At 67.1% G+C, this 44,688-nt stretch carries 29 protein-coding genes, 4 pseudogenes and 2 CRISPR repeat arrays; of the genes and pseudogenes, 25 read left to right on the forward strand and 8 right to left on the reverse strand.

Annotated elements, in window-relative coordinates:
• Positions 1–121 precede the first annotated feature (121 nt).
• The 4 genes from FNH09_RS16235 (at position 122) to FNH09_RS16250 (ending at position 4,391) form a co-directional block, all read left to right on the forward strand.
• Positions 122–1,450, forward strand: a complete 1,329-nt coding sequence (locus tag FNH09_RS16235; protein ID WP_152888451.1) for an ABC transporter substrate-binding protein — start codon at positions 122–124, stop codon at positions 1,448–1,450.
• Positions 1,451–1,456: 6 nt separating this feature from the next.
• On the forward strand, positions 1,457–2,821 hold the full coding sequence (locus FNH09_RS16240; RefSeq protein ID WP_152888453.1) for an ABC transporter permease: 1,365 nt from the start codon (positions 1,457–1,459) through the stop codon (positions 2,819–2,821).
• Complete coding sequence (locus FNH09_RS16245) at positions 2,818–3,657, forward strand: carbohydrate ABC transporter permease (RefSeq protein ID WP_152888455.1); 840 nt, start codon at positions 2,818–2,820, stop codon at positions 3,655–3,657. Before FNH09_RS16240 ends, FNH09_RS16245 begins: the two co-directional genes overlap by 4 nt.
• Before the next feature lie 398 nt (positions 3,658–4,055).
• Complete coding sequence (locus FNH09_RS16250; protein ID WP_152888457.1) at positions 4,056–4,391, forward strand: hypothetical protein; 336 nt, start codon at positions 4,056–4,058, stop codon at positions 4,389–4,391.
• 499 nt (positions 4,392–4,890) lie between these two features.
• Here the strand turns inward: FNH09_RS16250 and FNH09_RS16255 are convergent, their stop codons facing one another.
• Positions 4,891–5,286, reverse strand: a complete 396-nt coding sequence (locus tag FNH09_RS16255) for a hypothetical protein (protein ID WP_162468669.1) — start codon at positions 5,284–5,286, stop codon at positions 4,891–4,893.
• On the opposite strand from FNH09_RS16255, the gene FNH09_RS16260 reads away from it, so the two are divergent.
• Entirely contained in the window at positions 5,285–5,638 is a 354-nt protein-coding gene (locus FNH09_RS16260; RefSeq protein WP_238426707.1) for an IS607 family transposase, read from the forward strand. The two genes, FNH09_RS16255 and FNH09_RS16260, sit on opposite strands and share 2 nt — an antisense overlap.
• Before the next feature lie 64 nt (positions 5,639–5,702).
• Here FNH09_RS16260 and FNH09_RS16265 read toward each other — a convergent pair whose 3' ends face one another.
• Positions 5,703–6,941 (reverse strand): IS110 family RNA-guided transposase, encoded by a 1,239-nt coding sequence (locus FNH09_RS16265; RefSeq protein ID WP_152888462.1) that lies wholly within the window; start codon positions 6,939–6,941, stop codon positions 5,703–5,705.
• 614 nt (positions 6,942–7,555) lie between these two features.
• Between FNH09_RS16265 and FNH09_RS16270 the strand changes: the two genes are divergently transcribed.
• The 10 genes from FNH09_RS16270 (at position 7,556) to FNH09_RS16315 (ending at position 16,095) form a co-directional block, all read left to right on the forward strand.
• Entirely contained in the window at positions 7,556–7,810 is a 255-nt protein-coding gene (locus FNH09_RS16270) for a hypothetical protein (protein ID WP_152888464.1), read from the forward strand.
• Positions 7,807–8,181, forward strand: coding sequence for a PIN domain-containing protein (locus tag FNH09_RS16275; RefSeq protein ID WP_162468670.1), 375 nt, complete (start codon positions 7,807–7,809; stop codon positions 8,179–8,181). The genes FNH09_RS16270 and FNH09_RS16275 overlap by 4 nt, the downstream gene beginning before the upstream one ends.
• Positions 8,182–8,697: 516 nt before the next feature.
• Positions 8,698–9,150, forward strand: a complete 453-nt coding sequence (locus tag FNH09_RS16280) for a MarR family transcriptional regulator (RefSeq protein ID WP_152888466.1) — start codon at positions 8,698–8,700, stop codon at positions 9,148–9,150.
• Positions 9,135–9,458, forward strand: coding sequence for a replication initiation protein, RepL2 (locus FNH09_RS16285; RefSeq protein WP_152888468.1), 324 nt, complete (start codon positions 9,135–9,137; stop codon positions 9,456–9,458). Before FNH09_RS16280 ends, FNH09_RS16285 begins: the two co-directional genes overlap by 16 nt.
• A 391-nt stretch (positions 9,459–9,849) precedes the next feature.
• The gene (locus FNH09_RS16290; protein WP_238426708.1) at positions 9,850–10,182 is read left to right on the forward strand and encodes a helix-turn-helix domain-containing protein; all 333 of its coding nucleotides are present in this window, start codon (positions 9,850–9,852) and stop codon (positions 10,180–10,182) included.
• A complete protein-coding gene (locus FNH09_RS16295; protein WP_152888470.1) occupies positions 10,179–11,735 on the forward strand; it encodes a helix-turn-helix domain-containing protein in 1,557 nt (518 codons plus the stop codon). The genes FNH09_RS16290 and FNH09_RS16295 overlap by 4 nt, the downstream gene beginning before the upstream one ends.
• Before the next feature lie 86 nt (positions 11,736–11,821).
• Positions 11,822–12,394 carry a transcriptional regulator gene (locus tag FNH09_RS16300; protein WP_152888472.1) on the forward strand — a complete coding sequence of 191 codons (573 nt, stop codon included), beginning with the start codon at positions 11,822–11,824 and terminating at the stop codon, positions 12,392–12,394.
• Positions 12,395–13,353: 959 nt separating this feature from the next.
• Positions 13,354–14,901: a DNA primase family protein gene (locus FNH09_RS16305; RefSeq protein WP_152888474.1), complete on the forward strand. Its 1,548-nt coding sequence runs from the start codon at positions 13,354–13,356 to the stop codon at positions 14,899–14,901.
• Between the two features lie 147 nt (positions 14,902–15,048).
• Positions 15,049–15,435: a DUF6009 family protein gene (locus tag FNH09_RS16310; protein WP_152888476.1), complete on the forward strand. Its 387-nt coding sequence runs from the start codon at positions 15,049–15,051 to the stop codon at positions 15,433–15,435.
• 210 nt (positions 15,436–15,645) lie between these two features.
• Positions 15,646–16,095, forward strand: coding sequence for a helix-turn-helix transcriptional regulator (locus FNH09_RS16315; protein ID WP_152888478.1), 450 nt, complete (start codon positions 15,646–15,648; stop codon positions 16,093–16,095).
• A 232-nt stretch (positions 16,096–16,327) separates the two neighbouring features.
• Here the strand turns inward: FNH09_RS16315 and FNH09_RS16320 are convergent.
• Positions 16,328–16,747, reverse strand: a pseudogene (locus tag FNH09_RS16320) (alpha/beta hydrolase); the annotation flags it as partial.
• A 21-nt stretch (positions 16,748–16,768) separates the two neighbouring features.
• Here FNH09_RS16320 and FNH09_RS50180 point away from each other — a divergent pair.
• The 3 genes and pseudogenes from FNH09_RS50180 to FNH09_RS16335 all read left to right on the forward strand — a co-directional run bounded on the left by FNH09_RS50180 (position 16,769) and on the right by FNH09_RS16335 (position 18,362).
• Entirely contained in the window at positions 16,769–17,188 is a 420-nt protein-coding gene (locus tag FNH09_RS50180; RefSeq protein ID WP_152888482.1) for a transposase, read from the forward strand.
• A gap of 48 nt (positions 17,189–17,236) precedes the next feature.
• Positions 17,237–17,512 (forward strand): annotated as a pseudogene (locus tag FNH09_RS16330) (pirin-like C-terminal cupin domain-containing protein); the annotation flags it as partial.
• Positions 17,513–18,011: 499 nt separating this feature from the next.
• On the forward strand, positions 18,012–18,362 hold the full coding sequence (locus FNH09_RS16335; protein WP_152888486.1) for a hypothetical protein: 351 nt from the start codon (positions 18,012–18,014) through the stop codon (positions 18,360–18,362).
• A gap of 425 nt (positions 18,363–18,787) precedes the next feature.
• Here the strand turns inward: FNH09_RS16335 and FNH09_RS48540 are convergent.
• The 3 genes and pseudogenes from FNH09_RS48540 to FNH09_RS16350 all read right to left on the reverse strand — a co-directional run.
• Positions 18,788–19,184 (reverse strand): annotated as a pseudogene (locus tag FNH09_RS48540) (cytochrome P450); the annotation flags it as partial.
• Between the two features lie 269 nt (positions 19,185–19,453).
• Positions 19,454–19,684: a hypothetical protein gene (locus FNH09_RS16345; RefSeq protein ID WP_152888488.1), complete on the reverse strand. Its 231-nt coding sequence runs from the start codon at positions 19,682–19,684 to the stop codon at positions 19,454–19,456.
• A 203-nt stretch (positions 19,685–19,887) separates the two neighbouring features.
• Positions 19,888–20,106: pseudogene (locus tag FNH09_RS16350) on the reverse strand (transposase); the annotation flags it as partial.
• 103 nt (positions 20,107–20,209) lie between these two features.
• On the opposite strand from FNH09_RS16350, the gene FNH09_RS16355 reads away from it, so the two are divergent.
• From FNH09_RS16355 to FNH09_RS16370, 4 genes are all read left to right on the forward strand, one after another.
• On the forward strand, positions 20,210–20,977 hold the full coding sequence (locus FNH09_RS16355) for a transposase (protein ID WP_152888490.1): 768 nt from the start codon (positions 20,210–20,212) through the stop codon (positions 20,975–20,977).
• A 95-nt stretch (positions 20,978–21,072) separates the two neighbouring features.
• Positions 21,073–21,936, forward strand: coding sequence for a hypothetical protein (locus FNH09_RS16360; RefSeq protein ID WP_152888492.1), 864 nt, complete (start codon positions 21,073–21,075; stop codon positions 21,934–21,936).
• Between the two features lie 200 nt (positions 21,937–22,136).
• Positions 22,137–22,535 (forward strand): amidohydrolase family protein, encoded by a 399-nt coding sequence (locus FNH09_RS16365; protein WP_162468672.1) that lies wholly within the window; start codon positions 22,137–22,139, stop codon positions 22,533–22,535.
• 295 nt (positions 22,536–22,830) lie between these two features.
• Positions 22,831–24,264 (forward strand): IS1380 family transposase, encoded by a 1,434-nt coding sequence (locus FNH09_RS16370; protein WP_338017587.1) that lies wholly within the window; start codon positions 22,831–22,833, stop codon positions 24,262–24,264.
• Between the two features lie 2,108 nt (positions 24,265–26,372).
• Here the strand turns inward: FNH09_RS16370 and FNH09_RS16375 are convergent.
• Both FNH09_RS16375 and FNH09_RS16380 read right to left on the reverse strand, forming a co-directional pair.
• Positions 26,373–28,868 carry a DEAD/DEAH box helicase gene (locus FNH09_RS16375; RefSeq protein WP_420802757.1) on the reverse strand — a complete coding sequence of 832 codons (2,496 nt, stop codon included), beginning with the start codon at positions 28,866–28,868 and terminating at the stop codon, positions 26,373–26,375.
• A 114-nt stretch (positions 28,869–28,982) separates the two neighbouring features.
• Positions 28,983–29,663: a GntR family transcriptional regulator gene (locus FNH09_RS16380; protein ID WP_152888499.1), complete on the reverse strand. Its 681-nt coding sequence runs from the start codon at positions 29,661–29,663 to the stop codon at positions 28,983–28,985.
• 89 nt (positions 29,664–29,752) lie between these two features.
• Between FNH09_RS16380 and FNH09_RS16385 the strand changes: the two genes are divergently transcribed.
• The 3 genes from FNH09_RS16385 to FNH09_RS16400 all read left to right on the forward strand — a co-directional run bounded on the left by FNH09_RS16385 (position 29,753) and on the right by FNH09_RS16400 (position 38,313).
• On the forward strand, positions 29,753–30,220 hold the full coding sequence (locus FNH09_RS16385) for a hypothetical protein (protein ID WP_152888501.1): 468 nt from the start codon (positions 29,753–29,755) through the stop codon (positions 30,218–30,220).
• Between the two features lie 354 nt (positions 30,221–30,574).
• Entirely contained in the window at positions 30,575–31,645 is a 1,071-nt protein-coding gene (locus tag FNH09_RS16395; protein WP_238426709.1) for a type I-E CRISPR-associated protein Cse1/CasA, read from the forward strand.
• A 104-nt stretch (positions 31,646–31,749) separates the two neighbouring features.
• Positions 31,750–38,313 (forward strand): toxin glutamine deamidase domain-containing protein, encoded by a 6,564-nt coding sequence (locus FNH09_RS16400; protein ID WP_152888505.1) that lies wholly within the window; start codon positions 31,750–31,752, stop codon positions 38,311–38,313.
• Between the two features lie 338 nt (positions 38,314–38,651).
• Positions 38,652–43,016: direct repeats of the CRISPR family, unit length 29 nt; unit sequence CGGGACACCTCCGCTCGCGCGGAGCCGAC.
• Between the two features lie 90 nt (positions 43,017–43,106).
• A CRISPR array of direct repeats spans positions 43,107–44,355; the repeat unit is 29 nt; unit sequence CGGGACACCTCCGCTCGCGCGGAGCCGAC.
• The last annotated feature ends 333 nt before the right edge of the window (positions 44,356–44,688 follow it).

Below are 44,688 nucleotides of genomic sequence, written 5' to 3' on the forward strand. Positions count from 1 at the left end.
GCACCCCCTTGCTCGCCAGCGGCCCCTGCCCGACCGGGGTCCTCCCCGGCTCGACCGCCGCCTGGTGGATCAACGGCCTCTGATCATCCAGCAGTCACCAGCATTCGAAGGGACATCAACGATGATGCGACGACGTACGACCCTGCTCACGAGCTGCACCGCCCTCACCCTCGCCCTCGGCGCCACCGCCTGCGGCGGCAGCGACGCGGTCAGCGCCGGCGGCGGGGACAAGGCACTCAGCGGCCAGACCGTCACCGTGGCCGGCGTCTGGTCCGGCACCGAACAGAAGAACTTCCAGAAGGTTCTCGACGCGTTCAGCGCCAAGACCGGCGCCAAGACGCAGTTCGTGTCCACCGGCGACAACGTCTCCACCGTCGTCGGCAGCAAGATCGAGGGCGGCAACGCCCCCGACGTCGTCATGGTCCCGCAGGTCGGCGTCCTCCAGCAGTTCGCCAAGCAGGGCTGGCTCACCCCCCTGTCGGCCACCACCCAGAAGTCCGTCGACGCCGGCTACGCCCCCGTGTGGAAGAAGTACGGCAGCGTCGACGGCACCCTCTACGGCCTCTACTTCAAGGCCGCCCACAAGTCGACGGTCTGGTACAGCCCCGACGCCTTCAGCCAGGCCGGCGTCAAGCCCCCGACCTCGTACGACGACATGCTCAAGGTCGGGAACACGATCTCCGACTCCGGCCTGTCCGCGTTCTCCGTCGCCGGCCAGGACGGCTGGACCCTCACCGACTGGTTCGAGAACATCTACCTCTCCCAGGCCGGCCCCGAGAAGTACGACGCCCTCGCCGCCCACGAGCTCACGTGGACCGACGCCTCCGTGGTCAAGGCCCTCACCACCCTCGGCAAGCTCTTCAAGGACAAGAAGCTCGTCGCCGGCGGCCAGAAGGAAGCCCTCAACACCGACTTCCCCGGCTCGGTGGAAAAGGTCTTCGGCCCCAAGCCCGACGCCGGCATGGTCTACGAGGGCGACTTCGTCGCCGGCGTCGCCCACGACCAGTTCAACAAGACCATCGGCAAGGACGCCAACTTCTTCCCCTTCCCGCCCGTGGACGGCGGCAAGGCCCCGGTCGTCAGCGGCGGCGACGCCGCCGTCGTCCTCAAGGACGGCAAGAACGCCAAGGCGGGCATGCAGCTCCTCGAATACCTGGCCACCCCCGAGGCGTCGGCCGTCTGGGCGAAGGCGGGCGGCTACCTGTCCCCGAACAAGAACCTCCCCCTCGACTCCTACGGCGACGACGTCACCCGCGCCACTGCCAAGTCCCTCGTCGACGCCGGCGACTCCGTCCGCTTCGACATGTCCGACCAGGCCCCCGCCGCCTTCGGCGGCACCAAGGGCGCCGGCGAGTGGAAGCTCCTCCAGGACTTCCTGCGCGACCCGTCCGACCCCAAGGGCACCGCGGCCCAGCTGGAAGCGGCCGCGGCCAAGGCCTACAAGGGCTGACGGATCATGACATCCACCCTGGTCAAGGAGACGGTCGGCCCGCCGTCCACCGGACCCGCCACACGTGCCCGCCGCTCCCGGCGGCGGGCACGCCTCGGCGCCGTCCTCTTCGCCTTCCCGGCGCTGCTCCTGCTCGGCGCCCTCGTCGTCTACCCCGTGCTCTTCTCCGTCGGCCGCAGCTTCTTCGACGCTTCCGGCACCCGCTTCGTCGGCGCCGACAACTACACCGAGATGTTCCGCGACCCGGCCACCCTCAAGGCCGTACGCAATACGGCCATCTGGGTCGTGGTCGCGCCCACCCTGTTGACCGGCCTCGGTCTGGTCCTGGCCGTCCTGGTGGAGAAGGTCCGCTGGGCGACCGCGTTCAAGCTGCTGCTGTTCATGCCGATGGCCGTCTCGTTCCTGGCCGCCGGCATCATCTTCCGGCTCGCCTACGACGAGGACCCCTCCAAGGGCGTGCTCAACGCGGCCGTCGTCAGCGTCCACGACGCGTTCAAGGACACCTCCGCCTACCCGACCGCGAGGGCCCGCGACGGTCACGGCCTGACCGCGAGCCCCGACGGCTCCTACCGCACGAGCGGCCGCGTGTCGCCCGGCACGTCCGTGGACTTCGGGATGGTCGGCATCGCCCCCGCCGACGTCCCCGCCGACGCACGGTCCGCCTACCCGGCCGCCCAGCGCACGGCCGCGGCCGACGAGGTCGGCGGAGTCGTCTACCTGGACTTCACCCCCGGCGGGGGTGGCAAGCAGGGCGTGGTCGACCGCAAGGAGAACGGACTGCCCGGCATGCGGGTCGAGGCGGTCGACGCCCACGGCAGCACCGCCGCGAGCACCACCACCGCCGCGGACGGCTCCTACCGCTTCTCCGACCTCAAGTCCGGCACCTACACCGTCAAACTCCCCGCATCGAACTTCGCCCAGCCCTACCAGGGCGTGTCCTGGCTCGGCCCGGCCCTCGTCACGCCGGCCATCATCGGCGCGTACCTGTGGATCTGGACCGGCTTCGCCATGGTCCTCATCGGAGCAGGACTCGCGGCCCTGCCGCGCGACGCGCTGGAGGCGGCGCGGATCGACGGCGCCAACGAGTGGCAGATCTTCCGGCGGATCACAGTCCCGCTGCTGGCCCCCGTACTGACCGTGGTCTTCGTGACCCTCGTCATCAACGTGATGAAGGTCTTCGACCTCGTCTACATCATCGCGCCGGGCCCGGTGCAGGAGGACGCGACCGTCCTCGCCACCCAGATGTGGCTGGTGTCGTTCGGCGGCGGCAACAACCAAGGCCTCGGCAGCGCGCTGGGCGTGCTCCTGCTGTTGCTGGTCATCCCGGCCATGGCCTTCAACGTCCGCCGCTTCCGAAGGAGTCAGCGATGAACGCGATCCGGCGCGGCCTGGGCAACAGCCTGGTCCAGGCCTTCCTCGTGGTGACCGGCCTGGTCTGGTTCACCCCGCTGGCGGGACTGCTGGTGTCCTCGCTGCGCTCGGCCCAGGACACCGCCAAGGGCGGCTGGTGGACCGCGCTCTCCAGCCCCGGCCAGCTGTCCTTCGACAACTACTCGGCGCTGCTGAAGAACTCCGGCATGACGCAGTCGCTGTGGAACACGGTGCTCATCTCCGTGCCGACGACCTTCCTGGTCGTGGTCATCGCGGCACTCGCCGGCTACGCCTTCGCCTGGCTCGACTTCCCGGGACGCGACGGCATCTTCCTCGTGGTCGTCGCCCTCCTGGTGGTCCCGGTCCAGATCGGTCTCCTGCCGGTCGCGAAACTCTTCGGGCAACTGGGCCTGTTCGGCACCATTCCCGGCGTCGTGCTCTTCCACGTCGCCTACGGCCTGCCCTTCGCGGTGTTCCTCCTGCGCAACTACTTCGCCGAGATGCCGAAGGAGATGCTGGAGGCGGCCCGTATGGACGGGGGCACCGAGTGGCGCATCTTCGTCCAGCTGGTCCTGCCGGTGGGCCGCCCGGCCATCGCCAGCCTCGCCATCTTCCAGTTCCTGTGGGTGTGGAACGACATGCTGGTCGCCCTGCTCTTCGCGGACAGCTCCTCGCAGCCACTGACCGTGGAACTCCAGTCGCAGATCCGCCAGTTCGGCAGCAACATCGACGTCCTCGCACCCGGCGCCTTCGTGTCGCTGGTGGTCCCGCTGGTGGTGTTCTTCGCCTTCCAGCGGCACTTCGTGCAGGGAGTCATGGCAGGCTCCGTGAAGTGAGGCGCCCCGGCGCGGGTGGGCAGCTCGTGAAGCTGCCCACCCGTATTCGATCCTCTGGCGCCCTCACCGCCAGATCTGTACGAACACGGCATAACTGAGAAGAGAACCGCCAGGGCTGTTTCGGCAGCGACGACCGTCGGGCGATGAAGGCGAGGCGGCCGAGCCCCTGCCGGAACCGGACGCCTTCCACGACTGTTTCCGAAAGGGCAGATTCCTTCCCCCTAGGGGCAGTTGGGGTGCCCGAGCGATCAGGATACTTCTATGCTCCGGCAGTAAGAGGGCCATCCGGAACGGCCCGTATCAGAGCACGCCGGACGAAATTCCCTCCCGGCGCTCATCACGGAGGAAAGTAAGTGCGCTTTCTCAGAAATGCCAAGCGGGCTGGTATTACCGCGATCGTGACCTGCGCCATGACCACGGGCCTGCTCGCCGGCACCGCCAGCTCGGCATCCGCGTCCACGATCCAGAATCAGTGGGTCCAGCTCTGCGCCCAGGGCAACTACGCGGCCTACGTCGAGTTCCCCTACCGAGGCTATTCCTCGAGCTTCGTCGTCGGGCCCGGAGAGTGCCAGTGGTGGAACCGGCCGTCCATCGGCACCTGGGAGCCCATCAACGTCGTCGACGCCTGGACGGGCAAGGTCGTCGGCACCACGTGGTACAAGGGCGACGTCTCCGGTGTGGGCATCGGAGCCGAAGGCTGGGAGGGCGGCAGCCAGTGGATCCAGACCTGGTGACCACACGCACCGTCGATCACCAGCTGTAGCAGGCCGATCCCGGGTGACCGGCCCAGCCCGTTCAGAACGCTGCGGTGGAAGCCGGGATCGTCCTGTTCCATGACGTGAATGCTTACGTGAGACCGATCCGGCAGCGTACAGTCTCGGGCGGCCCGCCGGTCCGGAAGTTCCAGGAGGAACTGGAGGACCGGCGGGCCGTCTGCCGTGCCCGCGAGAGCCCCAGTTTGTCGTCCGCGGGCACCCGGAGCTCTCCCGGTCGCCGACGCCGGTGCACCCGGAACTCTCGCGGTCGCCCACGCCGGTGCACTCAGCGAGGGCGCCTCCTGCCCGGCCGCACCCGGAGCGAGTGCGGCGCAGTGCTCGGTGCGGCGTGGGTGCCGGTGACCGCCGGAGTGCGAGCGCGCTCGACACTCCGACGTGGAGGGTTCCGGCCCCCCGTCAAAGGCCCGGCCGGCCGGCCACTCCGAGCCGCCTTCAGCTCCCGGCCGGCTTCGGATTCCTACTGGTTGTCATGCTGACTTATCTCCGTCGGCGTTATCTGTCCCGAGACGCCATTCACGATGGGCATCTTGATGATTATGTGGCTGGTATAGAAAGCGGCCTGCATGGTCGACTCGCTCAGCAGATTGCGCAGAAGTGTAGGTGAATTCGGCGGCATTTCCCGATAGGCGAATCTCTCACCCACCGGCGAGATGCCCCATATCGTCTGCCTGACGCCTGCTATGGCACCGCCGATGAACAAGTTCAGGATGAGTTGTCCGTCTATCGTCTGATTGGCGTTTTGTATGTGGTTCACGATCAGGGTCGTTTGGAAATTCCCGAGCACCGTGAGGAACCCTTCCTGGATTCCAGCCAAAATCGAATCCTTCCAACCGCGCACGATCCTCGTGAACATGGACGCGGCCACCATGCCGGAAGCGGTCGGCGGTCTGGGTCTGTACGCCCGGGTCTCCTCCCATGACCAGAAGGCGGATCTGGAACGCCAGGTGGCCCGGTTGTCGAAGTGGGCGGCCAAGGCTGGTCACCGGGTCGTTCGTGTTGAGGCGGAGATCGCATCCGGGATGAACGGGGCCCGGTCGAAAGCGAAGCGGTCGCTGGTCGACCCGCAGGTGAGCACGGTCGTGGTCGAGCACAAGGGCCGAATCGGCCGTATGAACGTCGAACTCGTGGAAGCGGCTCTGTCCGCGCACGGCTGCCGCCTCGTCGTCCTTGACGACGGGGAGGTGGAAGACGACCTGGTGCTCTGATCCGCCGGATGGGCGAAAGACCGGAGGTCTCCGCTTCTGAAAGACATCTCACGTGCCTAACGAGTCAAGTCGCTGCAGTCAGATCCGCCGAGACGGAGGTGAAGGCGTGCTGTTCGTCGAAGACCTTCCGGGTCTGCAGGCAGTGGTAGAGCTGGCCGATCATGCGGTTGAACAGGTGCCGCTGGGCTTGTGCATGCCAGTCGCCGCGTTCACGTCGACCGCGGTAGTGGATGGCGGCTCCCGGCGAGGCTGTCAGGGCGGCGAAGGCCCACTGATGACCGGCGTTGGTGAGGCGGTTGTTCTTGATGTAACGGCGTCCGACGAAGCGTTTCTTGCCCGAGGCGCGGGTGATGGGGGCCGATCCCGCATACGCCTTCAGGGCCCGAGCGTCGGCGAACCGTGCGCGATCGTCACCCATCTCGGCCAGCACTCGGGCGCCGAGCTGGACGCCCATGCCGGGGAAACTGAGCAGTATCTCAGCGTCTGGGTGCTGGCGAAAAGACGCTTCCAGCGCCTCGGTGAGGTCGTTCACAGCCAGGCAGGCTGCGTCCAACTGCGTGAGCAGGGAAAGCAGTTGCTGCCTCATCGCTTCCTCGACAAGGGCGGGCTGGTGGGCCTGTTCAGCACGCAGGGCGGTCTTGAGCCGCTCGGCCTCGGCGTCGATCCCGCGGCTGCGGCCGGCCTGCTTGAGTGCGGACCGCAGCCGGGGCAGGGACAGCCGGGCCGCTGTGGTCGGGGTCGGCGCGAGTGCCAGCACCGCGCGGGCCTCGGGGCGGGTCAGCCCGCCTTGCTTACCGAGGAAGGCGTCCAGCGCGACGGGGTAGTAGTCGCGCAACAGCGAGCGGACCTGGTTGGAGACCTGCTGGCGGGCCCAGACCGCGTCCTGCTGGGCGCGGGCCAGGACGGTGATCGCGCGGGCCAGATCGCTGTCGTCGGGCAGCGGCCGGTGGGCGTGCATGTCGGTGCGCAGGATGTTGGCCAGGACCAGGGCGTCGCCAGGGTCGGACTTCTTGCGGCTGACGCCGTGCCGGTCGCGGTAACGGGCGGCGGCGAGCGGGTTGATCGCGAAGATCTTCCGCTTGCCGGTGCGCAGGACCGCCACGAGGAGGCCGCTGGAGGTCTCGATGGCCACTGGTATCGGCGTCTCAGGGCTGTCGCCGTACTCGGCGAGCAGGTCCAGCAGCAGCTGGTATCCGGCGAGGTCGTTGCTGATGCGGCGCTTGGCCAGCAGCTGGCCTTCCTGGTCGACCAGGGCCACGTCGTGATGCGACTCGGCCCAGTCGATTCCGCAGAACACGGACAAACCGTTCCCCTCTCATCGTGCGTTTGCGCAGGTGACAAGCCTGTGCGGGCCACGCGGCGACCTAATCCCAGGACTCGACGGTCCGCCATCTCACCAGCCGTTCGCGGCACCAGCGCACCGCGCGGGCCCCGGTCTCGGCCAGAGCTCGAATGGCTCGCGGAGTTGGAGGGGGTCACCGTGCAGCGGGCTCACACCACGACGATCAACGTTCGGCACAGGCCGGTGAGTTTCGCAGCGGCCCGAAGACACCGGGCGCCACCGCTCTTTCAGGAGGTCTCACGGGACCGGGAATCAACAGGAGTCAGCCCGATGCCCACGAGGCCGACACGAACCTCACCTCATCGACAGTCCGGTCAGCCCCTCAGCGGGGGCCAACCAGAGCCACTACTCAAGGATTAGGAATCGGGGGACCGCCACACGGACTCGCGTCGGTCGAACCTGGTCTCGCTGGTGAACGGTGTCCTGTCGAACGTGGCTTCGACGGGGCACCGCACCCCGCTGAACGGGGCCTGGCCTATCTGGAATGTCCCGGTGGTGGGGATCGTGGAGCACAGTGAGAAGTTGCGACAGCACGCAGAATCCCCATTCTGTCTACCGGCGGTAGAATCGGCTCTATGAGCAAGCCGACGAGCATCAAAACCAGCGAGGAAGTGCGTGACCGGTTGCGCATCCTCGCTGACGAGCGCGGCACGACCATCACAGAGCTGCTGGAGGATCTCGCCACCCGGGAGCTCACGGCTGCCGAGCGGGAGCAGCGCGCCCAGGAGGCTGCCCGGGAGCTCGGTATCGAGTACACCGAGCAGGTCCAGCTGGCCGGCCAGGACGCCTGGGCGAAGATCCGCGCCCATCAGGGCGGCGCCGCCGCATGAACCTGGCGGTTGTCCTGGACCACACCGCTCTGGCCGCCTTGTATCGTGCGGATCCGTTCTTCACCGGCCTCTACATCGAGGCCTCGCGTGGCACTGGCCGGGTCATCATCCCGTCGCTTTCCATACTGGCCGCCGAACGGCAAGTCGCCGGTGCAGGCAAGCACGCGGCGTCCCTGCGGTTCGCGGAGAACATTCCGTTCACCTCGGCGCATGCGGTGGACGCGATGGACTGGAAGAACATCGACTGGCCGGTGGCGCATGCGGCGGCGGTCGCCTGGCAGGCGGTGAAAGCGGGGGAAGCTCTCACGGTCCTGTCGCTGGAACCCGAACTGTATGTGGGCACCGGCATCACCCCACTGAATCCGACCTGACCTTCGCCCTGGCGGACCTGCGGCGCCAGCCGCTGGAAGCCAGGACCACACCGGCTGCCGGCAGCGGCTCGCCGGCGATCTGCCTCTACATCTACGGGCCTCGCCCCTGTCGTGTCTTCGTAGCCGGCCTGCCGTAGTCCGGCAGGCAGCGGGAGGACCCCCACCAGTGGTGTGCTGACCTGCAAAAACACTGCTTCGTACCCGGTTCTGGCGATATGGCAGCGTGCCCTGCGTCGCCCACACGGCTTCGAGGAACGTGGGCCACAGATCCCAGGGTCGTGGTGCCCAGTTCCAAGGAACTGGGCACCACGACCCTGGAAGCCGTGTGGATGGACGTGAAGTTCATCTACAGCGATCACTCGAACCGTGGCTGTGGTGTGGGTGGATGACGGTTCATCGAGAGACGCGTCGTGCAGACACAGTAGATCGACCTGTTGCTCATGTACGTTAAGTGCATCTGGTCGGCCTGGAGGCCGCCCCTCATGCACGGCGCAGCAACAACGCGGGGAGAGACCCTTGGGAGCTGTTCGCAGGCTCGTCGACGCCGAGACCGGCGAAGCCATCCCCTACGCGCCATACGCCTTCTCCGGGAAGCACACCCAGGTGGACAAGGCGCGCGTAGAGGCCATCACCGAGAGCAGGGTCTTCACGCCCAGCCAGAAGTTCCTCGTTCTGTGGTGGATCGGAGTCTCACCCGAGGGTATGGAACCGCTGCGAGCGACGGGGGCCGACATCGGACGCCGAGTAGGGATGTCGACCGACGCGGTCGGAAAGATCAACCGGAAGCTGCTCAAGCACCGCATCCTGATCGTCCGCGGCCGCATCGGAAACTACAACTTTTATCGCATCAGCCCCTATATCTCCTTCCACGGGACCGGGGCCGAGCAGCGTGAAGCGGTCAAGAGCTGCAATCCTCCGGATATCCCTGGCTTCGACGGACAGACCCCGGCACGATGGGAGGCACAGTGAACGACGACAACAAACTCAAGACACTCCACCTGCTGCAGCGCACCGTCGGACTGACAGCCAACCAGCGCCTGGTGGTCATGCTGTATGCCTGTCACCCCGCCGATCGCTCCGGCGCGGTTCTGGAGACGGCCGTGGAGCTCGCCAAGCTGGTGGGGCTGTCCCCGACGGTCTTCTCCCGCACCAGGCGGCAGGTCATCGAAGCCGGCTGGCTGGAGGAATCCGAACGGCTGGCGCACATCCGCTACTACCGGCTCAGCTCGAAGGCCACGGGCGAGAACGTCGTGGTGCAGTTCCGCCGCGCAACCTGACCGGCTCTGCAGGCAGGGTAGATGAACGTCACGTTCATCTACCCTGCCCCAGGGACCGTGCTCCTTGACCTTGCGTCCATGAGTGTCGTCCGCAGCCGCATCCTGTGGCCAGGCTTGCGGGAGCAGCGTCGTGGCAGGACAGGTGCCGGCACGTGCTGCGGGGAGAGAGCGGCGGCGCAGACGTCGATTCGAACCGTGCCGGTGCGCGCGACGAGCGCACCGGCACGCATGGTCGAGCGCTCTCCCGGCCGGCGTCGAACGGTGATGGCCTTCCTGATCGCCTGTCATCCCTCTTCATGCCGGCTTGGGCCGAACGGGGTTGTGGTGCATGCCCTCTTGTCGGCAGGTGTGCTCCCGAAGTGAAATGCGGATACCGCATAGAAAGTGAGTGATGAGCGCTAGACTCGACTTCGTGAGCATGAGTCTTGATGAGCGTGTCCGGTCCGCGGTGGCCGCGCTCCTGCACGCGGCCGGTGAGTCGCAGACCGAGCTCGCCGCTGCCCTGGGCGTGAGCCAGGCGCAGGTCAGCCGTCGTCAGTCCGGTGCGGCGGCCTGGAGTCTGGCCGACTGCGAGGCGGTTGCCACGCACTACGGCATCGACGTTCTCGAACTCCTGGCCGGACCCACCCGGGCGACGGAAGCACTGCCTGCCGCGCGCCGTCGCGTTCCCGGGCGGCAGGCGGCCCACCGTCGTGCTGCGGCCCTCGAGGGCGGCGTGCGATGACAGACTTCGGCGCGATCGACGCCCTGCTTGCCGGCGCCAGGAAAGAGGTGGCGCTGCCGCCCGCTGAGGAGCGGCGCACCCTGCGCGAAGAACTGAACCTCTCGCGCCCCCAGCTCGCGCAGGCCCTCGGCGTCAGCCCGTCCACGGTCGCCGGCTGGGAGTCGGGACGGGACCCGAGCGGCGAGGTACGGGAGAGGTACGCGTACTTCCTTCAGGGAGCGAAGACCAAGCTGGCCGCGGCGGCGATGGCGACGTTCGAGGACGTCGGGGACGAGGAGCCGCAGGAGGCGCCTGGCTCGGATGCCGAGCCGGCAGCCGGCCAGGACGACGATGTCGACGTGCTCGTCGTCCCCCAGCCGTGTGTACTGTGCGGGCAGCTTGCCCGGCATCAGGTCGCCGGGTTCCCGCAGCACCTGGATCCCGCCGAGTGCGCGGCGCCCGGCACCCCGCAACCGGCCGCGCCCGCCGTCTCCGCGCCGACGGCTTCCGTGTCCGCCGCCCCCGCACCAGCTCGTCCGGCTGCGGCCCGCGGCGGTCAGGGCGTACGGATCGTCGCGGCCGGGCGCCGGGTGCAGCCCGAGGACGCGGAACCGGACCTGATCCGCCAGACCGTGACCCAGGTGCTGGCCCAGCACGCCGGTGATGTCGAGGCGGCGACGGCAGCACTGGTCAAGCGGGCGATTCCCGACGTGATGGCCCTGCTGGACCACACCCGCAAGGGTGGCCGCTACGACATCGTCGCCCACCCCTGGCTGCCCGACATCCTGCGCAAGCAGAGCGCCCGGGGCGCCGACCAGATCTGGGAGGCACGCCCGAAGTGGACGCGCCCGGAGCTGCCCGCAGGCGCGCACGAGGTGACAGCGCTCGACATCAACGGGGCCTACCTCTCCGCGCTCAAGACCCATCTGCCGATCGGACAGCTGGAACACTCGACCGGCAATCATCACGACCGTCGCCGCGCCGGGGTGCACCTGATCACCCCGCCCGTCTGGGACCACGACACCGTGCTGCCCAACCCGATCGGCAACCGTGACGAACCCGGCCCCCTGTGGGTCACCGAGCCGACCCTGCGGCTGTTGCTGCGGCTGGCCGGCCCGAAATACGGGCTGTGTGACCCGCCGGAGATCCACGAGTCCTGGACCTCGGGGGCCACCGAGGGGCTGCTGGAGAAGCTCCGCGTCGTGCTGAAGCACGCCCGCGACCGGGCGATCGGCGAGGGCGACGACGTGACGCTGGAGTACGTCAAGCAGATGTACTCCAAGTTCGTCTCCACACTCGGAGAGTCGAACTACAACCGGGAGCTCTACCGCACCGACTGGATGCACCTCATCCGCTCCCAGGCCTTCACGAACCTGTGGTGGAAGGCCCACCGTGCCTACGACGAAGGCCTGATGGTGGTCCGTGCAATGGGCACCGACGAACTCCACCTGATCGGCGACTGGCGCACCGTCTTCCCCGAGGGCCGCGGAGTCACCGAGGTGAAGGTCAAGGACGTCTACACCGTCGGCAGCGACCGGAACCAGACCGATACGGCCCCTGGCAGCCCCTCCTGAGTCGATCCCCCTCTCCGGCGCCGGAATTCCCCCCCCGCCGGGAGGGACGACTGCCCCAGATCAACCCAAGAAGAAAGGTATGGACGATGCCAGAGCGGAACATCGAGTTCGGCAAGTACGGCGCCCGCGGCCTGAAAGGCCACGAAGCCGTCGCCCGCCAACTGGACGCGCTCGCCGGCTACATCGCCACACCCGTCACCGCCCGCCGCGGCCTGATGGCCCGCCTGCACTACCTCACGCGCACCGACCACGCCCGCGCCGCCGCGCGCGCCGCCGGTCTGACCGTCACGGACCGCACCCTGCGCGCCTGGCTGGACGGCGCACGCTCGCCGTCCCGGAAGAACCTGGAACGCATCGAGCAGGCGTACCGGACCGTGCGGCGGGAGAACGTCGCCCGCTACCTCACCGCCCGCCTCAACCGGGAAGGCCGCGGCACCCGGGTCGAGATCCACCCGCTCAACCAGTCCCAGGTCGACCGGCCGCGCCAGCGCGTGGTGGAGTTCCGCACCCTGAATGTGCGCCGCTGGGACCGCATCGTCGCCGCCTGGGCGGCCGACGACGACCGCGCACTGGACGACGCGTGGATCGATCAGGTCGTCGACCTCGGCTCGCAGTGGGGCCAGTACGAATACGTCACCAACGTCGGCTTCGCCGCATAACGGCTTCGATCCGGACTCCCTTCGGACCCGGCCGACCGCCGTCGCCCGGCTCGACGACGCACAGTTCGAGGCGTCACGTCCTGCCGCTCGGCCTCGCGTACCGGCTCAGCCGGTGTCCGACAACTGACACAGGTCCGGGACCACCACGTTGGAACCTCAGCCCACGAAGGCACGCCACGGCGATGGGGTCCGCCGACCGAGCACGCATGCGTATGTCCCCTGGACCCCCGCTCGCCCCGGCCACGCCGTTTTGTCTCCTCTCCGTCCTGACGCCGCCTCGGCTCAGGGGCCCGACGAGTGGGCGACCCAACGAGTGACTTCGGTCCCGCTTGGGTCCCGCGCTCAAAGATGCAGGTCAGATGGGTACGGCTCGCCCTACGGGATTGACGGGACCGAAAGTGCCATATATAGGCTAGATAACTCGAAGGAAAATGTCAGGTACACGTCCGCGCGTGAGTGTGTATTGAGTGCTTTATAACCCCGGCCCTGAGTCCCGTCAGTCCCGTAGGGTGCCGTGTGTGGCCTCTGAGCTGGTCTTTTGGCGGCGCGGCCCAAGCGGGACCGAAGGTCATCCAGCCTGGACGGCCTGGTTGTGGGGGTGGTGTGGAGCCGGGGAAGGAATCGATGGGACCTGATGTTCGACACGTGCGGAGTGCGTGACGCAAGAAGCGAGCTGTGCGCTAGCCTCTGATCAAAAGCAATAATTCAGTCCCGTCAGTCCCGTCGGCTCTCAGAGGCCAGTTGGGGGGAGACGGCCAAAGCGTCTGGGTGACAACGCCCCAGACTAAGAAGCTCAGCTACGACAAGGAATCCTTAGTGCCCGGGCAGGTTGCACCAGATTCGTCAGGACTCCGAGGCCTTCGCTGCGATCGTGCTGCCCATGGGCGACGTGTCGCCTCGACGATGGCATCTGCTCTGAGGGATGAGCTTCAGGGGCAGGGCTTTCCAGAGGGACGCTCATGACCAGCGCCGAACCGGTGCGGTTCGATGCTGCCCTCGCTGCTCGACAGATGCGTCAGACAAGCCTCGACATGGATCTGGACGCAGGACATGGCACTCCGTCTCCCAGAACGGCACTGCACGTTCCTCAGTCGAGCACTTCGGCAAGCCTGCTGCCTGACGAGCTGACGGACCGGGGCAACGCCAAGCTGTTCGCGCGTCTGTACAGCGACCGTTTCCGTCATGTGGAAGGGCTCGGCTGGTACTGCTGGGAGCAGTACCGATGGAAGCGTGCCGGCGGTGAGAAGGGTGCCATGTGGGCGGCCGGGGACATGGGCGAGCAGATGCCCCGTACCGACCCGAGCGGTCTCTTCAGCGACCGTGAGGTGTCCGCACACAGGCGCCGTACTCAGTCCACCGCTGGAATGAAGGCACTCCTCCAGCAGGCGCAGGCCGCACCTGGACTCAGCCTCGACCCCGATTCCATGGACGGGGACATGTACGCCCTGTGCACCCCGAGCGGTGTGGTCGATCTTCGGACCGGAGAGCTGCGCAAGCCGGATCCTCTGTCCGACATGCACTCCAGGGCCACCACTGTGGGTCCCGAGGACATGCCTCTGCCCCGGTGGACCTCCTTCCTGCGCGAGACATTCGGCGACGACGCCAAAGGCCGCGCCACGATCTCCTTCCTGCACCTCCTGCTCGGATACTCGGTCACGGGTGACGTCGGCGCCCAGGTCCTGCCCTTTCTGTACGGTTCGGGAGCCAACGGCAAGTCGGTGCTCCTGGAGGTGATGATGCAGATTCTCGGTGACTACGCCAATGCCGCCCCGCCGGGTTTCCTGATGGAGAAGGGCAAGTTCACCGAGCACAGCACAGAGCTCACCGAGCTGCACGGTCGCCGGATCGTGGTCTGTTCCGAACTCAAACCGAACGACAAGTTCAACGAGGCTCGCGTCAAGCTCCTCACGGGCGGTGACACCATCACCGCGCGTCGTATGCGCCAGGACTTCTTCACTTTCCGCCCCACCCACAAACTGTGGCTCCTGGGGAACCACCGGCCCGAAGTCGGTACTGGTGGCTACGCGTTCTGGCGCCGGATTAGGATCGTGCCTTTCGAGCGGAAGGTTCCCGACGAGCTCAAGATCGACAACCTTGCACAGGAGCTGGTCCGGGATGAGGGCCCGGGCATCCTGAACTGGCTGATCCAGGGAGCCCAGAACTACCTCGCCACCCGAGACCCGCTCCATGGGCCGCCCTCTGTGCGTCTCGCGACCGAGGCGTACGAGCGCACCGAGGATCACATCGGCCGGTTCATCGTCGAGCGCTGCACCACCGGTGAGAACGGACAACCCAACTCCGAGCTGCGAGTCGAGCAGAAACTCCTGTACGAGACCTACGGCCGTTGGTGCTCGGACGAAGGCATCCGTCCGGCGACGAGTCGTGCGTTCGCAAGCCGCATCCGCCAGGAGCTCGGGCTGGCATCCCCGGCAGAGATGATCAAGAACAATGATCGCAAGCTCTACCCGGGGCTGGCGCTTCTCGCCGAAACGGAGTGCGCGGGATGAGGTCGGACACACTGCAGGAACGACTTGCTCGATGCTCTTACGATAGGTATTAGGGCTCCGAGGAATAGGTGTGAGCCTGATACCAGCGGTGATCGCGACGTACGATCCGGCCGGAGGCCGGCCCATGGGACAGGAGGGTCTGCGGGCATGAGCTCGATGCTGCAAGACAGCCAGCTCACCGACGAGGCCGAAGTGGTCTGGGTGGAGGACCCCGGAGACCTCGACTACGTCCGGCAGGCCTTGGACAAAGTGCCCACACGCAGGGGAAGGCCCCGCTACTCGCGCGACGGCCGCCTCATCGGCTACACCAACCTCGAGCAGGGTGCAGCCAGCGATCCCGATTCCGGACTCTTTCCGCGTCGCGCCTTCTTCCTCCTGCCGCACGACCGCGACAACCAGCCCGATGGCCCCTACTCGGTCGGTGCTCCTGGGGAGGCTGTCGATCCTCGCACGATCGAACCCGGCAAGGTAGGCGCCAAAACACCGCGCTCGCAGAGGGGCCAGACCCCGGAAGTAGCGCCGGTCGCTCGCTGACAGGCCCAAGAAGCGATCCGAGGAACGGGACTGAAGGGACCGAACAGACAGGTCGGTACGCGGGGATCCGCAGGCGACGGACCACAACGCGCAACCGTAGGCCGGTTCGTCCGCGTTCCATGCGGAACTTTCAGTCCCGCCGGTCCCTCTGCACGACGACCGCCGTCGGACAGCTACGTTGCTGCCCAAGGCTCCACTGGACATGCCTGGTTGACCGCCCTGGCCGATCCCGCCATCGGCACCGCGCTCTCCCTCATGCACCAGTTCCCCGCCCACGTGTGGACGGTGGCCGAACTGGCCGCCAAATCCGGTATGTCCCGGTCGCACTTCGCGGCTCGTTTCAACGAGCTCGTCGGCACCCCGCCCCTCGAATACCTCGCCACCTGGAGGATCCGCTCGGCCGCACGAGAGCTGCGCACGGGAAACCGGACGATCTCCTCTATCGCCTCGCAATACGGCTACGGCTTGGAGAGCGCCTTCAGCCACGCCTTCAAGCGGGTCATCGAACTCGCCCCGGGTTGCTACCGGGATTCATTCGCAGTGCTGCAGCCTTTAGGCCGAGGGTGGAGCGAATCTTGTGGTGGCGGCGCGGAGCGTCGCGGTGGCGTTCCGGCGGAGCCGGACTGTGGCGGTGACGGATCGCTTGTGTGTTCCCGGTGACGTCGCGGGCGGCGTCCGGGTGCGGCGAGTCCCGTGAGGCACGGCCGCTGTCACATCAGCGGCCGCAGCCGGCGTCCGACCGGCGCAGCCGGCCGAGAACGACGAGGGCGGAGCCTACGGCCATCGAGCCGACCGCCGTACTGCCGACGACGAGGGCCTGCCGGACCTGCCGTCCGGAACCGGTGCTTGCCAGACCCGGGGCGGAGGAGTCGGCAGAGGCCGCCGTCCCGGTGGTCGCACGGGCGGCCTGCTCGACCAGTTGGGCGACCGCGCCGGGCTGGGACACCGTGACGGCGTGCGACGCCTTGATCTCGACGGCATTGGCGTGGGCGCGCTGGGCCATGAAGCGTTGCGAGGCCGGCGGGATGTTGCGGTCCTCCGTGGTGATCAGGGTCCAGGAGGGGATGGTCTTCCAGGCGGCCTTCGTGGCCTTCTCCTGCAGGGCAGAGGCTGCCACGGGACGCTGGGTGGCGGCCATCTGGTCCGTCACCGACATGGGCACGTCGGCGGCGAACTGGTCGTGGAACTTATCGACCTTGATGTACTCGTCGGTCCCGGTGCCGCCTCCCGGAAGCGGGAACGACACGCTGCGCAGGGTGGGGCCGAGCGTGCTCCCGGGGAACTTGTTGGAGAGGTCCAGAGCGCTCTCACCAGCACACCCTGGAAACCGACCTTGGGCGACGGGCATCCGCGGCTGTCCGTCCTCTTGCCCAGCAAGGCATGCCGGGAATGCGAGGACCGCGGGAAGTGCACCGGCAACGTCGATGGCAAAGGGCGCCACATCCTCCTCCTGCCCGAACCCCAGCAGAAGATCCAGTCACAGGTCAGGAAAGACCAGAAGACCAGCAACTGGCTGCAGCGCTGTGCCATCCGATCAGGCTGCGAAGCCACTGTCTCAGAAACGGTCCACGCTCATGGCTTGCGCCACTGCCGCTATCGCGGCCTGGCAAAGACACACGTCCAACACGTCCTCACAGCCGCCGGAACGAACACCGACCGACTCAGTGACTACTTCCTGCCCGGCACCACACCGACTTCTCCGCCACGACCACCCAGCCACTTCAAGCGGCTCTGCCAATCACTGCCGACCTAGAGATCACCAACAGCATCAGTTCAGTGAATCCCCATGTCAGCGGCAGGAGAGTGGGACCCTGTGCACACCGGTCAGACGGCGGTCTTCGGGAGCGGGTCCTCGCTGACCGTCCGCGCCGACAACAAGCGGAACTTCAACGCGCCGGATCTGGAAATCCTCCTGCTCGGCGGCAGATTGATCCACGAACCCATGGCCCACTACGGGCCGTTAGTGATGAACACTTGCGACGAGCTGGAGCAGGCCTTCGAGGACTTCCAGGAGGGACGCCTGGGCACCTTTTCAGTCGTGTACACGATGTCGGAGAACGGCCCTGGGGAGTCCTGATCACGGCCTGCCAGCGCGCAAGGTGCCCGTTGGGGCCCGCCAGAGTGCCCGAGAGGGCCGCATGGCGCCGGCGGGAGCGGAACGGGCGGCAGGGTGGCTTAGGTTGCCGGGGGCGGGTGTGCGGACCGCCTCTACGAACCTTGGACGCGGGGAACACCGTCTCCGTAGCCCCGGCGACCGTCCGCACTCGCGGCCCTTGTGGGATGGTGCCGGGTGCCTCACCGGACCGGCGCGATGCTGGCCGCCAAGTTCGTGAAAGCGACCGGCCGAATCTACTGTGAAGAACGTCGAGCAACCTGTGTTCTTGCCATCGATACGACTCGAGCGGTACTCGCGAAGGCTGATGGGACTGGTTTCGCGTGCCCGGGGGAACCGCGGTCCGCACCTTGCGAGAAGAGTGGCGCTCGGGGCCACGGTCACCGTGCTGGGGGCCGCGGCCGTCTTCGCGACGTCCGCGTCGCACTCCTCCGTGAACCAAGGGCGTCGCCACGACGTGCCCGTGGCCATCGAGGCCGGCTCCGTATGCACATCGCTGACGGACCGCCGCTACGAAGTCTCCTGCGGGACGACCGCGTTCGGAGACATCCGCTACAACTGCACCGCGGGCCAACGCGTCAGATGCCCGCGCACCGCCGCTGTGACCTTGCGCAATGTGGGGCGGATACCGATGGCGGTCATTGTGGTGAGCGGCGTGCGCGAGGGGGACCGACGCTTTGCGCCTCCCACTGCTCTCGCTCCGGGAAGCACGGTGACACTGCGTCCGCGCCCCGAGGGCGGGTATTTCTTCGACATCCTCGTTCGCTCGGTGAAACCCGGCCACGGCGTAGTGAAGGTCCTGGCTGTCCGCTGACGCCCCTCGGTGCCGGATGCCAGCCCGAACGACAGCTGCGTGGTGGGGGAGCGGCCCTTGTACCGTCAGGTGGACATGGGCGTCGCCGCGTGGACCGAGTGCCGGCGAACGTGCGAGCGTACGTCGGGCCATGGTCTACGCCTTTGCGTGACCGGCGTCGAAGCAAGACCTATACGGGAGCCTGCCAGACGGTCACCTGACGTTAGCCTCGCGCTTTCATGAAGTGGACTGCCCGGCAGGCGTTCAGGAAAGCAGAAAGTACCTCTGAACAGCAAGAATGAGGACTGTCGAGGTCCTTGTTCCTGCCGAAATCAGAGGCACTTCCCAGGTGTAGCACTCTCTCGGGTTTTATCCCCGTGTCCGCGTCCAGGACGACGGCCGCCAGGACGTCTCCCAGGCGCCACATGAACGTGCGCCACTGGGCCCGCGCTTAGCACCTCCACCATCTCCCGGTTGGCCGCCATCGCCTCGGCCGGGCCGATGTCCGTGGCCACGATCTGGTTGGAGAGGTGGTGCAGCCGGTCGTGGTGGGCCTCGTCCACACCCAGCAGTTCGCAGATCGACGACGCCGTCCTCGGCGGCGGCCCCTTCCAGACCGTTCAGCAGACGGGACGTCAGCTCCACAAGGTACGAACGGAGTTCCTCGACCCGGCGGGCCGTGAATGCCTTACTCATCAGCGACCGCAGCCGCCGGTGGTCGGCGCCGTCCGCGGTCGTCATCCCCTGCACCGCGGCGAACGTCTTAAGCGGCCAGCCATCGGCTATCTCCCCGGCCTGGAGCGCAGTGAAGTGCCCTGCGTCGGGGTGCGCGAGGAACTGTTCTCTCCGCTAGGCGGAGGTGTCCCGTGCCGGGAGTGGTGCAGCTGCAGCTGCGCGTTGCTGGTGGCGGTTGCGCGGAGGGTGGGAGCATGTCGGTGCAGGCGGACCGTCTGGCGCGGGAGATTGCTGGGCGGACCCTGTCGGAGAGCTGACAGCACTCACGGTCCGGCCGGCAGAGCGCATCCGGGAGCGGTGCGCAACGGAGTGCGCAACGCCGGTGAGGCCGGCTGCCGGTGCTGCGCAGATTCGGCGAGACCGGCGTGTGTAGTCGTTCAGGTCGGTGTGCGCAGCCGCATCGGGGAGGGGTGGCTGCGCAGTTCGCACTCCCACGCAAGCGGGTTGCGCATGCGTTGCGTGATCGGCTGGGCAGTGCTGTGGCCTGCGTGGTTGGGGTCTGTGTAGTCGTGGTCGGGGTTCATGGTCGGCCCCGCACGGTGCGGTGCGCAGGGCAGCGTATTGCGCCGATGGGCGTCCTTGAGGAACGCGAGCCCGGTCTCGGTCACCGTCAGACCATGACCGACCCGCAGCCGCAATGTCGTGGGATCGGACGCGGTCTTCGGCGCCCGCCGTCCACGGAATTCCGGCCAGTCGGCAGCGACTTGCACTCCATAACCGGTCGGGAACCACACCTGAGTGCGGCCGGCCCGGGCCGGCGTGATCCGGCAGCGTCCTCGGCGGCCTGCACCCTCGACAGCAGCATCTGCTAGGTCCCGTCCGCCGACCAGCGGCGATGACGCTTGTAGACCGTCTCCCACGGCCCGAACCGCTCCGGCAGATCCCGCCACTGCACCCCCGTACGCACCCGGTACAGCACCCCGTTGATCACCCGGCGGTGATCACTCCACCGGCCCCCGCGCGTACCACCACGAGGTAAGAACGACTCCAGCCGATCCCACTCCGCGTTCGTCAGATCACCGCGTCCCATGCAGCCAGCCTGCCGCCAACACCCCACTCATGTAAGGAGATCCGAGAAACAGTGCCTAGAGGTTGTCCCGTAACCGGTGAGGCGGTTGGTGCGTTGGCTGGGCATGGGTGGGGTGATCTCAGCAGGTGATCCGAAGTGGATCGAGCCGTTCTCGGGTCTGAGCGAGGTGCAGTTCGGCAGGTTGGTCGCGTTGGTGCGGCGCCGTGGTGGCGACGTGCAGCGTGGCCGGCCCTGGCGGCTGTCGCTGGAGGACCGGGTGCTGCTGGTGGCGACGTATTGGCGTACGAACCTCACGTTGCGGCAGGTGGCGCCGTTGTTCGGGGTGTCGAAGTCCGCGGCCGACAGAATCCTGGACCACCTCGCACCTCTGCTGGCGATCTCGCCGGCGCGTCGGCCGCGCAAGGACACCGTGTACATCGTCGACGGCACCCTGGTACCTACGCGCGACCGTGCTGTCGCCGCTTCCAGCAAGAACTACCGGTACTCGACGAACCTGCAGGTTGTCATCGACGCGAACAGCCGCCTGGTGGTGGCGGTAGGCCTGCCGCTGCCGGGCAGCCGCAACGACTGCCGGGCGTTCACCGAATCCGGCGTCGACCGGGCCTGTCGGGGTGCACCGACCATCGCCGACGGCGGCTACCAGGGCACCGGCCTGCTCATCCCGCACCGCAGACGGCGAGGTCAGACGCACCTGAGCCCGCAGCAGGAGGCGGAGAATGCCGTCCACCGCCGGGCGCGAGCCCGGGTGGAGCACGCCCTGTCCCGACTGAAGAACTGGAAAATCCTGCGGGACTGCCGACTGAAGGGCAACGGCGTTCATCAAGCCATGCTCGGCATCGCCAGGCTCCACAACATGGCCCTCACCGGATAACCGACATCTCATACGGGACAACCTCTAGACGCTGAACGGTCGGTGCCGCCCATGCGTCGGAGGAGGGACACGACGGTCGCAGAACTGGGGTGGAGATGCGCAAGGGGTTCGCGGTGGCGGTGGTTCTGCTCGGCTTGGCGGCCGTTGGGTGCGACGGCGGGATGCGGGACGGCCTCGTCGTCACCGGCACGCCTCCGGCCACGCCGTACGCCGGGCGGCTGGACGTGCCGTTCAAGGAGAGCGCCGATGGCAGCGCGGCAGAATTCGAGGAGAGTTCGGGTGCGGCCGGACGTGCACTGGAGTGCGACGGTGAGATCTACTCGGGCAGCGGGGGTGACGAGTGGGGCAAGAGCGACGGCGGCTCGACGCCGGAGGAAGGTCTGAACGCGTACTTCGACATGAACCAGTCCGAACTACCCGACCGCGGCTACCGGGTGGAGCGCAAGGGCGAGGGGCGGGTCCTGTTCTCCTACGACGTCGGAGGCCAGACCAAGGTCGCCGTCGTCGTCGCCAAGGACCAGCCGAACCGGCCCGGTTGGGGCCCGGAGACCAGCGCCTCCTGCGACCCGTCCGAACTTCCGGCGAGCTTCACCGACACCAAGTTCGAAATCTGGACCGACCGGGACGGCCAGCGCGTGCCCACGACGACGGTGAGCAGCTATGCGGGGTCGGAGCACTGCGACTGGGAGAGCGTGCATTTTCTCGCGCTGGACGAGGGCGAGGACGCCAGGCAGTACGCCCGCGATCCGGACGGGGCGCTGGGGGATGGTGAGCTGCTGACCTCCGCTTACGACGGAGACGTCCGTATGCCCGCCGACGCGCGCGACACCGGATACCGCTTCGGCGACTGGGCGCTGTGGCTGACGGACGACAAGGCCACGGCGTATGTACGCACGTCCGGTCCGTCCGGCGCGGTGGAAGCGTGGCCCGCCGCGAAGGAGTGGGTGGCCTGCAGGTGAGGGGTGAGCGGCAGGTGTACACCGACACTGCTTGAGGATCCCGGTGACGTGGCCGTGGGATCGCCAGGTGCGCCGCCGCTTCACCACGCGCCGTTCGTCCGTGCGCAGAAGCCCGAGGCTTGACCGTATCCAGGTCGGGCAAGCTACCGGCCTCCCTACCATTCCTCCTACTGGCACGTGCGATGCGCTGCGCATTATTTGTGCAGGTCAAACCCGTTGTCCGTCCCCGACCATGCCTGCCCTACAACATCTGGCGGATCGACAACCGGCTTCGCCTGGCCGCCACGCCTCCCGAGTTGCGGCACCCGGTGAGCGAGTATTTCCGGCGCAACTTCTCGATCACCACGAGCGGGCATTTCTGCACGCCGAGCCTGCTGGCCGCCATCGCCCTCCTCGGCGACGACCGGGTCATGTTCTCCGTCGACTACCCCTTCGAGGACATGGCGCAGGCCGCAATCTGGTTCGACGGCCTCGACCTGCCCGACGGTCAGTGGCGGAGCATCGCCCACGACAACGCCGTGGTGTTGCTCGGACTCCGGGACCTGCTGCCAGCAATACCGGCAGGCCGCGGCGCCGCATCGGGCCTCAGTAGCCGTTGACGTTCCGATTTTGAGCGGTCTCCGTCGAGCGGGAGTCCCGATCGAGTGGCCGCGGGGCGCTTGGCGCATACGAGCGGGGTTTCCTGAACAGCTCGGTGGTGTTGAATCACCGAGCTGTTCAGGAAACCCCGCTGCCGGGCCACCCCCCCCGCCGAGGTGACCCGATAAGGACTGACTCAGCCCGGGCTGCTCAGCGGAATTCGGTGATCTGGCGCTCCGATAGAAGAAAGGCGCCCGTGACCTGCGAGGATGCGATTGCTGAAGTCGGATCCGGTGCAGAAGTCAGGACACCTTTGTGGTGCGCAACACTACCGCGTGGGACCACGGTCTGAAGGTCGGGGCGGACGGCAAGGGCATGGTCGGACACAGCGGGGCAGTCCTGCTCCGCCGCCTCGCGGACAGGAGCGGGCTGGTCACCGCGCTGACCGGGGTGTTCCCCACAGGTGGGAGCGGGTGGCGGGACCGAGCCGTGGTCTTCGTCCACCTCGCGATATCGATCGCGCTCGGCGCCCGCAACGTCTTGGAGGCCGAACACCTCGGCCGCCATCAGCACTGGCTGTTCGGACCGGTTGCCTCGGACTCGACGGTCCGCCGTCTGCTGGCCGGCTTGGACGAGGACATGTTCGCCGCGCTGTCGCGGGCGAGGGCGAAGGCCCGCCGGATCGTGTGGACCTGGCTGGCCCTGCGTCCGCAGGCTTTCGCCTGGCTGACCATCGCCGGGAAACTCCTGAAGGGGTGGGTGATCGTCGACATCGATGCCACGATCATCACCGCCGCCTCGAAGAAGGAAGGCGCATCGCCCACCTTCAAGCGCACGTTCGGCTTTCACCCGCTGGCCGCGTGGTGCGCGAACACGCAGGAATGCCTGGCCATGCTGCTGCGGCCGGGCAGTGCCGGATCGAACACCGCCGCCGACCACATCACCGTCGTCGCCCAGTCCCTGCACCAGATCCCGGGCTCCTCCAGCGCGAAACTCCTGTTCAGGGTCGACGGCGCAGGCGCCACCCACGACCTGCACGAACACTTCGAGAAACTCAACACGATGCGGCGGCGGGTCCGCTTCACCACCGGCTGGACGATCACCGAGGCGGACGAGGCCGCCATCGCCCAACTCCCCGAAGCGGCCTGGGAGACCAGCCTCAAGCAGGACGGCAGCCCGCACGATCCGGACCACAGCGGCGTGGCCGAACTGACCGGCCTGAACCGGCGGGAGGGCTGGAGCGACGGACTGCGGCTGATCGTCCGCCGCGTCCGCCCGTCGGGCCGCCACACCGAGAACCTCACCGACCTGGAGAAGAAGACCGGCTGGAAGTACTCGGTCATCGCTACCAACATCACCAAAATGTGGGGCATCCCCGGCTCGCACCAGATCCAGTGGATCGACGCCCTGCACCGGCACCACGCGGTCGTCGAGGACCGGGTGCGGACGAACAAGGCGATGGGCCTGCACAACCTGCCCGCCAAGTCATGGACTATGAACCGAGGTTGGACGGCCGCTGCGAACCTCGCCGCCGACCTGGACTCCTGGCTCCGTCTCCTCGCCCTGCACGACCAGGACGGCCTGGCCGACGCCGAACCCCAGACCATGCGCATGCGGATCTACCACCAGACCGGCCGCCTCGCCAGGCACGCCCGACTCCGGCACCTCCGCCTCGAGGCGACCTGGCCGTGGGCGAAGGCGTTCACCCTCGCCTGGGAACGGCTCGCAAGTCTGCCCCAGGTCACCTGACCAGCACGTTCGATCCCAGCAAGGACCAGGAAGGAGGAGAGCCGCAGTTTCCGGGCCGGTGGAACCCGGCGCAGCCGCAGCGACACGCGACGACCCCGCCCGTCCTCCAGCGGAACAAAACGGGGCGAACTCACTGACTCGCACGGCCGCGATCACCACTGACGAATCGAGGCTGACTCCCATCACCGGCTTGCAACGTCATTTTCCTGGACGACTTACTCCAGTCTGTCCGCACGCATTAGCTCGTGCAGTGTGCCGCGTGCAGATCTTCATGCCGCAGCTGCGCCGCCTGTGTAGGTTTGGTTGAAAGCAGTATGGAATTGGCAGCTCCCTCGATGAGCCACCGTCTATCAACCAGATTTCGCACAGAAGGACTTTGAGGCATGGTAGTTGCCTGAATTACCTACGCATTCCCTTCATGCTTGACGCATTGAGGTGAGCATTGCGATGATCTTAGTCGCCCTTTGATTTTCGACTGAGGAATTCAAATAATGCGCACCTCTAGTATCCGGAAATGGACGATATGAGAAATATACGAGTTTTTAAGCGGCTTTCAGTGGTCGCTGCGGTGGTTGCACTGGCCGGGGTCGCAACAATGCAGTCGGCTTCTGCTGCACAGCAGTGGGCCGGGTACGACCAAGTCCAGGCTCAAGTGGATACCACGCCAGGCAATGGAGCTGCCAGTTGGGTCTGGGGATACGTGGCCGACCCCGGCTGGGACTCTCTGGTCAGGGGCAGCGTCGACTACATGTATGCAGATGGCACCACAAACTCTGTCTGGATCAACAAGGGACAGGCACTCTCCATCAACACCAGTCAGCGAGTCGTAGGAATCCGTGCCTGCGAGGAGTGGCGCACCTGGGATGGCACGGATTCACGATGGTGGTGGGAGTGCGGAGACTGGTCCTGGGCCTGAGAACTCTCAGACCCAGGAATGGGTAAACACGCCGCACTCGCTCTGAATCGGGTATGCATGCCCTTGTGGATACTGGGCTTCCGCGTCTCGATATTGAGCATAACCAACTAATCATCTCGCACTCGGAAAGCGGCAGATGTTTGTTCCCCCCTCCGATATCTGAGATCCTCGGCCAGTAAGGTTCATCCAGAAGCTTGATCGCGAGGGCTGGTGGTCAAAATGCCGAGATGTGCGGCTTTTGATGCGTTGGTGAAAACGTGAGTGAAACTTCTCTGCCGCGGGCTCGCCAGCGGCAGAGAAGTGGCGAACACACCACTGATGGGCGTCGTGGGTTTTTCAGTGGTGTGGCGTCACGGGTTTTCATCGCTGGCAGTGAGCGTGGGCTGGGATTATTTCTGGGGTGGTGAAAGGGGAGTGTCGTCGCTTTGGTGAAGACACGTGTCGTTTTCCCGGTGTTGTAGCGGTGTCGTCTTTCACCCGGGAGACAGCACCGGAGCGCCAGCGAATTTCCGTCCCGACTCTGCCGCCGGGCTGACGCCGGCGAGGCGCGCCCCGGTCGACCAGGAGCACGAGGTTGCGCCACGGGTTGCGCCTGGCTGTTGCGCTGAGGGTTGCGCCAAGAATTGCGCCTACTGTTGCGTGGCCCGCAGGACCGTCCCCGTGGCCGCGCAGGTCACCATGCCGTTCTGCCGTGGTCGGCCTGCTGACATCCCCGTTGCGGCTGCTCTGCCCATATTCCTTGGCTGGAGTGAAGGAGGAAGGGACGGGCGGGATGGGCGGCGCGGCCGGGGATCGGGGCGCGCTCAGCCGGTTGCGCGTCGGCCGGGGCCGCCGCGCCTTGCCGCTGTCAGCCCGGCGGTGGAGCCGGGACGGAAGTCGCCGGCGTCCCGGTGCTGTCCTTCCGGTGCTGAGCCCCACCAAGGGGTGAGGTGGGAGGGCCCCGCCGGATGGAGCAGCGCGGCGTCCTGACCCGCGACGGCCCCGGCTGGCGCACCTGCCGCCTGACCCAGTAACCAGGGCCCGAGACGAGGGCGGGCAGGGAAGCTTTCGGGAATGACGAAGGGCCAAAAGGGCAGCCCTTACGATACGAATTCCAATATGCCTGAACATGAGCTCATTTCTGGGGATCATGTGAAGTCAGGGATGGCCCGCCTTACGCCCCCGCCGTGGCGGGCCATCCTGTGCGGCCGTTCTAGGACCAGCGCATCCCCATCTGGTCGAGCTCGGCACGGCGTTGTGGACTGAGTTTGGCGGCCCGGCGGCGGGTGTTGTCCAGGAACGCTCCGAGCTTGTGTTCGATGCCGTCCACGATCTCCACCGCCTTGCGGGGCACGGTCAGATGGCCTTCCCGCGCGTGGAACTGGCGGGCGGCCGCGAGGTTGGCAGCCCACCGCGCGTCCTGCGACCGGGGCGCACCCGCCACCAGCTCACCCTCCGCCGGAGGCTCGATCCCGACACTCTCCAAAAGCCACTGCTGCGCAGGCATCAGCTTGTCCCACCCAGCCCGCTGCCCGGCCACCCACGGCCCCAGATCCTCGCCCTGGACGATGAGTTCACCGGCCCCGGCTGGGAGCGCGCCGCCCGCCTTCACGTGCGCGAGGGTGAGCCGGTAGGCCCGCTGCCATCCGATCTCCCATGACGTCGGGCACCAGCCCGGGTCCAGGTCGGCCAGCGCCTCCGCCCGCGATTCCGGCAGCTCTCCGGCATAGGAGACGCCCGTTTCCCCGGCCGCGCGTCGTTCGGCGTTCTCCGCCGCCCTCCTGGCCCCTGCACGAGCGTTCTTGAGCCACACCCCGATGGGGAAGTCGTCGAAGACGGCCGTGGTGGGCGGGAGCAGGTGCGCGTGTGCTTCGGCGTAGGCGCGGGCGACGGCGAGGCCGGCCTCCCACGCGGACGCCTGCACCGACCACACCATCCCCAGCGCCTCCAGCTGCTCCACGCGGGCGGCCTCCAAGGTCCCGGCCGCGTAGTACCGCCGTTGATCCGCGATCCACACCCCCAGCGGATGCATTCCGGCCGCGCCCCACGCCTCCGGGGAGACGAACGTGTACGGCACCCGCAGCTCGCTGCTGCCAGTCTCGCGCAGCCACCGGGTGGCCACCTCGATCCCGCGCCGCCAGTACGCGGCTTCGGGGTCGATGACCCGCAGCCGCACGAACCGGGCGAGGGCGGCGGGGTCGCGTTCCTCGCTGAACCTGAGCACCCCGGCCGCCGCCTCACCCACCCGCGCTGCGTCCTCCTGGTCGTCGTCCCCGTCGTGCTGGCGGTCGTCCTGGTCGGGGTTGTCGTCCGTGTCCGGCTGAGGGTGGGCGTTGCGGACGCGGGGGTCGGCGAGTGCTTCGATCGTGTCTGTGTCGTGGGCCCGGAGCGCTCCGAGGACCTTGGCGAGGGTGCCGTAGGCGTTGGAGGTGAGCAGGTCGTTGGCGTCCTCGTCTTCCCCGAGGAATACAGGGACGATCAGCGTGGCAAGTTTCCCGACTCCGGGCCGCATCCGTAGGGCGCGCCCGACCATCTGCACGATGTCGACCATCGAGCCGCGGGCGTCGGCGAACAGGACCGCGTCGCATTCGGCGGTGTCGACGCCCTCACCCAGCACCCTCACCGACGACAGCACCCGCAGCTCCGCCCGTACGTCCTGGCCGTCGGCGTCCGGCCCTGTGAGGTAGTCGGAGGCGAACTCGTCCAGGACCTGGCGGCGGTGGGCGGGGGTGTGCTCGCCGTACAGCCATGCCGCCCACACCTGCTCCGTCGGCGGGAACGTCTCAGGGTCGTCCTCGGCGAGCCGGGCCGCGGTCACCGGCACGGCGGCCGCCATGGCTTCGGCTTCGCCGACGCGGCTGTGGAAGGACAGCACTCGGCGGAACCGTTCCTGGGCGGCCGCGCGCATGAGCCCTGTTTGGACGGCCGCGAGGCGGGCTCCGCGTACGGCGTCGGACCCGGTCACCTCGGTCGTCATCGCGGCGTACAGATGCGGGTCGCGGATGTCCAGGCACAGCACCTGATACGGCGCCACCAGACCCAGACGGATCGCCTCGGACAGCTTCAGCTTGTAGGCGACCGGCCCGAAGACGGGGGAGTCCTCGTCCATGGACGCCACCAGCCGCGGGCGCTCCCCGTCGGCCTCCCACACCCGCGCCGTGGCGGTCATGTACAGCCGCCGCACGGCCGGGATCTGCATCTGGTCGTGCACGGCCGCCCACGGCTTCAGCCCGTCCCCGCTCACGCGGTGCGCCTCGTCCACGACCATCAGGTCCCACACCGGCAGACCCGCGGCATGCGCCCGCTGGAGCGTGCCCATGCCGACCGACGCGTACGTCGCGAATACGGTCACCGTCTCGGGCCCGGCGGTCCACGCGATCAGTTCGTCGGGGTCCGTAGAGCAGGGCAGCCCTTGGCTGTCCGCACCCCGCAGGGAGCACACACCGATCATGGCGCCGCGTCGGCCGCCCGCACGCCACGCTGCGGCCATCTGCAACAGCAGGTCCAGGGTGGGCACCAGGACCAGCACCCGGCGCGCGGAGAGACGGCTCGCCGACTCCACCCCGATCAGCGTCTTGCCCGACCCGGTGGCGGCGATGACCTGGGTGCGCAGCCCCTCGGGCGGGATGCCCTGGCCGGGCTGTTCAGAGAGGTGGCGCAGGACGGCGTCGACTGCTTCGACTTGATGCGGGCGGAGAATGACGGTCACGATGGGGATCCTCCTGGTCGTGAGCTCTGGTGACTGGGTGGGCGGGCGGCCGTGCGCCTGGCAGTGGACGGCCGCCCCGCCAATCAGGCCCGGCAGATGCGTGGAGGATCAGGGCTAAATCGGCGGGCCGTCCGGGTCGCGCACCTCGCCGTGCTCGGGCCAGATCCGCAGGACGACGTCCTCATCGGCCGGCTGCGGACCGCCCGACAGTGCGATGCCGGGCTGGCCCTCGGGGCGACGGCCACCGTCCCGCAGGATCGCGCGGGCCGACTCGAGCAGGTGCCGGTCGGCATCGCTCACACCGTGCGCCACCAGAGCGCGGGCGGCCGACACGAACGCCTCGCTCATCCACCGCAGGACGTGCCGGTCGAGCCCGGCCAGGACGCCGACGTCCAGAGGACGCGGCGGCAGGGTCTCCCCGTCCTCCCGAGTTGTCCCCCAGCGCGGGCTCCCGCCGACGGCAAGGGCCGGCGGCTCGGGCTCGCCGGGGCCGAATTCCAGACCTGCGAGCGTCCGGCAGACGGAAGCCGCCGCCATCACATCGAGCACCGGATTCGACTCGAACGGGCCCGGCCGCGCCGTGGCGTACGTGCCGCTGCCCCGCGCGGTCCGGATCAGGCCGGACGCAGCGAGCTTGGCCAGCGCGGCGGCCGCGGTACCCGACGACACCCCGTAGGACCGTGCCAGCTTCGCCTGCGACGGCAGCCGTTCCCCGTCACGGATGGACCCCTGATGGATGGCGACGGCGAGGTCCCCGGCGATCAGTTCGGGGGAGTTCTCGGTGGATACGGTCATGCGCCCACTGTAGTCACAACCTGTCAATAAAATTGACAGATTGTGGAAAGTTCCCCGGCGTAAGTCGGGGTGTTGGTATCGGGTCTGTCATGAGCCGCAATGCCGCGGTGACGAGTGCCGGGTGGGGATACGGTCGTGGTGTCGTCTTCGGCGGGTTTGGGGGTGCTGTGGTTCCGGGGGCGGAGGACGCGGTGGGGTACGTGTTCGCGTGGCTGGTCCGTGAAGCCTGCGACCCGGCGGGGCCTGGGGATGGGGTGGCGGCCCGGCTGCACGAGCTGGTCAGTTCCCGGTTAGGACCGGATTCCGCACTGGAGCGTGCGCGAGAGGAGGCCCGGGAGGGCCGGGCGGAGCCGTCGCAGCACACGCGGCGGCGGCTGGCGCAATCCCTGGAGGAGGCCGCCGGACAGGACGAGGAGTTCGCCGCAGAGCTGGATCGGCTCGTGAAGCAGATGCAGCACCCGCACGGCCCCGCTGGCGAATGTCGTCAATCGCCGCTGCCGTCCCCACCCTGGAGCGGCAACGCTGAAATAGCTCACTGGCACAACTACGGGGAGTGATCGGAGCGCACCAGGGGCGCACGAAGGGCGTACCGGCCCTCGACACTCGGATTCACCCGCACTACGGCATGCTCTCCATCGTCAGGGGCGAATACGACCTCGTAGCCCACGGTGCTTCCCGACAACGCACAATCTGTGCCTTATCAGGCACGCCGCCCCAGTGAAGGGCTTTGAGCAGCAGTCCGCTTGACGCGTGCGCACATCATTGAATTGGCAAGGCCAAACCCGAGAGGCATGTCCAGGAAGGCGGCTCAGCGACGATACCCGGCCACCAGGGGGAGTTCATGCCGCTGCTGGGACGGATACTCCGCCTTGCCTCGTCGGTTCCAGCACAGCCTGAGGGCGGACCTTGAGATGTCACATGCGCGTGGGACGGAGGAGCCCGGCGGGGGCCTGTTGTTTGATCTGACAGGGCAGCGGTGGCTTCCGGTCCGGCTGTCGACAGGAGAAGAACTACTGTCCCTGTGCGCTCCAGTCGCGCGCGCGCATCATGCCAGGCGTCTCTCGGGCGATTTGCCGACACAGGACTTCGCACTGATACGGCTGCTCCTGGCCATCCACCAGTACGCCTTCGACGGGCCGCCGGGGACGCAAGCGTGGAATGAACTGCGGTACGAACGCGCCTCGTTCGCTGACGTCGAGGAGCACTTGACTGAGTACCGCGGACGGTTCGGCTCGCTGGACCCGCAGACGCCCTTATTCCAAAATGCCGGGCTACGCGCTACGCCGGGCGAGGTGTCCTCGCTCAACCGGATCACCGCAGACGTGCCTAACGTGACGCCTTCTGCACTCCGCGTCCACCTGGGGTGGCGCGGCTCTCATACGCCGAAACCGCCTGGTGGGTTGTCCACGCCCAGGCCTACGACACTTCGGGGATCAAGGCCCGGCCCCCGACACCGATACCCCAGACCTCGTCCCCGTACAGGCCGCTTCCGCCTCGGACGCGGTGGGCGCGCAGTTGTGGCCGACAACCTCCCCGAGGGAACCGGTGACGCTTCCAGCGGGCACATGGAACCCGCCTCTGCCCGCCTGGCCGGCTACGCCGCCGAAATCGAGCGCGCCTACGGCGACGACAACTGTCAGACCTGGGTCCTACGCATCGGACTGCCACCGTCAGTCTCGCCAACCTGGGCTCCGAAGCGCCCGGCTTGGCGCGACTGGTCGAGTCCGTCGGGGCCGCAGTCGCAAACTCCTGGAGCAGCGTGGACGAGTGTCGTGACATTCCTGTTGGCCGGCCCCTTGCAGTCGTGGGGGCCACGCCCGATTCGCCCGCCGCGGCACCGGCGATGCCATGTCGCTCTCCGAACGCTCTACCTCGCCGACGCCGCACCAGTCGCCGCGGTCGAAGGGCCCGCCACACTGATCGACCCTCTCGACAGGGCCCCGCACACACCAACATGCGCCCCAACGTCGACTCGGCGCTGACCGACGAACGCCGGCATGCCGCCGACTGGCACCAAGAACGCCACCGGAACCAGGGGGGACGTCCCATTGCGAGACCGGGTTGTCCCCAGTAGGGAGGAATCCTAGTGAACAATCGAGAAATCGCGCAGATCTGCTTTCGATTCCCGTCGGGCCTGAGTGGCGTTCTCTCCGGCGGGCAGAAGCTTCACGTTGGCGACCTTGTCGACTTCGTGAAACACGCTCACGACGCGCTTGAAATAATAAAGGACTCCGTGATCAAACCGCCTCGGGAGGTCACGCCGGAACAAGCTCTACAGACGCTGATGCGAATTCCATCACATCGCATAACCGAGGCCGCGGGGACGCTAGGGGGAGTGGAAAGGCTGATACTTGCCAAAGCATCTCACTCAATTCCGGACAGCGGCGGAACCGAGCGGTCGGTCGGCAACTGGAGACGGAGCAACTCCGATTTGTCAGCAGGCTCGCTCGAAAAAGCCCTGGGATCCGAGCCGGGGGATCGTCTGAATCAGAAGGCGTCCCCGCAGGCCGTGCTGGAGGAGGAAGCAGCCGCGGCGATCGAACAGGCTGTGAAGGATGTCGGCGTCGATGTGGAGGCTTTCACTGCCGACCCGAAAATGATCAACTGCGTGTCGCTGTTGCTAGCCCTTGTGAGAATTTGGTTCCCCGCGCCGGCGCTGGATGAGCGCGGCCAGCATCATGCGGCCGGTCATGCGATTCGGTCAGCAGTCGCTCTGGACGACCAGGTGGTGGGAGTCGCCAGCGCGGAGCGACGTCTTGTTCGTGGTCCGGGTTGGGGCAAGGTGACGTCCTGGGCCTCACTCGCCACGGCTTTGGAGAAGGCCGGTGTCGGAGCTACCGCACTGATCCTCGTCGCAAAGCGGTCGGAAGTCGGACACGCTTTCGCGGTGCGATATTCCGACCACGGCTTCTATCGAATAGATCTGCAGGCGCGGAAGGATCAAAGGGTCACTCCCGAGACATTCAATTTGGCGGATGTTTACGCTCGGGCTGTTGTCCTGGACCGGAACGGCCAGGCTATGCAAGAAACGTGGCAAGACTGGCTGCACACCCCGCATACGGACCGTGAGGCCTTGGTCGAACCTCCGCTTCGCCCAGGAGAATTCGGGGCTATTGGAATTGAAGTGGAAGATCTGCATCCCCTGAGTGGTAATGAATCCGATTGGCTGGACGGCTACAGCCTGGTTCTGGCGCGGCACGACAGCAGTCGGCTTGAACTGGTCGTTGACCATGCGCCGTTCTATCAGCTCAAAAACAACCGGATATACAATACGCGGGAGGAGGCGGAAGCGGCGATCGCTGCAGTAAAAGGAAAAGAAATCCCGGTGCAGAGGAAATTGCCCATCCCTGAGTTCAGGACCGCACCACTCAGGGTCCTGAAGGAGGAATCCGGACGTATTTCCCGGGAAGAGGGCATACGTGCATACCTGAAAGCCCGCAAAGCCCTGCGGCGGACGGACAAGGAAGACCGCGCGATCCCCCTGCGTGAACTCCTTCCCGCAGAAGAGTGGACCGTCTTTACGGACGATACGTTGCTGGTCTATCCGTCTCCGGCGGGAAGCCATCACGGCGCCTACACCCAGTTTACCGTCGGTGTACCCCTTGGCGGAGTGATCCATCTGCTGAGGGAGATGCGAGCTCAACTCGGCCAGCCTATACTCGAAATAGCGGTAGCCAGGAGCCAGCATTTCGCCGAAGAGGTCACGGCGCACTTCGCATCCCAACAGCTGAGGCGAACCGTGAATCTCACACAGCTTCCCTACCTGTCCGGAGTCCCCGGCGTCGACGAGCTGTACGGTTATACGTGGCTGATGTTCAGCCACGTCTCCGCCAATCCGCTTTGGAAGCGTTTCTTTTCGCCGCGAGCCGCGGCGATGGGCAGCGGCCCGGCGCCCACACTCCTAAAGAACATGCTCCCGGCAGCATTGCGAAATCCCTTCCACGTAGTGCGCAGTTCAACGAGCCCAGAGGTCCGCGGTTTCCTGCGCAAAAATGAACCGTTCATCGTAACGACGTTTGAGCGGATTCTGCACCAAATGATAGCCGAGTACCGGAGACAATACCCGGGACCGGATGACGCGCAGAATCTGTTGAATGAATCCCTGGCGAATTCTCGCAGCCTGACGAACAAAGACTATCTGATCTCCACGATCCGTGGGGAGACGCCGCAAGGAAAGAAAGTCGGTACGGCTGAAGCTGTCGGTATGACTGAATACGAAAAACTGGATGACAACCGTGGACGCACGCTGCCGCTGGTCCTGCTCGAACTCAGACACATTGCGAATTCCCTAAAAATGGATGACGACACGATAAAAGGCAAGGTGGAGGAGCTCGCCCGCGCCACGGAGTACGCGTACCGTATGGGCACGCGCTTCCAAAGTGATTCACCCAGTATCCAGCCCGCCGTGGTACACGCCATCCTCGACCATCCTCTGGTACAGGTCTTGGCCGAACTGGTCCCGCTGCTGGGGTATGGGAGAACACCCAATAGCGGGATGCAGCCACTCAGCCATGTCGAGAGTCAGAGTCTCGCGAACGCTGTCACATTCCACGTTCTAGGCCGATCCGCTCTTCCTGATTGGATACCGCAGCGACTCGAGTCCGTCCGCACCACGTTGAGTCGAGCGCTTGTGGACCGACGTTTGTTGCCGCAGGACCAGGTTACCCTGGATTACTTGGAAAAGGCTAGCCGTCTCCTCCGAAAGCCCAGCCCAATTTCCGGATCAGCGGCTCCTGCTCCTACCACCGCTCATCCCAGTCTTTCCACCGGCATCGACTTGCCGCGCCCTCACCGCTCCACCGCGCGCCGCGAGACAGCGCACAATTCCGATCCGAGATACACCTACATTGGCAGTGTCAATACGGACGATTCCTCAATCTCTGGACTTCTGGCCATTCTGCGGGATGCCCAGGGCCGAAACGCATCCGCTGAGCATCTCGGCACACTGTGGGCAAGCCTCGAAAGCTACCTGCACGTGATGTCCGAGAGTCAGCACCAAGAGTACAAACGCCTCAAGGAGCAGAAGGCGGAGAAACCCGTAGCGGCGCCACCAGAATCCGCCGACAGCCGCGAGTCCGAGACGAGCACGCACTCCCAAGGCGGATTCGGTGATCCGTCACGCGTTGCGCTGGCCCTGACCACCACTGCCCAAGCCGGTGGTACCGCGACAGAAGATCCCGTTACTCAGGGGCAGAACCACAGCGACACTCGGGCCCCCGAGTTCCGGCTCGACGAACAGAAAGAGCAGGGAATATACGCACCTCGGCAGCCCGCACCGGCGCCCCACAGCTCATCAGAAACCAAACCGCAGGCGTTTCTGAACGCCCCGCGCCCCGTCCATATCGCGAACCTCGTCGAGGATCCCACCAGTCGGCTAGCCGGCTCTGAGACCGAGGAGCCGCCAACCCGGGGGAACCTGGCCCTCACGACAGTCGAAGTGCCTACGACTGCCTCATCCTCGCTCACAGACCAGCATCCCGTTCTTGGGGCATTGAGTGAACCGGCGAACCGTACAGCCGCCATCCAAGCGCAGTCCTCGGCATTGCCTGCCGCTTCACGCGATCCAGGTCCGCTCCCAACCGCGCCGGACGCCGTACCGGGGGAGCAGTTCACCGAAGCCGACAAACAGGGACCGACGTGGGTGAATCGCGATACGCCCACGAGAGCGGCTTTGACGAAGGACGCCGCTGCGGCGATCACGCAGGCCACCAGGGACGCCGGCGTTGATAACGATTCCTTCGCCGCTGACCCGAAAGTGATCAACTGCGTTTCGCTTCTGCTGGCTCTGGTCAAGATATGGTTCCCCGCGCCGCCGTTGCACGAGCGCGACCGAGATCGCCCGGCAGGTCACGCGATTCGGTCAGCAGTCACTTTGCACGACCTTGAGGTCGGAATTACCGGTGCGGAGCAGAGTCTCGTTCGTGGACCGGGTTGGGGGAGGGTGACATCGTGGGACTCGCTTGCTACGGATTTGAAAAAGGCCGGCATCGGAGCTACCGCCCTGATCCTCGTCGCAAAACGCTCGGGAGTCGGTCACGCCTTCGCAGTGCGGTACACCGACGATGGTATATTCCGGATCGACCTGCAGGCGCGCAAGGACCGAAGGGTCAGCACTGAGAAGTTCGATTTTGTGGATGTTTATGCACGGGCCATCGTCATACACCGAATCGGTACGGTTGTGAAAGAGACGCAACGGCAATGGCCGCCTGCCCCGCACACGTATCGCGAAGCCCTCCTCGAACCCCCGCTGACCCATAGAGAGTTCGGCGCCATCGGCATAGAGGTCGAATATCTTCACCCCCTCGGCGACCTCAACGGCAAGAAATTTTCCGACCTGCCGTATGACACACTTCTGGCGCGGAACAAGCACAACCAACTAGAACTGGTTGTCGATCACGATATGTTCTACCAACTCGGTGATGGCCGGCTATTCATGAGCAAGCGGGATGCGCTAGGTGCGGCGGCCGGCCGGGAGACACCAACAGCGAAGTCTCTGCCAATCGTTGAGTTGGTGTCTGCGCCGATTAAAGCCCTTTTGACAGAACCGGGACGCATTTCCTCGTCACGGGGCATAGGTGGGATCCTGCGAGCCCGCGAGTTGCTGAGCCGGACAGACCGAGAGGGACACGCGATCCCCCTGCGCGAACTGTTGCCCGCGGAGGACTGGACCGTCTTTGCGGACGGTAAGTTGTTGGTCAACCCCTCTCCGGCGGGGCCCGGACATCCCGCCTACACCCAGTTCACTGTCGGTGTTCCCATCGGCGGAGCGAGTCGTCTGTTGGCGCAGGTAGAAGCCCGGCTCAGCGGATCAATGTCTCTCGACAAGGCAGTGGCGGGGAGCCGACATTTCGCTGACGATGTCACGAAACGCTTTGCGTCCCAGGTGCTGAAGCGGCACGTGGAGACTGGAGAGCTCCCTTACCTGTCCGAGGTCGCTGGTATCGACGAACTGTACGGATACGCGTGGCTGATGTTCAGCCACGTTTCCGCGACTCCGCTCCGGGAGCGATTTTTCCGGCAAAGGCTGATAAAAAATATGCTCCCTGCAGCGTTGCGTAATCCATTCCATGTGGTACGCGAGTCGCTGAGGCAAGAGGTCCGCGGCTTTCTGGAAAATCATGACAATGAGCGTTTCATCGTAAATAAATTCGAGGAGATTCTGCGCCAGAGGATAGCCGCTTACCGAACGGAATATCCTGGAGCGGACGATGCGCGAAATATATTGGATCAGGTCCTGCCGGATAGCGATTTGACGCATAGGGATTTTCTGATCGCCACGATTCGAGGGAGGACGCCGCGTGGCAGGAAGGTGTATCCGGATGAAACAGTCGGCATGCGGAACTTCGGGCGACTGGATACAAATGGGGGGCACGCGCGGCCGATGGTACTGCTTGAGATCAGAAACTATACGAATCGGCCAGAAATGGACGACAAAGCGCTACAGGCCAACTTCGACGATCTCGCCGACGCCGCGAGGCATGCGTACCAGGTAGCCGAACGTTTCCAGGATGGTCGGCCCGGGCTCACACCCGCCGTGGCATGCACCATCCTGGATCACCCCCTGGTGCAGACCTTGGTAAAGCTGGTACCGCTGATGGCGCGCCTGACAACACAGCGGCAGGAAACACCGCAGCTGATTTCCCGCCCCGAGCGTCAGGACCTTGCGGACGCCGTCATACGCCACGTGCTGGGTCAATCTCGCCTGCCTGATTGGATCCCGCAGCGGCTCGAAACCGTCCGCTCCTCGTTGCGTACGGCACTGACCGGACAGTGGTCGCCGCGGGACCGGCAGTACATGAAGGACACCTTGTACTACGTGGAAAAGGCCCAGGGTCTTCTCCAGTACGCCTCCGTTTCGAGATCCCGCTACGTCGGCATCGCCAACACGGACGATTCCTCCGTCTCCGGGCTGCTCGCCCTGTTGCGGGACGCTCTGGACCGAGGTACACCCGGTGAACGTCTCGAGCGTCTCGGCAAGCTGAGCAAAAGCCTCGACACCTATGAGCCCGTCATGTCCGAGAGCCAGCGTCAGGAATACGCACGCCTCAAAGAACAGGTAGCGACAGAATCAGTCCCGATGCGAGGCGCTGCCGTCGAGTCGGAGGCTGCGGGAAAGGTGAAGGAGGATGCGGCGGAATCATCCAGGAACCACGCCGATACTGTCCGCACCGATGCGCACCTCAATGAAGTTGAAAACGAAAGCCTTCATCGTGACGAACGTGACCAGGACGAGACTGATCGGGCACATACTCACGGGGACGCATCCGTGGCGATCATGCCCCCTGGCAACCCGCTCGGATTTGAATCCGCCGCGGTCGCACTATCGGAGAAGAAGCCGGAGCGGACGCCGTTGAGCTGGAATCCAGAGCGCAACCAGCACGTTCTCGATCCCAGCGCCGTGCGTACCGACAAGTCGGGTTTCATGAAGCAGGTCGGAGAGGCCGAGGGCCTGATCAAGAGTAGATTCCCGGGGGAGCTGCGTGGCGAGGAAATTCGGATCGGAATCGTATCGGCAGATCAAGTGTATGCCGATGACGACACAATTAACGCGGGGAAGTTCCTCGAAATGGTCGTCAAGCGGCTCCGCCGCACCATCATCCTCGACCTCAACGGCCAGACCGTGAACATTTGTGCACCACTCGAGCCGTAGGTCACGGTCTCAGGCAGGGTTCGTCTTTTGCTGGTTCACCCCACAATCCGGGAAAGCGGTGAGGGCCAAGCTTTTGCGTCCAAACCTGTGACACGGAAGGTTCACCGAGTGGTCGGCGTGGACGAGTACGCCCAGCGCAAGGGCCGTGTCCACGGAGCCGTGCTCGTCGGGAGGCGGACATGCTTGCGGCCTGGCTCGCCGAGTGGCCCGGCATCGAGATCGTCTGCCGTGACTGTGCACCCCTCTTCGCCGAAGGTGCCAGCCGCGACGGAGGCGGGCTGGTCCAGTGGCTGTTGGCGGCGACGCTGGTCAATGGCATCGGCGGTCAGCTCGGTCGACGGGACACCTCCGCTCGCGCGGAGCCGACGTCAGGCCCTCGTCCCTCAGCACCTCAAGAGTCGGGACACCTCCGCTCGCGCGGAGCCGACGGGGGTCTCCACGGGGGCAAGACTGCCCGCACCGGGACACCTCCGCTCGCGCGGAGCTGACTCCTCCATCTCCGTCTCGCGGGCCTCGATGTACGGGACACCTCCGCTCGCGCGGAGCCGACCCGTCCGCGAAGACATCAACCAGGGCCCAGCCCGGGACACCTCCGCTCGCGCGGAGCCGACGAGGGGCCGATGGGCGATCCGGCGCGCAGGATCGGGACACCTCCGCTCCCGCGGAGCCGACCCGGGCGACGAGGCGTTCATCCGGATCCGCGTCGGGACACCTCCGCTCGCGCGGAGCCGACGCTCGCGTGGTCATGGACCTCGACACCGACAGCGGGACACCTCCGCTCGCGCGGAGCCGACTATTCGCGGACCGTGTTCCCACCGTCCGCCGCCGGGACACCTCCGCTCGCGCGGAGCCGACGTGAAGATCGAGAGGCCGCAGGACACCGAGCGCGGGACACCTCCGCTCGCGCGGAGCCGACGGAACAAAGGACCGGCTTGAGGCCGGCTGTGGTCGGGACACCTCCGCTCGCGCGGAGCCGACGACGACGAGTTCGAGCAGGGCCGACAGGCCCCCGGGACACCTCCGCTCGCGCGGAGCCGACCTCGGACACGGTCCCCCCCAGTGACGGTTCTGGCGGGACACCTCCGCTCGCGCGGAGCCGACTCCGGTGGAGCGGAAGGAACCCTTGTCGACGGGCGGGACACCTCCGCTCGCGCGGAGCCGACATCCGGAAGAGCAACGGCAACGAGGCGATCCTCGGGACACCTCCGCTCGCGCGGAGCCGACATCCGGAAGAGCAACGGCAACGAGGCGATCCTCGGGACACCTCCGCTCGCGCGGAGCCGACGCTCAGGGACATCGACGCCACCGACATCAACGCGGGACACCTCCGCTCGCGCGGAGCCGACGCTCAGGGACATCGACGCCACCGACATCAACGCGGGACACCTCCGCTCGCGCGGAGCCGACACGGGGGAGCTCGCCAAGGCGACGCTGGCCGACGGGACACCTCCGCTCGCGCGGAGCCGACGTCGCCCATGGCCGCAGCTCCTAAGTTCAGGCCGGGACACCTCCGCTCGCGCGGAGCCGACACCGACGACGCCTACCCCGAGGCCACGCAGAACGGGACACCTCCGCTCGCGCGGAGCCGACTGGCGCTTGGGCTGCGCAGGCAGGTGCAGCGCCGGGACACCTCCGCTCGCGCGGAGCCGACAACTCGCGGTCCGCCACCAACACCCTGATGCGCGGGACACCTCCGCTCGCGCGGAGCCGACGGGAAGAACACCGCTTCGATCTGGAGCACGACCGGGACACCTCCGCTCGCGCGGAGCCGACTCGGACTGGCATCCGATCGAATACACCCGGGCCGGGACACCTCCGCTCGCGCGGAGCCGACGGTACGGCGGCCAGTGGTGCGGGCTACAAGAGCGGGACACCTCCGCTCGCGCGGAGCCGACGCCAGGACCAGCGGCACGATCACGTACGCCTTCGGGACACCTCCGCTCGCGCGGAGCCGACATGATGTCGCCCAGGACGCTGTCCCAGTCCGCCGGGACACCTCCGCTCGTGCGGAGCCGACTTAGCGCACCGGGCCTTCGCTCGTTCTCAGTCCGGGACACCTCCGCTCGCGCGGAGCCGACTCCCGGCCGACTGGAACGGCAGCCGCATGGGGCGGGACACCTCCGCTCGCGCGGAGCCGACCAGTGGGTACGGGAAGACATCGTCACCCACACCGGGACACCTCCGCTCGCGCGGAGCCGACGTGCCGAGCGTCGTCAGGCTCGCCCCGAGCCGCGGGACACCTCCGCTCGCGCGGAGCCGACGAGCGATCCTCCTCGACGGAGACGTGATCGAGCGGGACACCTCCGCTCGCGCGGAGCCGACCGAAGAAGGGAGCCCTGACCGTGGTCAGTGCTCGGGACACCTCCGCTCGCGCGGAGCCGACTCCAGCGTGACGGATCCGGTGGCCCCGTAGATCGGGACACCTCCGCTCGCGCGGAGCCGACGGCTCGGACGAAGGCCTGCGCGCGGCGGACGGCGGGACACCTCCGCTCGCGCGGAGCCGACATCGGCGGCACGCAGGTCGGCGGCGGCGTGCACGGGACACCTCCGCTCGCGCGGAGCCGACTCCAGCTCCGAGTACGTCTGGTCGACGGACAGCGGGACACCTCCGCTGGCGCGGAGCCGGCGGCCTGGACTCCCTGGCCGGGAAGATCTACGACGGGACACCTCCGCTCGCGCGGAGCCGACACGACGGCGACCGTGTACCGGGCACCCGAGCGCGGGACACCTCCGCTCGCGCGGAGCCGACCACGTGATCGAGGAGCGGCTGAAGCACTTGACCGGGACACCTCCGCTCGCGCGGAGCCGATGCCACCTCGGTCGGCGCGATCCGCTCCGCCGATGGGACACCTCCGCTTGCGCGGAGCCGATCCACAGGGCCGACAGCGGCGACCAGACGGCGGCGGGACACCTCCGCTTGCGCGGAGCCGACATCGGCGGCACGCAGGTCGGCGGCGGCGTGCACGGGACACCTCCGCTCGCGCGGAGCCGACGCCGGAGGCACCACCTACATCGGCCAGTGCACCGGGACACCTCCGCTCGCGCAGAGCCGACTCGGTCAGCACTCCGTTCGTCTGGTGCGAAATCGGGACACCTCCGCTCGCGCGGAGCCGACCTGCGTCTCAGGACGCCGGTCAGTAACGGGGTCGGGAGACCTCCGCTCGCGCGGAGCCGACGTCAGGCCCACGATCAGGCCCTTGCCGATGTCCGGGACACCTCCGCTCGCGCGGAGCCGACAGGGCCATGTACTCCTGGGCCTGGCCGTAGTACGGGACACTTCCGCTCGCGCGGAGCCGACGCGCTCATCATCGGCCCCGAGGGCAACGGGCCCGGGACACCTCCGCTCACGCGGAGCGGACCCGTTCGCCAGCTGCGCCGTCGCGCCCAGGGCTGGGACACTTCCGCTCGCGCGGAGCCGACCCCACCCCACATGCGCCAGAGGGCCGCTCCGACGGGACACCTCCGCTCGCGCGGAGCCGACGGCTCCTCGTTCTGGAACACGACCCCGTTCTTCGGGACACCTCCGCTCGCGCGGAGCCGACGGCATCCAGCACCGGCCCACCAGCGACGCCGACGGGACACCTCCGCTCGCGCGGAGCCGACCAGCGCACCGTCGGCCGGCGCGAGCTGCGTAACGGGACGCCTCCGCTCGCGCGGAGCCGACGATCTCCTCGGCCCGAGCGTAGAGCTCGGCACCCGGGACACCTCCGTTCGCGCGGAGCCGACGGATGGACGCGCTGGCCGAGCAGCCGGATCGCCGGTACACCTCCGCTCGCGCGGAGCCGACAAGGACGCGCCGGCCACCGTCCGGGACTCCAGCGGGGCACCTTCGCTCGCGCGGAGCCGACTCGGCCGCCCAGGGCAGGAGGACGCGGAGCCGCGGGACACCTCCGCTCGCGCGGAGCCGACCCGGTCGGCACGACGATGACGACCACGGACACCGGGACACCTCCGCTCGCGCGGAGCCGGCAGGAGGATCTGCTCGAGCTCGCCGACCAGGTACGGGACACCTCCGTTCGCGCGGAGCCGACGTACTGGGGTCGATCTTCCCGCGCTGCCACTCCGGGACACCTCTGCTCGCGCGGAGCCGACCCGCTCACTACCGGCACGGTCACCGACAAGACCGGGACACCTCTGCTCGCGCGGAGCCGACAGCGACGCTGTCAGGTGACGGCCTCGGTCGACGGGACACCTCCGCTCGCGCGGAGCCGACGCGAGGGCCTCGACCTTCGCCGACACGGCGAGCGGGACACCTCCGCTCACGCGGGGCCGACGGCGCCGGTGGAGAAGTGGCCGGTGACAGACATCGGGACACCTCCGCTCGCGCGGAGCCGACATGATCACCCCGTACCAGCCCGAGGACTTCACCGGGACACCTCCGCTCGCGCGGAGCCGACGCTGCACCGCTTCTGGAAGACCGGGAACGCGTCGGGACACCTCCGTTCGCGCGGAGCCGACGTGAAGATCCAGGACTCGGCCGACAATGTGACCGGTACACCTCCGCTCGCGCGGAGCCGACAAGGCCTGGCGCGGCGCGATGGGCACCGACGCCGGGACACCTCCGCTGGCGCGGAGTCGACGACACCCGCGCGAGCCTCCCTGCCGCCATGTGCGGGACACCTCCGCTCGCGTGGAGCCGACCGGAACACCTGGCACTCGGCCTGGGCGCGGTCCGGGACACCTCCGCTCGCGCGGAGCCGACTCGTCGGGGAGTCGGGGCTTTCCACGGTCGGGCGGGACACCTCCGCGCGCGGAGCCGGCTGCTTGCCCAGGTCGACCAGCGAGGCTGCCATCGGGACACCTCCGCTTGCGCGGAGCTTACGGCGAGTTGTACGGGGACGCGGACGGCAGCAGCGGGACACCTCCGCTCGCGCGGAGCCGACTTCCCGGTCGTCGTCCGCCGGCCGCTCGAAGCCGGGACACTTCCGCTCGCGCGGAGCCGACGCGATCAACAACAACAACTCCAGCTACAGCTACGGGACACCTCCGCTCGCGCGGAGCCGACCACGGAGGTGACATCAAGGCGCAGGCCGCCTACGGGACACCTCCGCTCGCGCGGAGCCGACGCCACGGTCCTGTCGTAGCCCGCGTACACCATCGGGACACCTCCGCTCGCGCGGAGCCGACAGTACGCCAAGTCCGAAGCCCTTGGCCGACTCCGGGACACCTCCGCTCGCGCGGAGCCGACACCAGCCTCGACGCCGTCGCCAACGATGCCCGCGGGACACCTCCGCTCGCGCGGAGCCGACTGGGGCGCCTACCACTGGGGCGCCGACGACGACGGGACACCTCCGCTCGCGCGGAGCCGACTCGAAGATCACGCTCCCGGCGATCCCCCTCAACGGGACACCTCCGCTCGCGCGGAGCCGACCCGGCCGGCTCGATCGTCGTCTGTGGCTGCTGCGGGACACCTCCGCTCGCGCGGAGCCGACAAGAACTTGGACGTACCGCGCCGCATGTACTTCGGGACACCTCCGCTCGCGCGGAGCCGACGGCCGTTGCCCCAGTACCAGCGCAGCCGGGCCTGGGACACCTCCGTTCATGCGGAGCCGACCAGGAGGAGCTCGAGCGGGACTGGCTCGACAGCGGGACACCTCCGCTCGCGCGGAGCCGACCATCTCGACGACGACCGGCTCGCCATTGCTGGCGGAACACCTCCGCTCGCGCGGAGCCGACTCCCGCTCCAGACCCTCGAGGATGTCCGGCCACGGGAGACCTCCGTTCGCGCGGAGCCGATGGCAGATCGAAGACGACCGTGGTGTTGCCGTCCGGGACACCTCCGCTCGCGCGGAGCCGACTCGGGGATTGGGCGGGCCATGGTGCCGTCGTCCGGGACACCTCCGCTCGCCCGGAGCCGACTCGACCGCTTCACCCCACGCCTGCGTGATCCGCGGGACACCTCCGCTCGCGCGGAGCCGACCGGTCAATCCGCGCGTTGGATCGGGCCGTCTCCGGGACACTTCCGCTCGCGCGGAGCCGACATGCCGTTGTACTCGCCGATCCAACGCGTGAACGGGACACCTCCGCTCGCGCGGAGCCGACGACCGCGGCGAAGCCGTCTGCGAGGAAGAGGACGGGACACCTCCGCTCGGGCGGAGAGCAAGTGGCGTCACGCATGATCTGCGCGGCTGGATTCGGATCACTTCCGCTCGCGCGGAGCTGACAGAGCCTTGGCGGTCGGTCCGGGGATCGGATCCGGGTCACTTCCGCTTGCGCGGAGTCGATGTGGTGGTCGAAGTCTCGCGGCTGGTCCGGCAGTTTGTCGGGGTTTTGTTGTCAAGGTGCGTGCGATGCGGGGCGCGCTGGTGGTGAGGTTACCGGTGTCGGGCGGGCTGTGTTTCTGTGTGGTGGTGCGGTCTTGGGGTTGTGTGGTGG

This window comes from Streptomyces adustus (genome assembly GCF_009377175.1).
Taxonomy (GTDB): Bacteria; Actinomycetota; Actinomycetes; order Streptomycetales; family Streptomycetaceae; genus Streptomyces; species Streptomyces adustus.

Bases quoted from the DNA above. Each gene is read 5' to 3' on its own strand.
- FNH09_RS16235 (WP_152888451.1), top strand. From the start codon at position 122: ATGATGCGACGACGTACGACCCTGCTCACGAGCTGCACCGCCCTCACC.
- FNH09_RS16255 (WP_162468669.1), bottom strand. From the start codon at position 5,286: ATGTTCACGAGGATCGTGCGCGGTTGGAAGGATTCGATTTTGGCTGGA.
- FNH09_RS16290 (WP_238426708.1), top strand. From the start codon at position 9,850: ATGAGCGCTAGACTCGACTTCGTGAGCATGAGTCTTGATGAGCGTGTC.
- FNH09_RS16240 (WP_152888453.1), top strand. From the start codon at position 1,457: ATGACATCCACCCTGGTCAAGGAGACGGTCGGCCCGCCGTCCACCGGA.
- FNH09_RS16310 (WP_152888476.1), top strand. From the start codon at position 15,049: ATGAGCTCGATGCTGCAAGACAGCCAGCTCACCGACGAGGCCGAAGTG.
- FNH09_RS16385 (WP_152888501.1), top strand. From the start codon at position 29,753: ATGAGCCGCAATGCCGCGGTGACGAGTGCCGGGTGGGGATACGGTCGT.
- FNH09_RS16270 (WP_152888464.1), top strand. From the start codon at position 7,556: ATGAGCAAGCCGACGAGCATCAAAACCAGCGAGGAAGTGCGTGACCGG.
- FNH09_RS16360 (WP_152888492.1), top strand. From the start codon at position 21,073: ATGCGCAAGGGGTTCGCGGTGGCGGTGGTTCTGCTCGGCTTGGCGGCC.
- FNH09_RS16245 (WP_152888455.1), top strand. From the start codon at position 2,818: ATGAACGCGATCCGGCGCGGCCTGGGCAACAGCCTGGTCCAGGCCTTC.
- FNH09_RS16260 (WP_238426707.1), top strand. From the start codon at position 5,285: ATGGACGCGGCCACCATGCCGGAAGCGGTCGGCGGTCTGGGTCTGTAC.
- FNH09_RS16285 (WP_152888468.1), top strand. From the start codon at position 9,135: ATGGGAGGCACAGTGAACGACGACAACAAACTCAAGACACTCCACCTG.
- FNH09_RS16395 (WP_238426709.1), top strand. From the start codon at position 30,575: ATGTCACATGCGCGTGGGACGGAGGAGCCCGGCGGGGGCCTGTTGTTT.
- FNH09_RS16300 (WP_152888472.1), top strand. From the start codon at position 11,822: ATGCCAGAGCGGAACATCGAGTTCGGCAAGTACGGCGCCCGCGGCCTG.
- FNH09_RS16355 (WP_152888490.1), top strand. From the start codon at position 20,210: ATGGGTGGGGTGATCTCAGCAGGTGATCCGAAGTGGATCGAGCCGTTC.
- FNH09_RS16380 (WP_152888499.1), bottom strand. From the start codon at position 29,663: ATGACCGTATCCACCGAGAACTCCCCCGAACTGATCGCCGGGGACCTC.
- FNH09_RS16305 (WP_152888474.1), top strand. From the start codon at position 13,354: ATGACCAGCGCCGAACCGGTGCGGTTCGATGCTGCCCTCGCTGCTCGA.
- FNH09_RS16275 (WP_162468670.1), top strand. From the start codon at position 7,807: ATGAACCTGGCGGTTGTCCTGGACCACACCGCTCTGGCCGCCTTGTAT.
- FNH09_RS16295 (WP_152888470.1), top strand. From the start codon at position 10,179: ATGACAGACTTCGGCGCGATCGACGCCCTGCTTGCCGGCGCCAGGAAA.